This window comes from Ensifer canadensis (assembly GCF_017488845.2).
In the GTDB taxonomy this organism is placed as follows: Bacteria; Pseudomonadota; Alphaproteobacteria; order Rhizobiales; family Rhizobiaceae; genus Ensifer; species Ensifer canadensis.
The window spans coordinates 1-56,897 of the sequence record NZ_CP083370.1 but is presented as its reverse complement, the minus strand read 5'-3'; the positions used below and the strand labels follow the sequence as shown (position 1 = coordinate 56,897).

General features: G+C 62.2%; 56 protein-coding genes (1 of these 56 running past the window's edge). 18 read left to right on the top strand and 38 right to left on the bottom strand.

What is annotated here, in order from left to right; translation table 11 throughout:
- A protein-coding gene (locus tag J3R84_RS00280) for a methyl-accepting chemotaxis protein (protein ID WP_203527341.1) crosses the window boundary here: on the top strand, positions 1-556 show its final stretch. The gene continues 1,856 nt to the left of window position 1, outside the view; 556 of the gene's 2,412 nt are visible here — the last part of the coding sequence; its start codon lies off the left edge, out of view; its stop codon occupies positions 554-556.
- A 74-nt stretch (positions 557-630) separates the two neighbouring features.
- On the opposite strand, the gene J3R84_RS00275 is transcribed toward J3R84_RS00280, so the two are convergent.
- Complete coding sequence (locus tag J3R84_RS00275) at positions 631-1,575, bottom strand: nucleoside hydrolase (RefSeq protein WP_051509148.1); 945 nt, start codon at positions 1,573-1,575, stop codon at positions 631-633.
- Between the two features lie 158 nt (positions 1,576-1,733).
- Here J3R84_RS00275 and J3R84_RS00270 point away from each other — a divergent pair, with 158 nt between their 5' ends.
- Together J3R84_RS00270 and J3R84_RS00265 are read left to right on the top strand one after the other, a co-directional pair.
- Entirely contained in the window at positions 1,734-2,165 is a 432-nt protein-coding gene (locus tag J3R84_RS00270; RefSeq protein WP_025425716.1) for an Hsp20 family protein, read from the top strand.
- 47 nt (positions 2,166-2,212) lie between these two features.
- Positions 2,213-2,470 (top strand): BQ00720 family protein, encoded by a 258-nt coding sequence (locus J3R84_RS00265; RefSeq protein ID WP_025425715.1) that lies wholly within the window; start codon positions 2,213-2,215, stop codon positions 2,468-2,470.
- 120 nt (positions 2,471-2,590) lie between these two features.
- Here the strand turns inward: J3R84_RS00265 and trmB are convergent, their stop codons facing one another.
- The 17 genes from trmB to mutS all read right to left on the bottom strand — a co-directional run bounded on the left by trmB (position 2,591) and on the right by mutS (position 23,461).
- Positions 2,591-3,289, bottom strand: a complete 699-nt coding sequence (gene trmB, locus J3R84_RS00260) for a tRNA (guanosine(46)-N7)-methyltransferase TrmB (RefSeq protein WP_025425714.1) — start codon at positions 3,287-3,289, stop codon at positions 2,591-2,593.
- Positions 3,290-3,388: 99 nt separating this feature from the next.
- On the bottom strand, positions 3,389-4,627 hold the full coding sequence (gene metK, locus J3R84_RS00255) for a methionine adenosyltransferase (RefSeq protein WP_025425713.1): 1,239 nt from the start codon (positions 4,625-4,627) through the stop codon (positions 3,389-3,391).
- A gap of 197 nt (positions 4,628-4,824) precedes the next feature.
- Entirely contained in the window at positions 4,825-5,241 is a 417-nt protein-coding gene (locus J3R84_RS00250; protein WP_025425712.1) for a helix-turn-helix domain-containing protein, read from the bottom strand.
- 147 nt (positions 5,242-5,388) lie between these two features.
- The gene (gene lnt, locus J3R84_RS00245; RefSeq protein ID WP_203527339.1) at positions 5,389-6,984 is read right to left on the bottom strand and encodes an apolipoprotein N-acyltransferase; all 1,596 of its coding nucleotides are present in this window, start codon (positions 6,982-6,984) and stop codon (positions 5,389-5,391) included.
- Positions 6,985-7,203: 219 nt separating this feature from the next.
- Complete coding sequence (locus tag J3R84_RS00240; protein ID WP_025425710.1) at positions 7,204-8,370, bottom strand: hemolysin family protein; 1,167 nt, start codon at positions 8,368-8,370, stop codon at positions 7,204-7,206.
- Positions 8,371-8,382: 12 nt separating this feature from the next.
- Positions 8,383-8,889, bottom strand: coding sequence for an rRNA maturation RNase YbeY (ybeY, locus tag J3R84_RS00235; protein WP_025425709.1), 507 nt, complete (start codon positions 8,887-8,889; stop codon positions 8,383-8,385).
- 18 nt (positions 8,890-8,907) lie between these two features.
- On the bottom strand, positions 8,908-9,963 hold the full coding sequence (locus J3R84_RS00230) for a PhoH family protein (RefSeq protein ID WP_025425708.1): 1,056 nt from the start codon (positions 9,961-9,963) through the stop codon (positions 8,908-8,910).
- A gap of 26 nt (positions 9,964-9,989) precedes the next feature.
- Positions 9,990-11,387 (bottom strand): tRNA (N6-isopentenyl adenosine(37)-C2)-methylthiotransferase MiaB, encoded by a 1,398-nt coding sequence (gene miaB, locus J3R84_RS00225; RefSeq protein ID WP_025425707.1) that lies wholly within the window; start codon positions 11,385-11,387, stop codon positions 9,990-9,992.
- A gap of 72 nt (positions 11,388-11,459) precedes the next feature.
- Positions 11,460-12,251, bottom strand: a complete 792-nt coding sequence (olsA, locus tag J3R84_RS00220) for a lyso-ornithine lipid O-acyltransferase (protein ID WP_025425706.1) — start codon at positions 12,249-12,251, stop codon at positions 11,460-11,462.
- Positions 12,252-12,344: 93 nt separating this feature from the next.
- A complete protein-coding gene (locus J3R84_RS00215; protein ID WP_025425705.1) occupies positions 12,345-12,842 on the bottom strand; it encodes a GNAT family N-acetyltransferase in 498 nt (165 codons plus the stop codon).
- Positions 12,843-12,848: 6 nt separating this feature from the next.
- On the bottom strand, positions 12,849-13,508 hold the full coding sequence (gene tsaB / locus J3R84_RS00210; protein ID WP_025425704.1) for a tRNA (adenosine(37)-N6)-threonylcarbamoyltransferase complex dimerization subunit type 1 TsaB: 660 nt from the start codon (positions 13,506-13,508) through the stop codon (positions 12,849-12,851).
- Positions 13,509-13,629: 121 nt separating this feature from the next.
- Positions 13,630-14,196 (bottom strand): NifU family protein, encoded by a 567-nt coding sequence (locus J3R84_RS00205; protein ID WP_025425703.1) that lies wholly within the window; start codon positions 14,194-14,196, stop codon positions 13,630-13,632.
- Positions 14,197-14,304: 108 nt separating this feature from the next.
- Positions 14,305-14,796, bottom strand: coding sequence for a universal stress protein (locus tag J3R84_RS00200; RefSeq protein WP_025425702.1), 492 nt, complete (start codon positions 14,794-14,796; stop codon positions 14,305-14,307).
- 52 nt (positions 14,797-14,848) lie between these two features.
- On the bottom strand, positions 14,849-15,913 hold the full coding sequence (trpS, locus tag J3R84_RS00195) for a tryptophan--tRNA ligase (RefSeq protein ID WP_057204292.1): 1,065 nt from the start codon (positions 15,911-15,913) through the stop codon (positions 14,849-14,851).
- A gap of 155 nt (positions 15,914-16,068) precedes the next feature.
- Complete coding sequence (gene murJ / locus J3R84_RS00190; RefSeq protein WP_025425700.1) at positions 16,069-17,673, bottom strand: murein biosynthesis integral membrane protein MurJ; 1,605 nt, start codon at positions 17,671-17,673, stop codon at positions 16,069-16,071.
- Complete coding sequence (locus tag J3R84_RS00185) at positions 17,670-20,513, bottom strand: [protein-PII] uridylyltransferase (protein WP_025425699.1); 2,844 nt, start codon at positions 20,511-20,513, stop codon at positions 17,670-17,672. The genes murJ and J3R84_RS00185 overlap by 4 nt, the downstream gene beginning before the upstream one ends.
- Before the next feature lie 203 nt (positions 20,514-20,716).
- Positions 20,717-23,461: a DNA mismatch repair protein MutS gene (gene mutS, locus J3R84_RS00180; protein WP_203527336.1), complete on the bottom strand. Its 2,745-nt coding sequence runs from the start codon at positions 23,459-23,461 to the stop codon at positions 20,717-20,719.
- Between the two features lie 103 nt (positions 23,462-23,564).
- Between mutS and J3R84_RS00175 the strand changes: the two genes are divergently transcribed.
- Entirely contained in the window at positions 23,565-25,850 is a 2,286-nt protein-coding gene (locus J3R84_RS00175; RefSeq protein ID WP_025425697.1) for an NADP-dependent malic enzyme, read from the top strand.
- Between the two features lie 348 nt (positions 25,851-26,198).
- Here J3R84_RS00175 and olsB read toward each other — a convergent pair whose 3' ends face one another.
- The 5 genes from olsB to J3R84_RS00150 all read right to left on the bottom strand — a co-directional run bounded on the left by olsB (position 26,199) and on the right by J3R84_RS00150 (position 32,033).
- Positions 26,199-27,089 (bottom strand): l-ornithine N(alpha)-acyltransferase, encoded by an 891-nt coding sequence (gene olsB, locus J3R84_RS00170; RefSeq protein ID WP_025425695.1) that lies wholly within the window; start codon positions 27,087-27,089, stop codon positions 26,199-26,201.
- 121 nt (positions 27,090-27,210) lie between these two features.
- Positions 27,211-29,478: a hybrid sensor histidine kinase/response regulator gene (locus J3R84_RS00165; protein ID WP_025425694.1), complete on the bottom strand. Its 2,268-nt coding sequence runs from the start codon at positions 29,476-29,478 to the stop codon at positions 27,211-27,213.
- Between the two features lie 55 nt (positions 29,479-29,533).
- The gene (gene lspA / locus J3R84_RS00160; protein ID WP_025425693.1) at positions 29,534-30,025 is read right to left on the bottom strand and encodes a signal peptidase II; all 492 of its coding nucleotides are present in this window, start codon (positions 30,023-30,025) and stop codon (positions 29,534-29,536) included.
- Positions 30,022-30,882, bottom strand: coding sequence for a TrmH family RNA methyltransferase (locus J3R84_RS00155; protein WP_025425692.1), 861 nt, complete (start codon positions 30,880-30,882; stop codon positions 30,022-30,024). The genes lspA and J3R84_RS00155 overlap by 4 nt, the downstream gene beginning before the upstream one ends.
- A complete protein-coding gene (locus J3R84_RS00150) occupies positions 30,882-32,033 on the bottom strand; it encodes a class I SAM-dependent rRNA methyltransferase (protein ID WP_025425691.1) in 1,152 nt (383 codons plus the stop codon). Before J3R84_RS00150 ends, J3R84_RS00155 begins: the two co-directional genes overlap by 1 nt.
- Before the next feature lie 313 nt (positions 32,034-32,346).
- On the opposite strand from J3R84_RS00150, the gene J3R84_RS00145 reads away from it, so the two are divergent.
- The gene (locus tag J3R84_RS00145) at positions 32,347-32,805 is read left to right on the top strand and encodes an SRPBCC family protein (RefSeq protein WP_025425690.1); all 459 of its coding nucleotides are present in this window, start codon (positions 32,347-32,349) and stop codon (positions 32,803-32,805) included.
- A gap of 21 nt (positions 32,806-32,826) precedes the next feature.
- Here J3R84_RS00145 and J3R84_RS00140 read toward each other — a convergent pair whose 3' ends face one another.
- From J3R84_RS00140 to sppA, 3 genes are all read right to left on the bottom strand, one after another.
- Positions 32,827-33,171: a hypothetical protein gene (locus tag J3R84_RS00140; protein WP_025425689.1), complete on the bottom strand. Its 345-nt coding sequence runs from the start codon at positions 33,169-33,171 to the stop codon at positions 32,827-32,829.
- Positions 33,172-33,254: 83 nt separating this feature from the next.
- On the bottom strand, positions 33,255-33,557 hold the full coding sequence (locus J3R84_RS00135; protein WP_025425688.1) for an integration host factor subunit beta: 303 nt from the start codon (positions 33,555-33,557) through the stop codon (positions 33,255-33,257).
- Between the two features lie 129 nt (positions 33,558-33,686).
- Entirely contained in the window at positions 33,687-34,646 is a 960-nt protein-coding gene (gene sppA / locus J3R84_RS00130; RefSeq protein ID WP_025425687.1) for a signal peptide peptidase SppA, read from the bottom strand.
- A gap of 262 nt (positions 34,647-34,908) precedes the next feature.
- Here sppA and lptC point away from each other — a divergent pair, with 262 nt between their 5' ends.
- The 6 genes from lptC (at position 34,909) to ptsN (ending at position 40,186) form a co-directional block, all read left to right on the top strand.
- The gene (gene lptC, locus J3R84_RS00125) at positions 34,909-35,577 is read left to right on the top strand and encodes an LPS export ABC transporter periplasmic protein LptC (protein ID WP_025425686.1); all 669 of its coding nucleotides are present in this window, start codon (positions 34,909-34,911) and stop codon (positions 35,575-35,577) included.
- Positions 35,578-35,591: 14 nt separating this feature from the next.
- A complete protein-coding gene (locus J3R84_RS00120; protein WP_025425685.1) occupies positions 35,592-36,152 on the top strand; it encodes an LptA/OstA family protein in 561 nt (186 codons plus the stop codon).
- A 13-nt stretch (positions 36,153-36,165) separates the two neighbouring features.
- Positions 36,166-36,984 carry an LPS export ABC transporter ATP-binding protein gene (gene lptB / locus J3R84_RS00115; protein ID WP_025425684.1) on the top strand — a complete coding sequence of 273 codons (819 nt, stop codon included), beginning with the start codon at positions 36,166-36,168 and terminating at the stop codon, positions 36,982-36,984.
- A 142-nt stretch (positions 36,985-37,126) separates the two neighbouring features.
- Positions 37,127-38,686: an RNA polymerase factor sigma-54 gene (rpoN, locus tag J3R84_RS00110; protein ID WP_025425683.1), complete on the top strand. Its 1,560-nt coding sequence runs from the start codon at positions 37,127-37,129 to the stop codon at positions 38,684-38,686.
- Between the two features lie 293 nt (positions 38,687-38,979).
- Positions 38,980-39,549, top strand: coding sequence for a ribosome hibernation-promoting factor, HPF/YfiA family (gene hpf, locus J3R84_RS00105; protein WP_025425682.1), 570 nt, complete (start codon positions 38,980-38,982; stop codon positions 39,547-39,549).
- A gap of 172 nt (positions 39,550-39,721) precedes the next feature.
- Positions 39,722-40,186 (top strand): PTS IIA-like nitrogen regulatory protein PtsN, encoded by a 465-nt coding sequence (gene ptsN, locus J3R84_RS00100; protein WP_025425681.1) that lies wholly within the window; start codon positions 39,722-39,724, stop codon positions 40,184-40,186.
- Between the two features lie 20 nt (positions 40,187-40,206).
- Here the strand turns inward: ptsN and J3R84_RS00095 are convergent, their stop codons facing one another.
- On the bottom strand, positions 40,207-41,013 hold the full coding sequence (locus tag J3R84_RS00095; RefSeq protein WP_025425680.1) for a helix-turn-helix transcriptional regulator: 807 nt from the start codon (positions 41,011-41,013) through the stop codon (positions 40,207-40,209).
- Between the two features lie 137 nt (positions 41,014-41,150).
- On the opposite strand from J3R84_RS00095, the gene J3R84_RS00090 reads away from it, so the two are divergent.
- Positions 41,151-41,918, top strand: a complete 768-nt coding sequence (locus J3R84_RS00090) for an SDR family NAD(P)-dependent oxidoreductase (protein WP_025425679.1) — start codon at positions 41,151-41,153, stop codon at positions 41,916-41,918.
- A gap of 14 nt (positions 41,919-41,932) precedes the next feature.
- Positions 41,933-43,168, top strand: a complete 1,236-nt coding sequence (locus J3R84_RS00085) for a D-arabinono-1,4-lactone oxidase (protein WP_025425678.1) — start codon at positions 41,933-41,935, stop codon at positions 43,166-43,168.
- A 72-nt stretch (positions 43,169-43,240) separates the two neighbouring features.
- Here J3R84_RS00085 and grpE read toward each other — a convergent pair whose 3' ends face one another.
- Together grpE and hrcA are read right to left on the bottom strand one after the other, a co-directional pair.
- Positions 43,241-43,852, bottom strand: coding sequence for a nucleotide exchange factor GrpE (gene grpE, locus J3R84_RS00080; RefSeq protein ID WP_025425677.1), 612 nt, complete (start codon positions 43,850-43,852; stop codon positions 43,241-43,243).
- A gap of 163 nt (positions 43,853-44,015) precedes the next feature.
- A complete protein-coding gene (hrcA, locus tag J3R84_RS00075) occupies positions 44,016-45,095 on the bottom strand; it encodes a heat-inducible transcriptional repressor HrcA (protein ID WP_025425676.1) in 1,080 nt (359 codons plus the stop codon).
- Positions 45,096-45,254: 159 nt separating this feature from the next.
- Between hrcA and rph the strand changes: the two genes are divergently transcribed.
- The 4 genes from rph to hemW all read left to right on the top strand — a co-directional run bounded on the left by rph (position 45,255) and on the right by hemW (position 48,401).
- A complete protein-coding gene (gene rph / locus J3R84_RS00070; RefSeq protein ID WP_025425675.1) occupies positions 45,255-45,974 on the top strand; it encodes a ribonuclease PH in 720 nt (239 codons plus the stop codon).
- Positions 45,975-45,991: 17 nt separating this feature from the next.
- Entirely contained in the window at positions 45,992-46,411 is a 420-nt protein-coding gene (locus tag J3R84_RS00065; RefSeq protein WP_025425674.1) for a VOC family protein, read from the top strand.
- A gap of 41 nt (positions 46,412-46,452) precedes the next feature.
- Positions 46,453-47,100 carry an RdgB/HAM1 family non-canonical purine NTP pyrophosphatase gene (rdgB, locus tag J3R84_RS00060; RefSeq protein WP_025425673.1) on the top strand — a complete coding sequence of 216 codons (648 nt, stop codon included), beginning with the start codon at positions 46,453-46,455 and terminating at the stop codon, positions 47,098-47,100.
- A gap of 119 nt (positions 47,101-47,219) precedes the next feature.
- The gene (gene hemW, locus J3R84_RS00055; protein ID WP_025425672.1) at positions 47,220-48,401 is read left to right on the top strand and encodes a radical SAM family heme chaperone HemW; all 1,182 of its coding nucleotides are present in this window, start codon (positions 47,220-47,222) and stop codon (positions 48,399-48,401) included.
- 141 nt (positions 48,402-48,542) lie between these two features.
- Here the strand turns inward: hemW and J3R84_RS00050 are convergent, their stop codons facing one another.
- From J3R84_RS00050 to J3R84_RS00015, 8 genes are all read right to left on the bottom strand, one after another.
- Positions 48,543-49,157, bottom strand: coding sequence for a glutathione S-transferase family protein (locus tag J3R84_RS00050; RefSeq protein WP_025425671.1), 615 nt, complete (start codon positions 49,155-49,157; stop codon positions 48,543-48,545).
- A 111-nt stretch (positions 49,158-49,268) separates the two neighbouring features.
- Positions 49,269-49,637, bottom strand: a complete 369-nt coding sequence (locus J3R84_RS00045; protein ID WP_025425670.1) for a DUF1801 domain-containing protein — start codon at positions 49,635-49,637, stop codon at positions 49,269-49,271.
- Between the two features lie 13 nt (positions 49,638-49,650).
- Positions 49,651-50,073, bottom strand: a complete 423-nt coding sequence (locus J3R84_RS00040) for a DoxX family protein (protein ID WP_025425669.1) — start codon at positions 50,071-50,073, stop codon at positions 49,651-49,653.
- Between the two features lie 41 nt (positions 50,074-50,114).
- Positions 50,115-50,981 (bottom strand): nuclear transport factor 2 family protein, encoded by an 867-nt coding sequence (locus J3R84_RS00035; RefSeq protein ID WP_025425668.1) that lies wholly within the window; start codon positions 50,979-50,981, stop codon positions 50,115-50,117.
- A 63-nt stretch (positions 50,982-51,044) separates the two neighbouring features.
- Entirely contained in the window at positions 51,045-51,527 is a 483-nt protein-coding gene (locus tag J3R84_RS00030; protein WP_025425667.1) for an SRPBCC family protein, read from the bottom strand.
- A gap of 77 nt (positions 51,528-51,604) precedes the next feature.
- A complete protein-coding gene (locus J3R84_RS00025; RefSeq protein WP_025425666.1) occupies positions 51,605-52,879 on the bottom strand; it encodes an RNA polymerase sigma factor in 1,275 nt (424 codons plus the stop codon).
- On the bottom strand, positions 52,876-53,250 hold the full coding sequence (locus J3R84_RS00020) for a YciI family protein (RefSeq protein ID WP_025425665.1): 375 nt from the start codon (positions 53,248-53,250) through the stop codon (positions 52,876-52,878). The genes J3R84_RS00025 and J3R84_RS00020 overlap by 4 nt, the downstream gene beginning before the upstream one ends.
- 150 nt (positions 53,251-53,400) lie before the next feature.
- Entirely contained in the window at positions 53,401-54,363 is a 963-nt protein-coding gene (locus J3R84_RS00015) for a DMT family transporter (RefSeq protein WP_051509192.1), read from the bottom strand.
- A 145-nt stretch (positions 54,364-54,508) separates the two neighbouring features.
- Between J3R84_RS00015 and gcvA the strand changes: the two genes are divergently transcribed.
- Positions 54,509-55,390 (top strand): transcriptional regulator GcvA, encoded by an 882-nt coding sequence (gcvA, locus tag J3R84_RS00010; protein ID WP_038575838.1) that lies wholly within the window; start codon positions 54,509-54,511, stop codon positions 55,388-55,390.
- Between the two features lie 61 nt (positions 55,391-55,451).
- Here the strand turns inward: gcvA and dnaA are convergent, their stop codons facing one another.
- The gene (dnaA, locus tag J3R84_RS00005) at positions 55,452-56,897 is read right to left on the bottom strand and encodes a chromosomal replication initiator protein DnaA (RefSeq protein WP_025425662.1); all 1,446 of its coding nucleotides are present in this window, start codon (positions 56,895-56,897) and stop codon (positions 55,452-55,454) included.

Genomic DNA, 56,897 nt, shown 5'->3' with positions numbered 1-56,897 from the left:
AAACGCTGCCAAGGAGATCAAGACGCTGATCAACACCTCGGCGGGCCAGGTGCGCGAAGGCGTCGACCTCGTCGGTCGCGCCGGCGGCGCGCTCGAAAAGATCGCCGAACAGGTGGTGCAGATCAACGGCCTCATCCGCCAGATCTCGAGTTCGGCTTCCGAACAGGCCGTCGGCCTCAAGGAGATCAACTCGGCCGTCAACCAGATGGACCAGGTGACCCAGCAGAACGCCGCGATGGTCGAAGAAACCACTGCCGCCGGCATGGCGCTCAACGAGGAAGCACGCTCGCTGAGCACGCTGGTCGCCCGCTTCCGCGTCGCTCAGCGCTCGGGAACGACGGCAGCCCAGCCGAACTCGACGGAGATGTTGCGCGGTACGGCCGAGCGCATGCGCTCGGCCGAACGCCCGGCACCCGCACCGGCTCCTACCTATGCCCGCGACACCCGTCCGGCACCGAGTGCCGCGCGCGCCGGCTATACGCCATCGACCCAACGCGTCCTGACACAGACGTCCGGCGCCAACGCGTTGGCACAGGACAATTGGGAAGAGTTCTGATCCAGTAATCGATAAAGCAAAAAAACGGCGCCTCTCGGGGCGGCGTTTTCTTTTGTGGTTTTGGCTCGCGGCGATCAGATGCGCGCCAGCCGCTCTGTCAACAGGTCGAAGAAACCCTGATCGTCGATATGACGCATGACCTTGGCATTGTGCGTGCGGCCCGTGACCTGCCACCAGTCGACCACGGTCATGCCTGATGTCAGCGGCGACTGAACTTCGATCTCGACATTGCAGTCACGACCGGTGAAAAGCTCCGGCCGCAGGAGGTAGGCGATGACGGTCGGATCATGCAGCGGGCCGCCGTCGGTGCCGTACTTTTCGATGTCGAACCGCTCGAAGAATTCCAGCATTTCCGCCATGGCGATCGCCGGTGCGCTGCCGATCTCACGGATCTTCGCCACGCGCGCCTTGTGCGTCAGCACCCGGTGGGTGACGTCGAGCGGCATCATCACGATCGGAATACCCGAACGGAAGACGATGTCGGCCGCTTCCGGATCGACATAGATGTTGAATTCGGCCGCCGGCGTGATGTTGCCACCCTCAAAGAAGCCGCCGCCCATCATCACCAGTTCGCGCACCCGCGGTGCAATGTCCGGCGCCTTCTGAAGGGCAAGCGCGACGTTGGTCAGCGGACCGAGCGTGCAGAGCGTGACCGTGCCAGGTGCTTCAGCGCGCAACGTGTCGATGATGAAGTCGACGCCATGCTGGGCCTGAAGCGCCATCTTCGGCTCGTCGAGAACAGGTCCGTCGAGACCGGTCTTGCCGTGCACATGCTCGGCAGTGACGAGCGGACGGGCGATCGGCCGGTCGGCGCCGGCGAAGACCTTGACTTTGGTCCTGTCGCACAGTTCGCAGATGATGCGGGCATTGCGCGCGGTCATGGCCAGAGGAACGTTGCCGGCGACCGTCGTGATCCCCAGGATATCGATTTCTTCCGGACTGCCGAAAGCGAGCATGATGGCGGCGGCATCGTCCTGCCCGGGATCAGTGTCTATGATTATTTTTCTCGGCACAGGCACGCTTGTGTTCCTCCTTCGGATTCTCGCGCTGCGGACTATGATTTGCGTGCACGCCGGAGGCAAGCGGCTTGCGCTCATTGCGCACAGCTACCATATTGGAAGGGGATGCTGCTTGGCAGGTCCGCAGAATGGTCGCTTGATCTTACAAGGACTTGGGAATGAGCAGAATTACGCCTTTCACGAGCCCACTCCTGCTGGGTTTCGACACAATGGAAAAGACCCTTGAGCGTATCGCCAAGGGAAATGACGGCTACCCGCCCTACAATATCGAGCGCATCCGCGGCGACGATTCGGTCGATGCGCCAGAGCGATTGCGCATCACGCTCGCCGTCGCCGGCTTTTCCGAAGAAGATCTCGACGTCACGACCGAGGAAAACCAGCTCGTCATTCGCGGCCGTCAGATCGACACCGGCGATCGCGATTACCTGCACCGCGGCATTGCCGCCCGGCAGTTCCAACGCACATTCGTGCTTGCCGACGGCATGAAGGTGCTTGGCGCGGAATTGCGCAACGGCCTGCTCTCGGTCGATCTCGTTCGTCCGGAACCGGTGCGTATGGTAAAGAAAATTAACATTTCAGTCCCAGAGTAGGATAACCGGCGGGATTTTCCCCTGGCCGGCGACCACGGAGTACCACCATGGGACTGAAAGCCATCACCTCGTCATTGTCAAAAAACGACCTCGCACATCTGGGAGAGGGCGAAGTCGGCTATATCAGAAAGATGCGTTCGGAAGAGGTTTCCCGCTGCTTCCCGGAAGCGCCTGAAATGGGACCGGGCATCGATCTGTGGGCCCTGTTCGGTGCGGACGGCACGCCGATCCTTTTGACCGACAACCGCTCCAGCACCTTCTACAAGGCTGCAGAAGACGATCTGAAGACCGTCAGCCTGCATTGATCGTCAGCTGCGGCGAAGCTCGCCGCTGGAACGTCAAGGCGCTGCGCGTCAAATCTGGCGCGCAACAGAAGCTGCTGCAACGCTTCGAGTGTCCTTAATATGCTGTGCGTAGACCGCCGCTTAAACGCGACGGAAGGTAAGATAGGCGGAACTCCGCCCTTCCCTGCGCGCCTTGGCCTCGTAGCGCGTGCTCGGCCAGCCCTCAAACGGCGTCAACCAATCCGATGCCTGTTCGGCCGTCCATTCGAAGGCGGCATGGTCGCGGCAATGCAGCAGCGTCCAGTTGACGTAGGTGTCGATATCGGATGCGAAGCAGAAGAGGCCGCCGGGCTTCAGCACCCGTGCGAAGCGGTCGAGATTGACGCTGGAGACGAAACGACGCTTCCAATGCTTGCGCTTCGGCCAGGGGTCAGGATAGAGCAGGTCAACCTGGTCGACGCAGGCGTCCGGCATCCAATCGAGCACCTGCGTGGCGTCGTCATTGTAGAGACGAATGTTGGAGACACCCTTCTCCTCGATCTGCCCGATCAGCTTCGCCATCGAATTGACGAAGGGTTCGACGCCGATGAAACCGGTCGAGGGGGTCTCGGCCGCGCGGTGGATCAGATGCTCGCCGCCGCCAAAACCAATTTCCATACGGACGCGATCGACCGGCTCGGGAAAGAGCGACTTCATGTCCTGCGGCGCGGCAGTGCCGAGATCGAGCTTCAGCTTCGGTAGAATGGTTTCGAGGTGTGCCGCCTGGCGCTCGCGCAAGGGCTTGCCCTTGCGGCGTCCGAAGAAGGCTTCCGTGGCGCGGCTGCGGCGCGGTTCAGTCATGACAATCTTCCTTCAACGAGCAAGGCGGACACCCCTTTCGGGGGCATCCGCCTTTATCTTTAGCGGCCGGACGTTCTGTGTCCGGCAAATGTCGAAGCGTCAAGCCCCGATGGCTTCCTTGAGCGGCTTGACCAGATCAAGCTTCTCCCAGGAGAACGAGCCGTCACGGCCGGCCTTGCGACCAAAGTGGCCATAGGCAGCGGTCTTGGCGTAGATCGGCTTGTTGAGGTCGAGATGACGGCGAATGCCGGTCGGCGACAAGTCCATCGTCTTGCGGATCGCGCTTTCCACCTGGTCCTCGGAGACCTTGCCAGTGCCGTGCAGGTCGACATAGACCGAGAGCGGCTGGGCAACGCCGATGGCGTAGGAAAGTTGGATCGTGCAACGATCGGAGAGGCCGGCAGCAACGACGTTCTTGGCGAGGTAGCGGGCTGCATAGGCAGCCGAACGGTCGACCTTGGTCGTGTCCTTGCCCGAGAAGGCGCCGCCGCCATGCGGAGCTGCGCCGCCATAGGTATCGACGATGATTTTGCGACCCGTCAGGCCGGCATCCCCATCCGGGCCGCCGATGACGAACTTTCCGGTCGGGTTGATGTACCAGGTGCAATCGCTGGCGATCTTCAGATCGTCAAGCGCTTCGCGGATATAGGGTTCGACGACCGCACGAACCTTGGTCGAATCCCAGCTCTCATCGAGATGCTGGGTGGACAGAACGATCGAGACGACTTCCGCCGGCTTGCCGTCGATGTAGCGAACGGTGACCTGGCTCTTGGCATCCGGGCCGAGCTTGGCGACTTCGCCGTCGCCCTTCTTGCGGGCGGCTGCGAGCAGATGCAGGATGCGGTGCGAATAATAGAGCGGCGCCGGCATCAGTTCCGAGGTCTCGCGGCAGGCGTAACCGAACATGATGCCCTGGTCGCCAGCACCCTCTTCACCCTGCTTGTCGGACGCGCTGTCGACGCCCTGGGCAATGTGTGCGGACTGGAAGTGCAGGAGCACGTCGATCTTGGCCGTTTTCCAGTGGAAGCCGTCCTGCTCGTAGCCGATGTCGCGGATCGCCTTACGTGCGGCAGACTTGAACTTCGAGGGGTTGATGACGTCGTTGCCGTTCTTGTCCTTCTTCAGAAGGCTCGGCGGCAGGCGGACTTCGCCGGCGATCACAACGCGGTTCGTCGTTGCCAGCGTTTCGCAGGCAATGCGTACGCCCCAGGGATCGACACCGGTCTTGGCAGCTTCGCGGTAGACCAGATCGACGATCTCGTCGGAGATACGGTCACATACTTTGTCCGGGTGGCCTTCGGCTACGGATTCACTCGTGAACAGGTAGTTTGCACGCATGCGGGAATTCCCCTCAAGAAGATAAGCGCTGGCATCGTGTTAGTGGTTTTGCGACCGAAAAACAAGCGAACAACGACATAAATATATCTTTATATCGACATCGGAGCCAATCACTTCCGATATCAGAGGGAAACGGCGGACAAGAAAAAAGCGGCACAAATGGCCGCTTTGTTTTCCAATCCCGATGGGTTTCGGGACTATTCGCTTTCTGCTTCCGCAGCCAGAGCCTTGACGAGGTCGACAAGCTTGCGACGCACCTTGGGATCGTTGATCTTGACGAACGCGCGATTGAGCTGAAGGCCTTCCGAGGAAGAGAGGAAGTCGACAACGTAGTTCGAGCTGGAGGCTTCGGCCAAGCCGGAAGCGCTGGTGTTTTCACCGGGAGCGTCTTCGAAGAAGAAGGAAACGGGGACGTTCAGGATGCTGGAAATGTTCTGCAACCGGCTGGCACCAACGCGGTTCGTGCCTTTTTCGTACTTCTGGATCTGCTGAAAGGTGATCCCCAGGCTTTCGCCCAGTTTTTCCTGGCTCATGCCAAGCATCGTGCGGCGAAGGCGAATCCGGCTACCGACGTGAATGTCGATCGGGTTCGGCTTCTTTTTATTTTCCATCATATCTGCGTTCCTAAACACGCTGTTTCGATCATCCACGGACTGGCGTGGGGACACCGCACACCGCTGCAACCGCAACGGTGAAGACAAACGAGTCGCCACAGCAGAAACCGATGGTCCGGTCCACTATGCAATTTTAGGGGTTTTAGGTCAATTCTTCCTAATATTAAAACTAACACGCGAGAAGGCTGCAACCAGCAGGAGGAAGATTGCGCACAACCCGAAAATGCGGCTACGAATGACCTCATTCGTGGGCGTAGAAAGCCTTCCCGGCAGAATTGTGTCGATCACTCCCCTATAATTGTAGGCCAATCCTACCACTAAAACCCCACGTGCATCAACAATCGCTGATATACCATTATTGGCTGCACGGATAAGGGGTAATCCCGTTTCCACTGCACGCAACTGCGCCTGATGGAAGTGCTGACGGGGGCCCGGCGTGTCGCCGAACCAGGCATCATTGGTGATGTTGAGCAGCGCGTCGGCGCCGCGCGCATCAGTGCCGATCTCGTCGGGGAAAATCGCCTCATAACAGATGAGCGGGTAGAACGTGCGCCCGCCGGGCAAGGTCAGTAGCGACCGGGTCTTGGCGGCCGAGAAACCACCCGGCAGGGCGGCCGCGACCGAGCTTAGGCCCCAGGACGAGAGCATGTCCTCGAACGGCAGATATTCACCAAAGGGAACGAGGTGCACCTTGTCGGCAGCACTCATGATCTGCCCGCGTTCGTCGATGACGTAGATCGAGTTGTAATAGCGCGGCGGCAGGCCGGCGCCGGCATCTTCCGCTCGCACCGCGCCGGCAATGAGGATCTGCCCGTCATCGAGCACTTCGGCAATGCGCGCAAGCGCATCGGGACTGTCGGTGAGGATGAACGGGATCGAGGTTTCCGGCCAGACGACGATATCGGGCTTCTTGGTTTCACCTTCGGCTGGTGCCGTGGTCAAAGCCAAATGCTCCTCGAAGATGGCGCCGCGCTCGCTATCATCGAGTTTCTTTGCCTGATCGATCACCGGCTGAACGAGGCGAACGGCAAGCGGCTGATCCGGTCCGCCGGGCGCCGGCAGCGCAAGCCGATAAAAGCCGAAGCCGGTATGGGCCGCGAAAAGCGCCACAGCAAGGCTGAGACCAATACGGCTGCCCTTGCCGGTCGCGATAAGGGCCGGCGCCGCAAAGACGAAAACCGCCAGCATGTTGATGGTTGCGAGGTTCAGGACACTTGCCGACTGCATCATCAACGGCATCGGCATCGCCGCATAGCCGATCGCATTCCAGGGAAAGCCGGTAAAGATGAACGAGCGCAACCATTCAGCCAAGCCAAAACCCAGCGCCAGTGCTGCGATCCGGCCCACGCCATCCGACCAGAGGATGCGGGCAATCAGGGCCGCGAGCGCATAGAACAGGGCAAGGCACGCCGGAAGCCCTACGACTGCCAGCGGCAATGCCCAGGCGAAGCTGTCCGCCTCCACCAACAGTGCGTTACCAAGCCACCAGAGCCCGCCGAGGAAATAGCCGAAACCGAACGCCCAGCCGATGCAGACTGCCGGCCAGAGCCGCCGGATTACGCCGCCGTCCGGATGGCCGGTCGCGCCGTCGAGCAGCCAAACGAGAACAGGAAAGGAGAGGAAGGCAGCCGCAAAGATGCCGAACGGCGGCTGTGTCAGAACAGCCAGGAGGCCCGCGGCAAACGCGAGCAATAGCCGGGGGGCGCCCGACAGAAGCATGATCCTGCCAGCCAGTCTTTCCATGCAGCCTCCTGTTGGCGCAGGCCGCGAAACACGACGCTGCGCGGGAAGAACAACCGAATCAGTTGCCGGCAGTGTTCCAAAAAAGTGGCTGCTTGTCCCCTTTGCAGCACCACGCGTCGAATTTGACGCGCAAAAGGGACGCCACCGATCGAGGATCGGTGGCCGTTCTCAGCGAAGGTCGAGACCGAGCTTCGCTGAGAAAACAATGTGGGGAAAAGCCTATTGCTCTCCGGCGGCGGCCTGTTGCGGCTCGGTACCGTTGCCGCGATTGGCGGGCGCCTGTTCCTGTGCCAACTCGCCTTCGGATCGCACGATGCGACGACGGGCCGGCGGACGCTTGCGCATGATCCGCACCCGCTTGACGCGGCGAGGATCGGCGTCGAGGATTTGGAACTCAAAGCCTGGCAGTGCCTGCACCACCTCGCCCCGCACCGGAATCCGCCCCAGCGACGCGAAGATCAGGCCACCGAGCGTATCGACATCCTCAAGCTGTTCGCGAACGTCGAAATCGGAACCGATCGCTTCGGCGATCTCCTCCAGCTCGACGCGGGCATCGGCGACGAAGACGTCCTCCGAGGTCTTGGCGAACATGACCTCGTCGTCGTCATGCTCATCCTCGATGTCGCCGACGACCATCTCGACGATGTCTTCCAGCGAAACGAGACCATCGGTGCCGCCATATTCGTCGATGACGAGCGCCATCTGGATACGAGCGGCCTGCATGCGCTGCATCAGGTCCGAAGCAAGCATCGACGGCGGCACGAACAGGAGCTGGCGGATTATGCCCACCTCCTCCAGCGACTTGCCGAGATCGACACGCGACAGATCGAAGGTCGCTTTCGGCGATCTTGGTGTCTTTTCAGCCGAAGACGACGACGCGGCGGTAGTCTGAGCCTTGCCGTTGCGACGGCGGTTGCGGGCCTGCTTGGTCACATAGGCGAGCAGGTCGCGAATGTGGATCATGCCGCGCGGATCATCCAGACCTTCGTTGTAGACCGGCATGCGCGAGCGCCCCGATTCCTCGAAGATCACCATCAATTCGCCAATGGTGATGCTCTGGTCGACGGCTTCGATATCGGCGCGCGGGACCATCACGTCTTCGACGCGGACTTCGCGGAAGCGCAGGATGTTGTTGAGCATCGCCCGCTCTTCGGGCGAAAATGCCGTGTTGCTGTCGGCGTCCGTCAGCAGTGCGTCGGCAAGGTCCTCGCGGAGGCTCGAAGGATTGGCACCACGCAAAATGCGCGCGGCCCGGCTCCAGAAGGACGATGTGGATTTGGTGCCCTCTTGTCGAGTGGCGGTGCTACTACTGCCCGCCTCCGCCTCTCCGGAGGCATCGGCCTCCTCGGTCGCCATTGCGACGGGCTGTGTTTTAAAGTCGCTCATTGGTCCAAACTGTTAATCCGGGGATCGGTCCCCGTAAGGATCAGATAAGCCAAGACGCGCCAAAATGCGAGTCTCCAGGCTTTCCATTCTTTCGGCTTCATCATCTACCATATGATCATAACCGAAAAGATGCAGGAATCCATGCACGAGAAGATGCGTCAGATGCGCATCGAACGTCTTCTCCAGACCCTCAGCTTCGCGCTCGAGGGTTTCGCGCGCAACGATGATGTCGCCGAGCATCGGCCCCGGCATCTTGCCGGGCGTCAGCGGAAACGCCGGGAAGGAAAGCACGTTGGTCGGCTTGTCCTGGCTGCGCCATTCGGCATTGATCATGCGAATGGAAGCGTCGTCGGTGAAAACCAGCGACAGCTCGGGCTGCATCTTCGGGAACGGCTGGCCCTCTTCCGCAGTCAGGAAGGCTGCGGCCGCCTCGAGCACCGGCGACGAAAAGGCGAGAAGCGTCTCTTCGTCGGGCCAATTGCCCTCCTCGACGCTGATCTGGATATCCAATGCAGTCATGATCGCAACGACCGCCGATCAGCGGTCGCTCTGCTCGCTTTCATCGTGCACGGCGGTCTGGGCCTCGTAGGCCCGGACGATGCGTGCCACCATCGGATGGCGCACGACGTCGACGTCCTTGAACCGGACGACCGAGACACCCTCGACGCCGCGCAGGATCTGCAAGGCCTCGACCAGACCCGATTTGACGCCGCGCGGCAGGTCGACCTGGCTCGGGTCACCGGTCACGATCATCCGGCCGTTTTCGCCGAGACGGGTCAGGAACATCTTCATCTGCATCGATGTGGTGTTCTGGGCCTCGTCGAGAATGACGGCGGCATTGGCAAGCGTGCGACCGCGCATGAAGGCCAGGGGTGCGATTTCGATGACGCCTGCCGTGATGGCACGCTCCACCTTGTCGCCCGGCATCATGTCATAGAGCGCATCGTAGAGCGGCCTGAGATAGGGGTCGACCTTCTCCTTCATGTCGCCCGGCAGAAAGCCGAGGCGTTCGCCGGCTTCGACGGCCGGACGGGAAAGCACGATGCGGTCGACGGCACCACGCTCAAGAAGCTGCGCCGCATGGGCAACCGCGAGGTAGGTCTTGCCGGTACCGGCCGGACCGACGCCGAAGACGAGCTCGGAACGCTCCAGCGCGCGGATATAGGCATCCTGCGTCGGCGTGCGGGCGACGATCGTCTTCTTGCGCGTTGAAATCTGCGCCATCGTCAATTTGGCTTTTTTCTCCATGGTCGGCAATTGCAGCTGGTCGTCGGCAGCGACCGCCATGCGGATCGCGCCTTCCACATCCGACGTATCGATCGATCCGCCACTCTGCAACCGTCCATAGAGAAAATCGAGTGCGCGGCGCGCCTGATTGGTGGCAACGACATCACCTGAGATCGCAACGGAATTGCCGCGCGGGTGCGCTTCGATCCGGAGGCGCTCCTCGAGGAGCTTCAGATTCTGATCGAACTGCCCGAAGAGTTCGCTGGCGAACCGGTTGTTCTCGAATGTGAGCACGAAGTGATTGGCGTCTGTCGCAGTTGTTTTCGACTGGCGCGATGATGAAGAGATCAGTTCGTGTCCGTTCAAGCGGTTCAGGCTCCTGTGTTTGGTCCTTACCCGATCATCTCGGCAAACAGACTGTTCGGTCCCGCCTTGATGATTCGCACCTTGATAATGTCACCGATTTGCGATGCTTTTGCATCAACATTCACGGGCTGCAGCCAGGGGGACCGGCCGACGAGTTGCCCGGGCATGCGGCCCGGCTTCTCCAAAAGCAGGTCGATTTCGCGTCCGACACAGGATTCGGCAAAGGCGCGCTGCTGCGAAATCAGCAAAGCCTGCAATCTTTCCAGACGCTTGGCTTTTACGTCCTCCGGAACCTGATCCTCGAGGTCGGCGCCGGGCGTGCCGGGACGGGTCGAATATTTGAACGAAAATGCCTGTGCATAACCCACGGCCTCGACCAGCCTTATGGTCGCTTCGAAGTCTTCGTCGGTCTCGCCGGGGAAGCCGACGATGAAATCACCCGACAAGGCGAGGTCCGGCTGCACCGCGCGGATGCGCGCGATCAGCGCCAGATACTCGGCCGCCGTATGCCGCCTGTTCATCGCCTTGAGGATGCGGTCGGAGCCTGCCTGGACCGGCAGGTGCAGATAGGGCATCAGCTTCGGCATCGATCGATGCGCCTCGATCAGGCTGTCGTCCATGTCGCGGGGGTGGCTGGTGGTGTAACGCAGCCGCGCCAGCCCCTCGATGTCGCCAAGACATTGCAGCAGATCGCCGAGGCCCCATTCGCGGCCGTCGGGGCCGAGCCCATGCCAGGCGTTGACGTTCTGGCCGAGCAAGGTGATCTCGCGCACACCGGCTTCGACCAGCTTTTCCGCTTCCGAGACGATCTGGGCGACGGGACGGGAGACCTCCGATCCGCGGGTATAGGGAACGACGCAGAAAGTGCAGAACTTGTCGCAGCCTTCCTGCACCGTCAGGAACGCTGTGACGCCGCGCGCGCGGGTCCTGGCCTTGTCGGGTGCCGGCAGATGCTCGAACTTGTCCTCGACGGCGTAGTCGGTCTGGACGACGCGCTCGCCGTTGCGCGCACGCTTCAGCGCTTCCGGCAGACGGTGATAGGTGGTCGGCCCGATGACGAGGTCGACCGCCGGCGCGCGGCGCAGGATCTCGTTGCCTTCGGCCTGGGCAACGCAGCCAGCAACGCCGATCACCATCTCCCGGCCCTCGAGCGCCTTCGCCTTCTTCAGATCGCGCAGGCGACCGAGTTCGGAATAGACCTTCTCTGCCGCCTTCTCGCGGATGTGACAGGTGTTGAGCAGGACGAAGTCGGCATCCTCAAGCACATCCGTCGAGACATAGCCGTCACGCGTCAACGCATCCGACATGCGGTCGGAATCGTAGACATTCATCTGACAGCCGTAGGTCTTGACGAAAACCTTGCGGGCCGGCGTGCGTTCGTCGCCCGTTGCGGGCGTCGTCAGAAGAGCTGTTTCCTGGGTCATGCCGGTTCTTTAGTGCAAAGCGGGTCAGAATTGAAGTATTTTTGCCTGCCGGCATTCACGTGGCCACCAGCGTCAGGCCCGTCCGCGCAGGCGGTCCGACAGCATCGAGCGGATGCGCTGCTCGATCACGCGGCTGACTTCCTTGCGGTTGGTGTGGTGGTCGTAGTCGACGGCCTCGCCGAAATCGACATCCACCTCGATCGCCCCTTCGCGCAGGATACCGAGCAGATGCGGCACCAAGCCGGTATCACCGGGCCAGGCGGCGATCGGCCTGTTGAAGCGCCCCATCGGCATTCCGTGAATGCCCGTATAGGATATGGCGACCGGCTGAACGTGGACCATGCCGGTCGGTGAATGCGGCACAGCAGAAGCGGCTGCGCCGAACAGCGACGTCTTGATTTCGAGCAGGCGGTTGCCGTCGGAGGTCGTGCCTTCCGGGAAAAGCACGACGATCTCGCCGCAAGCGAGCCGCTGGCCGATCTCGCTGACCTGCTTTCCGGTCGACCGCTTTTGCTCGCGCACCACGAAGATCGATGCCTGCAACCGCGCGAGAATGCCGAAGACCGGCCATTGCTTGACCTCGGACTTGGCGACGAAGACGACGTCGGCAACCGAAGACAACACCAGGATATCTTTCCACGAGGCGTGGTTGGCGCACAGAAGCAGCGGCCGGCGGCGTTCGGGCATGCCATGGACGCGCACCTTGATGCCGAGCAGATAACAGGCCATGCGGTGCCAGTAGCGCGGCAACAGGCGGCGCGGCTTCAGATCGAGCCAAAGGCAGACGATCTGGATCGGCATCAGCACGAGCGAGGCCAACGCCAGCACCAGCGCGAACAAAATGATCCGCAGCCAATTGATCATCGAAAAGGATTTCCTGCGCCGTTCACGCGCCACTCCGCATGGTTGCGCGAAGCCCCGGTTCATCCGGGGCGTGCCGAACCAATCCGGTTCGCACTAGCGAAGATCGAGCCGCATGACAAGCGCAGCGGTGCGCTGTCCTGTCTTGTCCTGGTAATAGGCGCGGCGTTCGCCGACCTTGAGGAAGCCGAGCTTACGGTAAAGCCCGATCGCGGCCTGATTGGTCTCGTCCACTTCGAGGAACAGCGTGTCCGATCCCTTGACCGAAGCTTCGCGCATCGCCGCCTGCATCAGCCGCCAGCCGAGGCCGGAACGGGCATAGCGCGGATCGACGCCGATGGTCAGGATTTCGGCCTCGCCGGCCACCGCACGCGACAGAACGAAGCCGCCGAAGGCAGGCCGGAGCGAGCCGTTGGTCTGGCGAGCGACAAAGCCGAACACCGTGTCCTGGACCAGCAAGGCGTGGATTTCGCCATCGCTCCAAGGCGCCGCGAAGCGCTGGCGATGCAGGCCGGCGGCGGCGATGAGATCCGGCTCTTCCAGCGGGAAGATGTCGAATTCGGCACGGCGCGTGAAGTAATCGGTGAAGTTCATCTGTGTCTAGGCTCGGGCAACGGCAAAGCCCGCTTGCGGCTTGGCGTCGGGCCCACGAAGATATAGCGGCTTCGGCTTGGCCGAGGCTGGATCAGCAATAACACCGAGCCGCGCAACGACTGCGATATCGACGAGATCCGGGGTCTTGACCGGCGTCAGAGAGGCGAGCAGTTCGGCGCCCGAACCGGCCACGCATCCCTCGAAACCGGCAAAGCGGTCGCGGGCAACCGTGACCGACAGCGCTTCCGGCTCCGTGACGGCATGGCCTGCGGCATCGTAGGCCTGGACATAGACCTCGTCGCGCTTGGCGTCGATCGCGACCAGCACCGATTTGCCCGGCGCCGCGGAACGGGCTTCTTCTGCGATAACGTGAAGGGAGGAAATGCCGACCGCGGGCTTGCCAAGCGCAAGCGCCAGTCCGCGCGCCGTCGCGACCCCGACACGGATACCGGTGAACGATCCCGGGCCGATGGTGACGGCGATGCGGTCGATATCGCCGATCGGGCGATCGGCTGCGACGAGCGCCTCGTCGACGAACTCCATCAGCCTTTCGGCATGGCCACGGCCGATGTCGGCACCGGATTGCCCGAGAACTGCCGACGAACCACTGTCATAGATGGCAGCGGAACAGCCGGACCCTGATGTGTCGATGGCAAGTACGATCATTTCAGTTGCAGCGATTTCCAGACGCATCATGCCGCGAAGCCCGATCGGCATCGCGGTTACGCTTACTCACACTAGTGATCAGCTGCAGCCTCGAAAGGCGCAGCCGTTCGCCATCGCGATATCAGACGGCTTCGACCGCTTCCACCTCGGGAACGAAATGCCGCAGCAGATTCTGCACGCCATGCTTCAGGGTCGCCGTCGACGACGGGCAGCCAGAGCAGGCACCCTTCATGTTCAGGAACACGGTACCGTCCTTGAAGCCGCGGAAGGTGATGTCGCCACCGTCCTGAGCCACCGCCGGGCGAACCCGGGTTTCGAGCAGTTCCTTGATGGTTGCGACAATGGTCTCGTCGCCGGGCTCGAAGAATTCGTCTTCTTCGTCCAGCTGCTCGGCGCGGCCCGCTCCGGCCATGATCGGCGCACCGGACATGAAGTGCTCCATGATCGAGCCGAGGATGGCGGGCTTCAGGTGCTGCCACTCCTGCCCGTCCTTGCTGACGGTGATGAAGTCGTAGCCGAAGTAGACACCGCTGACGCCAGGGATCGAGAACAGGCGGGCAGCAAGCGGCGAACCGGCGCGTGCTTCTTCCTCGTCGCGGAATTCGGCAGTGCCGCTTTCCAGAACGACCTTGCCCGGCAGGAACTTGAGCGTGGCCGGGTTCGGCGTGGCTTCGGTCTGGATGAACATGTCTCTCTCCGTCTCGCCGGGATCGGTTCCCTCAACCGGCTCTTTAGAATAATTCAAAAGAATATAAGATCTTCGTTCCGCCCTCGCAAGAGCGCAAAGAGACGCAGCTCAGCTGAGCGCGTCGATTTCCTCGTCGGTGAGCAGATCCGGGATGACCGTCACCGGGATCGGGAAGGCGGCCGCCTTGCCGGCGATCGACGACACCAGCGGACCGGGGCCCTCCTTTGCCGAGCCTGCGGCCAGAACCAGGATGGCGATGTCGCGATCCTCTTCGATGGCCGAATGGATCTGCTCGGTTGCTGCCCCTTCGCGGATGACGATTTCGGGTTCTATTCCGATGCGCTCGCGGACGGACTGCGCCACCTTGGCGAGCGTCGCTTCCGCCTCGTCGCGCGCTTCCGCACGCATGATTTCCTCGACCCCCAGCCATTGCTGGAAGTCGCCGTCGGCGATGACATAGAGCAGGACGAGACCGCCATTGGAATTCTTGGCGCGCATGCCAGCATAGTGGACAGCGCGGCCGCATTCCGGGGTATCGTCGATCACCGCCATGAATTTGCGGCGGTGACCTTCAAGTCGTGAGAGTCGGGTCGAGACCATGCGGCGAACATTACACTCCAGATAAGCCGCCGCAAGGCCTCATTTTCGCCTTTTACTGCAGAAATCCGATGATTTCGCGAACCTCGCTCATGGTCTTTTCCGCCCGCGCCCGGGCACGCTCGCCACCATCGCGAAGGATGGCGTCGATGTGGGCCGTGTCGCCCATCAGGCGGCGCATCTCGCCAGTGATTGGCGACAGAACCTCGACCGCCAGGTCGACCAGGGCCGGCTTGAACACCGAGAACTGCTGGCCACCGAATTCGCCCAGCACTTCTTCCTTGGTCTTGTCGGAAAGGGCCGCATAGATGCCGACGAGGTTTTCCGCCTCGGGGCGTCCCTTGAGGCCGTCGAGCTCGCTCGGGAGCGCATCCGGGTCGGTCTTGGCCTTGCGGATCTTCTTGGAGATGGTTTCGGCATCATCCATCAGGTTGACGCGCGAAAGATCCGACGGATCGGACTTCGACATCTTCTTGGTGCCGTCACGCAGCGACATGACACGCGGCGTTGCGCCGCCGATCAGCGGCTCCACCGGCGGGAAATAGGCATGAACAGGCTCTTCGCCGACGACCATGTCGACGCCGTAGCCACCACGACGGATGTGCTCCATGAAGTCGATATTGAATTTCTGGGCGATGTCGCGCGTCAATTCGAGATGCTGCTTCTGGTCGTCGCCGACAGGAACATGGGTGGCGCGATAGACGAGAATGTCGGCGGCCATCAGGCTCGGATAGGCAAGCAGGCCCAGCGAGGCGTTCTCGCGGTCCTTGCCGGCCTTGTCCTTGAACTGGGTCATCCGGTTCATCCAGCCGATACGGGCGACGCAGTTGAAGATCCACGCGAGTTCCGCATGCTGCGGCACGGCCGACTGATTGAAGACGATATGCTTTTCCGGATCGATGCCGGACGCGATGAAGGCTGCGGCGATCGAGCGGATCTGCCCCTTCAGGTCCTCATGCACGAGCTGCGCGGTGATCGAATGCAGGTCGACGACGCAATAGATGCAATCGTTGTTTTCCTGCAGAGCCACGAACTTGCGGATCGCGCCGAGATAATTACCGAGATGGAGGTTGCCCGTCGGCTGCACACCGGAAAATACGAGCGGCTTGAATTCGTTCATGTCGTCCTCAATAGGCTGGTGGAGGGCCCCAGGGTTCATCACCCATGTTGCTAACGGCATGGCTTATGCACGTCGGGCGGGGCGCGATCAAGTGGTGCGAATCCGAGTGGGCGACGCCGATTAAAATAGGCATCGCCGCTTCATCACCGGATGGTTCAGGCGTCTGCGTCCGGCGCTGGAGCAGGGTCTGCCTTGGCCTTCGCCTTGCGCTTGATGTTGCGGCGGATCATGCCGAGATTAGCGCCGCCGATACCGAAGGCGATCGCGAAATAGATCGCCATGGCGACGGCCACCAGACCGCAGAGCGTGGTTGCGCGCACGATCAACGGCGCTGCCGACGACACTTCGTAGGCCAACCACTGAAGAGCATAATGCAAGGCGAGCGCCATGCCGGCCGCGGCAATGACGAGACGGGGAATGCGGGTCAGAAGCGGAATGTCGCGTCCCCAATGGCCACGCCAGACGAGCATGCCGAACAGCAGCACGGCATTCACCCAGCCGGCAACGATTTCCGCCGTCGCGATGCCGCTTGCGCCCAGCCGCGGAAACAGCGTCAGCGCCAGCGACACGTTCACCGCAACCGAAATGCCGGCAAAGACCATCGGCGTGCGCGTGTCCTCGCGGGCAAAGAAGCCGGGGATGAACGCCTTGATCAGCACGAAAGCCGGCAGGCCGAGGCCGTAGATCGCCAGGATATGGCCGACGACCACCGTCGACGACGCGGAGAATTCACCACGTTCGAACAGCAGCCGGACAATCGGCTCCGACATGACAAGCAAGGCCGCCGCCGCCGGCAACGTCAGAAACAGGGTGAATTCCACCGAGCGGTTCTGCAGGTTCGCGGCCTCGTTGACGTTGCCGGAGCGCAGCGCGCGCGCCAGTTCCGGCAAAAGCACGGTTGCGACCGCAATGCCGACGACGCCGAGCGGCAGCTGGTAGATACGGTCGGCATAGACGAGCGACGACACAGCACCTTCCTGCGCCGAGGCGATGTTGGTGTTGATCAGGAGGTTGATCTGGGTGATGCCGCCGGTGATCGCGGCCGGCAACGCCAGCACCAGCAGCCGCCTGACATTGGCCGTCAGCCGCGGGCGGCGAAAGCCGATCTTGATGCCGGCGTCGCGCACCGCGACCCAGACGATCGCCAATTGCACGAGACCGGCCGCCATCACGCCCCAGGAGAGGCCGTAGCCGACCGCAATCGGATCCTGGCCGATGTACCAGGCATGGCCGAGGATGCCGATGAGGATGATATTGAGGAACACCGGAGCGATCGCCGCGGCGAAATAGCGGTGCAGCGAATTGAGCATTCCCGCCATCATCGCGGCAAGCGACATGCAGGCGAGATAGGGAAACATGATCGTCGCGAAGACGATGGTATTGCCGAGCTTCGCCGGATCATTGGCGAAACCGGGCGCGATCAGGTTGCTGACGATGAACGGCATCGTCAGTTCCATCACCACCGTCAGGAACAACAGCACGGTGAAGAGAACGCCGAAGACTTCTTCGGAGAACCGCCGCGCCCCTTCCATGCCGTTCGCCTCGATCTCCCTGGCAAAAAGCGGCACGAAGGCGGAATTGAATGCGCCCTCGGCAAAGAGCCGGCGAAAGGTGTTGGGCAGGCGGAAGGCGGTGTTGAAGGCATCGGCGACCGGGCCGGTGCCGAGGGCCGCCGCCATGAAGGTTTCGCGGATGAAGCCGAACAGACGGCTGCCGAGCGTGGCGCCGCCGACGGTTGCAAATTTCTTGACCAGACTCATGTTTCGGCTTTTGTCGTTCTTTGAGCGGAGGACGTGCCTACGGCAGGCGCGATGATGCCGGATGGCATCCGGTCTCGAACCTCGTCGGCCTCGTCGGCCATGACGGCCTTGAGGCGGGCGGCGATGTTCATCTGGCGGTTTTCACTGGTGACCTTCTGGCCGACGAGATCGGTGATGTAGAAGGTGTCGATGACCTTCTCGCCGAAGGTGGTGATGTGCGCCGAGGCAATGTCGAGCGAAAGGTCCGACAGGACGGCGGTGATCTCCGACAGCAGGCCGGGACGGTCGAGACACTCGACCTCGATGACCGTGAACTTGTTCGACAGCGTATTGCTGATCGTCACCTCAGGCGTAACAGTGAAGGCCTTGTTGCGCTTCTTGACCTTGGTGCGGCTGGCGATCACCTCCGGCAGCCGCTTGCGACCGGACAGCGCGTCCTCGATCAACCTGCCGATGCTGGCCGCCCGGCGCGTCTCGTCGCCGTCGACGGAAAACTCGCGGTTGACCAGGATCGTATCAAGCGCCCGGCCGTCCGAAGTGGTGAAGATCTGCGCGTCGACGATGTTGGCGCCCGCCGCAGCACAGGCGCCGGCGATGACCGTCAAGAGCCGCGGATGGTCGGGCGACAGCACGGTGATTTCGGTGATCGCATGGAACTGGTGCGTGCGCACCATGGTCGACAGCGCCTTGCCGGCGGCATCCGCCTCGCGGATGAAGCGGGCGTGACGCACCTGATCCTCGAGCGCCACGGTCAGCAGATAGGGTTGATAATGCAGCCGCACATAGGCTTCGCGCTCGCTTGCCGGCCAGTCGGTCAGCGCGTCGCTCAGCATCGTTGCCGCATGGGCAGCGCGCTCCTTGCGCGACAGCTCGGAGAAGCCGCCCGAAAGCAGGAGTTCGGTTTCATAATAGAGTGTACGGAGCAGCTGCCCCTTCCAGCCGTTCCAGACGCCCGGGCCGACGGCGCGGATGTCGCAGACGGTGAGGATCAAGAGCATCTTCAACCGGTCGAGCGACTGCACCCGCTCGGCAAAGTCGACGATGGTCTTGCGATCGTTGAGGTCGCGGGTCTGGGCGACCATCGACATTGTCAGGTGCTCGTCGATCAGCCAGGCGACAAGCTCGGTTTGCTTCGGCGTCAGGCCAAAGCGCGGGCAGAGCCGGCGCGCCACCTTGGCACCGGCGACCGAATGATCCTCCGGCCGACCCTTGGCGATATCGTGCAGAAGCACGGCGACGTAGAGCACCTCGCGGTCCTCGATCCCCGGCATCAGTTTGGCGACCAGCGGGTGGGCGTCCTCCTCGATGCCGCGCTCGACGCGCGAGAGAACGTCGACCGCGCGCAGCAGATGCTCGTCCACCGTATAGTGGTGGTACATGTTGAACTGCATCATCGAGACGATCTTGCCGAAATCCGGAATGAACCGCCCGAGCACGCCCGCTTCGTTCATGCGGCGAAGGATCAGCTCCGGCTTGCGGCGCGAGGTCAGGATCGACAGGAACAGCCGGTTCGCCTCCTCGTTCTCGCGCAGCTGCGGCTTGATCAAGCCGAGCGAGCGCGTCACCTGCCGAAGCGCTGCCGGGTGGAACTCGAGATTGTTGATGTCGGCGATGTGGAAGAAGCGCAAAAGGTTGACCGGATCGCGCTTGAACACATCGGGGCTCGAAAGTGCTATGCGCCCGCCGTCATCGACGAAGTCGAGCGTGCCGGCAATCTTGCGGCTGCGATGGGTGAAGCGGCCGATGATGCCGGAAAGGCCGGGCGCGTCCTTGGCCTGCTGGTCTTCGAGTGCGGCGCAGAAGATGCGGGTGAGATCGCCGACATCCTTGGCCACCAGGAAGTAGTGCTTCATGAAGCGCTCGACCGCCGAAAGGCCGGGGTGGTCGTGATAGCCGAGCGCCTCGGCGATCTCGCGCTGAATGTCGAAGGACAGCCGTTCCTCGGCCTTGCCGGTCAAGAAATGCATGTGGCAACGCACCGCCCAGAGGAAATCCTCCGCCTTCTGGAACAGCTTGTATTCCGTGCGGGAGAGGACGCCGAGCTTGATCAGATCGGCCGAATCCTTGACCCGGTAAAAATACTTGGCGATCCAGAACAGTGTGTGCAGGTCTCGAAGCCCGCCCTTGCCTTCCTTGACGTTGGGCTCGACGAGATAGCGCGTGTCGCCGGCCTTGCGGTGGCGCTCGTCGCGTTCGGCAAGCTTGGCGGCGATGAAGTCCGGCCCGGTGTTGCGCACGATCTCATGGTCGAAGCGCGTTTCGAGTTCAGCCGCCAGCGTTTCGGAACCACAGATATAGCGGGTCTCGAGGATTGCCGTGCGGATCGTCATGTCGGCACGCGAGAGCCGGATGCAGTCCTCGATCGTGCGGGTGGCGTGGCCGACCTTGAAGCCCAGATCCCACAGGATGTAGAGCATGAATTCGATGGCGGGCTCGGCCCAGACGGCCTTCTTCACCGGCAGCAGGAAGAGCAGGTCGATGTCCGAGCCGGGTGCCAGCGTGCCGCGGCCGTAACCGCCAACGGCAGCGACAGCGATGCGGCTTGCCGGGGCTGCATTGGCGGCATCGAAAATCTCGTTGAGCACGAAATCATGCAGCACCGTGATCAGCTGGTCCTGAAGCCAGGAGATACGCTCGGCGCAAAGGATACCGCCGCCATCGCCAGCAAACAGTTCGCGCGCCTTGGCGCGGCCTGCAACATTTGCCTGTTTGAAGGCCGCAAGCAGTGCCTGACGCATCGGTTCGCGCTGCTCGGCGTGGGCCGAGGCGATGAAGTCGCATTTCGCCCGAAGCGCCGCGACGTCGAGAATTTCGGGAAAGGAAGTTTCGTGTCTGCCCATGAAGTGCCGAGGGGCGTCCTGTCCGACTGGTTGCGTGGTCCGCTGCATGAAGAGCATTCCTGCATGCTCCCATCCGATCAAGGCCGAACCGGGACGTTGCAGCATTTCAAAATTAATACAGGCTCATCGCCACGCCCTCGAAAGGCGCGCGGCGCTGTATAGCCTTTTTCACCGACGCATGCACAGGAAAAACGGTATGCCCGTCACCGGGCGCTCAGTTCCTTTTTCAGGGCGTAGAGTGCGTCCAGCGCCTCGCGCGGCGTCATATCGTCGGGGTTGAGTGCCTTCAGCGCCTCGTCAACCCTGGAGTTTCCAGCGGGCTTGGCTTCCTCGCGCCGGATCGCCACCTGGAACAACGGCAGATCGTCGATCAGCTGGCTTGCGGGGTTCTTGCGATCGGCGTCTTCGAGCTTGGCAAGCACGTCCTTGGCCCGAGCCACGACCGAAGCCGGCAGACCGGCAAGACGGGCGACCTGAATACCGTAGGAACGGTCGGCGGCACCCGGCCCGACCTCGTGCAGGAAGATCACGTCGCCGTGCCACTCTTTGACGCGCATGGTCGCATTCGAAAGCCGGCCGAGCTTTTCCGAAAGCACGGTCAGCTCGTGGAAGTGGGTCGCGAACAATCCGCGGCAGCGGTTCGCCTCATGCAGATGCTCGACGGCTGCCCAGGCAATCGACAGACCGTCGAAGGTCGCAGTGCCTCGGCCGATCTCGTCGAGGATCACCAGCGAGCGATCGGTCGCCTGATTGAGGATTGCCGCCGTCTCGACCATCTCGACCATGAAGGTCGAGCGTCCGCGGGCAAGATCGTCGGAGGCGCCGACGCGCGAGAACAGGCGGTCGACAATGCCGATATGGGCGCTTGCGGCGGGAACGAAGGTGCCCATCTGCGCCATGATCGCAATCAGCGCGTTCTGCCTGAGGAAGGTCGACTTACCGCCCATGTTCGGACCGGTCAGAAGCCAGATCGCCCCGCCCTCTTCGCCTGTTGGCGGCGACAGATCGCAGCCATTGGCAACGAAGGCGTTGGACGCCTGACGCTTCAAGGCTTGCTCGACGACGGGATGGCGGCCGCCTTCGATGGCGAACATGCGCGTGTGGTCGACGATGGGGCGAGCATAGTTCTGCTCTTCGGCAAGCGTCGCGAGGCCAGCCGAAACGTCGACGGTCGCAAGCGCCAGCGCCGCAGCCTTGATGATTTCGGCCGCCGCCACGACGTCTGATGTCATCGCCTCGAACGCGGCAAGCTCGATCGACAGCGCCCGGTCGGCCGCATTGGCGATCTTGCTCTCAAGCTCGGCAAGCGCTGTCGTGGTGAAGCGCATCGCGTTCGCCATGGTCTGGCGATGGATGAAGCGGGCGCGGCCCTCGTCGGTGTCGGTCATCGAGCCGGCATTGCCCGCCGTCACCTCGATGAAATAGCCGAGCACGTTGTTGTGCTTGATCTTCAGCGACTTGATGCCGGTCTTTTCGGAATATTGCAGCTGCAGCCCGGCGATAACCCGGCGTGACTGGTCGCGCAGCCCCCGCACCTCGTCGAGATCGGCACTTGCCCCTTCCCGCAGGAAGCCGCCGTCGCGCTTCAGAAGCGGCAATTCGTCGGCAAGCATCGTATCGAGGTGGTCGAGGACGGCCGATGGCAGGGCATCGATCGCCGCCCGTGCCTCGACAAGCTCCTCAGACAGATTGCCGGAAGCCATCAGCCGGGAGATCGTTGCCGCTGCCTTGAGGCCCGCCTGGATGGCGCCGAGGTCGCGCGGGCCGCCGCGGCCAAGCGCCAGCCGCGACAACGCACGCGGCATGTCGGGGGCGCGACGAAGAGAATCGCGCAGATCGCCGGCAAAGGAGGGCTGGCTGGCCAGAATCTCGATCGAATCCAGCCGCTGGTTGATGCGATCGGGATCGGTCAGCGGTGACATCAGCCGTTCGGCCAGGAGCCGCGCTCCGCCGCTCGTCACGGTTCGGTCGAGCGCTTTCAAAAGCGTGCCTTCGCGGGCGCCCGACAGGGTTTTGACGAGCTCGAGGTTGGCCCGCGTCGCCGGATCGATGAACAATGTCGAGGCAGCGCTCTCACGCTCGGGTGTGCCGAGAGCCGGACGTTCGGCAAGCTGGGTCTTTTCGACATAGGAGATGGCAGCGGATGCCGCCGCCAGTTCGGCGCGCGAAAAGCTGCCGAAACCATCGAGCGTCTTGACGCCGAAGTAGCGGGCGATGCGGCCCTCGGCCGTGGCGCTGTCGAACAGCACGCCCGGCTGCGGCACGGCCACCCGGCCGAGCACGTCGAACACGGGACGCAGTTCCGGGTCGTGGAAGACGGTGTCGGCGAGGATCAGTTCGCGCGGCTCGATGCGCAGGATGTCGGCGAGCAACCGGCTCTCACCGGTTTCGGCGAGCCTGAAGATGCCGGTCGAGATATCGATCCAGGCCAGCGCATAGGCCGGCTCCGAACCGCTCTTGATGCGGGCGAGCGCCATCAGATAGTTGGTCTCCGAGGGCGAAAGCAGCTTCTCCTCGGTGATCGTCCCCGGTGTCACCAGCCGGACGACGTCGCGGCGCACGACTGATTTGCTGCCGCGCTTCTTGGCTTCGGCAGGATCCTCGACCTGCTCGCAGACCGCGACGCGAAAGCCGAGACCGATCAGTTTCTGCAGATAATCGTCGGCCGCATGCACCGGCACGCCGCACATCGGGATTTCCTGTCCCATATGCTGGCCGCGTTTCGTCAGCGTGATGCCGAGCGCCCGCGAGGCTTCGACTGCGTCCTGGAAGAACAGCTCGTAGAAGTCGCCCATGCGGTAGAAAAGCAGCGAATCCGGGTTGTTCGCCTTGATCTCGATGAACTGCTCCATCATCGGCGTCGCCGTGGAGCGGCTCTCCTCGGTCGCCAGTTCGGCTGCAGAAAACACCTCGCCGGAGCGGCTCGATTGGTCTGTCACGAAATTCATGATTGTCCCGAAAAAAGAGATGGCACACTATCCGCAAGCAATTATAGACGACAACCATAAAGAGACGCCCCGACAGGGTCGCCCACAGGAGGATAGAGGAAACATGCCGGCCACCGACAAGACCGATCGCACTATGACGAGCGTCACCGCGCAGGAAGCGCTCGATTTTCACTCGCAGGGTCGTCCCGGAAAGCTGGAGATTTCCCCCACCAAGGCCATGGCCACGCAACGCGACCTGTCTCTCGCTTATTCACCGGGCGTTGCAGTGCCGGTCCTGGCGATCGCCGAGGATCCCGCCACCGCCTACGATTACACGACACGCGGCAACATGGTCGCGGTCATCTCCAACGGCACGGCCATCCTCGGCCTCGGCAATCTCGGAGCGCTCGCCTCCAAGCCGGTCATGGAAGGCAAGGCGGTGCTGTTTAAGCGCTTCGCCGACGTCGATTCGATCGACCTTGAGGTCGACACCGAGAACGTCGACGAGTTCATCAACTGCGTGCGCTTCCTCGGCCCCTCCTTCGGCGGCATCAACCTCGAGGACATTAAGGCGCCGGACTGTTTCATCATCGAGCAGAAGCTGCGCGAGGTCATGGACATTCCAGTGTTCCATGACGACCAGCACGGCACAGCGATCATCGCAGCCGCCGGCCTCATCAACGCGCTGACGTTGACCGGACGCGACTTCAAGACCACCAAGCTCGTCTGCAACGGCGCCGGCGCCGCGGCCATCGCCTGCATCGAGCTCATCAAGGCGATGGGCTTCAACCCGGAAAACGTCACCCTCTGCGACACCAAGGGCGTGATCTTCCAGGGCCGCACCGAAGGCATGAACCAGTGGAAGTCGGCGCATGCGGTCAAGACCGACCGCCGCACGCTTGCCGAAGCGCTCGAGGGTGCTGACGTGGTCTTCGGCCTTTCGGCCAAGGGCGCGCTGTCGGAGGACATGGTCCGCTCGATGGCGCCGCGGCCGATCATCTTCGCCATGGCCAACCCGGATCCGGAAATCACCCCGGAAGAGGTCGCCCGCATCCGCGACGACGCGATCGTCGCGACCGGCCGTTCGGACTACCCAAACCAGGTCAACAACGTACTCGGCTTCCCCTATATCTTCCGCGGCGCGCTCGACGTGCGCGCCTCGACGATCAACGACGCGATGAAGATCGCCGCGGCGGAAGCGCTCGCAAGCCTCGCCAAGGAAGACGTGCCGGACGATGTCGCGGCCGCCTACCAGGGCAACCGCCCGCGCTTCGGCGCGCAGTACATCATCCCGGTTCCCTTCGACCCGAGGCTGATCTCGGCGATCCCGATGGCCGTTGCCAAGGCGGCGATGGAAACCGGCGTCGCACGCAAGCCGATCGTCGATCTCGAAGCCTATGGCCGCCAGCTTTCCGCCCGCCGCGACCCGATTGCCTCGACGCTGCAACGGATCTACGAGCGCGTCCGGCGCCAGCCGAAGCGCATCGTCTTTGCCGAAGGTGAAGAAGTGCAGGTCATGCGCTCGGCGATCGCCTATGCCAACCAGCAGCTCGGCACCGCGATCCTGCTCGGCCGCGAGGACCGCATGCGCGAGACCGCGGAGCGCGAGGGCATCGATCTCGACCGCCCCGGCATCCAAATCGTCAATGCCCGGGTTTCCAAGCGGGTCGGAGCCTATACCGACTACCTCTACGCGCGCCTGCAGCGCAAGGGCTCCCTGTTCCGCGATGCCCAGCGCCTGATCAACAACGACCGCAACCACTTCGCCGCGTGCATGGTCGCGCTCGGGGATGCCGACGGCATGGTCACGGGCATAACCCGCAACTATTCGACGGCGCTTGACGATGTGCGCCGCTGCATCGACCCGAAGCCGGGCCACCGGGTCATCGGCGTGTCGATCGCCCTCTGCCGCGGCCGCACCGTTCTGGTCGCCGACACGGCCGTACACGACATGCCGTCGTCGGAAGAACTCGCCGATATCGCCGAGGAAGCAGCCGGCCTCGCCAAGCGCCTCGGCTACGTGCCGCGGGTGGCGATGCTGGCCTATTCGACCTTCGGCCATCCCTCGGGCGAACGCTCGGAGCGGGTGCGCGAGGCGGTCAACATTCTCGACAAGCGCCGTGTCGACTTCGAATATGACGGCGAGATGGCCGCCGACGTGGCGCTCAATTCGCGGGTGATGGAGCAGTATCCCTTCTGCCGCCTTTCAGGCCCTGCCAACGTGCTCGTCATGCCGGCGTTCCACTCCGCCTCGATCTCGACGAAGATGCTGCAGGAACTCGGCGGCTCGACCGTCATCGGTCCCCTGCTCGTCGGTTTCGACAAATCGGTGCAGATCGTTTCGATGTCGGCGAAGGATTCCGACATCGTCAACATGGCGGCAATCGCTGCCTACAACGCCGGAATGTAGACTCGGTAATTGATGTCCGATTTCGGGACACACCCTGCTCCAGCGATGAACAGGGTGTGTCGAGCCGATGCAGAAACAGCATGGATCTGCATACAAAAGAAGAGCTCGACACCCTTGGGAAAGGGGTCGAGCTCAATACATGATGGAAGACTTACTTCCAGTGCGATGAAAATAATATGGAGACAGAGCGCAATATACGCCAATCTCATATGAAGCTGGCGGTTCTCTCCGTTATTTATTCTATAATTTCGTCATGAAACCAAATTACTTCTTGACAAGACTAGTCCATCTTTCGACATCGAAAGTCAAACCCATCCTTAATATCTGGTTAATTGCGTCAAGCGCCTGTCAGGATACAGACGTGGCAAACCGCCCGGCATCCGCACCGTAGTAATTGAGATAGCGGCCGGAGATGTTGCTGATCGGCAGAACGATCAGCACGTCGGTGGTGCGGAACGCATGGTCGACCACCGCGCCGTCGCCGACCATGGCCCCAAGGCGCATGTAGCCCTTGATCAGCGGCGGCAAGGCGGCCAGAGCCTTCTTCGGATTGATGGCCTCTACCGGCATCATGTCCATGGTCCGGTGCAGTTCGGGGCGGGCGCCGACGGCCCATTCGTCGCGAGCAAGGATATTGTGGTGAAGGAAGGAAAGCGCCAGCGCATGTTCGGCGGGGACGACGCCTGGAAACGATCCGCAGCCGAACATGGCATCGACACCGTATCTCAGAGCATAGGCCCAGTTACCCTGCCAGAGCAGTTCCACGGTGCGCTTCGTGCGGTAATCCGGCAGCACGCAGGAGCGTCCGAGCTCCATGAAGCGCTTGCTGGAGTGGCGGGAGAGAAGTGCTCCGACATCGAATTCCGAAGCGGAGTAGAAGCCGCCGGCGCGCTCGGCCACGTCCTGGCGCAGCAGGCGGTAGGTGCCGACGATCTGGTCTTCCGGATCACCCTCGATCGCCGTGTCGAGCACAAGCAGATGATCACAGATCGCGTCCCAGCTGTCGACGTCGCGCTTGCGACGGTCGGCGTCCGGCCCGACCTGCGCCTTCATTTCCTCGACAAAAACCTTGTAGCGCACCGCCTGCGCCGCATCGATCTCCGATGCGCTGCGTGCAAGCCGGGTCTCAAGATTAGCTATTCGGCCGAGAACGTCGGTCGCCGGGGCGGTCATTGTCTTGCCGACGCAAGCTTGAGAAGTGTCTACCACGCTCGTCGAATCCAGAAGGTCGATCGTCATCCGCGTCATCCCGAATCATTCGTATCTGCCGGGCTTAGACCACGTTTCTGCAACAACATAGTGACATGAAAACGGAGCACAACCCCCCGCTCGGGCGTTGATACCGTTACGACTTGAGCGCTTACCGTATCTCGAGAAGGCGGCTTATTTCAGCCATCAACCACTGCGGATCCGCCGGCTTGGGCAGTACGACGTCGGCGCCGGCCGCGACAAGTCTGTCCCTGATCTCCAGCCGTGCATCGGACGTCAGCACGATCACCGGAAGGCGCCGGCCCGGCCGCATCGCTTCGTTCTCCCGCAGGCGTTTCAGCATCGAAAATCCGTCGCCGCCCGGCATGTTGAGATCGGTGACGACCAGTTCCGGCATCGCCTGGACCTGATCGCCGGTCCCGGAGAGGATCTGATCGACGGCGCCAAAATCCGTCACCAGCCGGACCGTCTGTCCGGCGCGCTCCAGCACCGTGCGCACGATCAGCGCATTGACCGGATCGTCCTCCGCCAAAAGGATGCAGCGCGGGCTCTGCCTGGCGGGCGCAATTGTCGGTTCCTCGCGAAGGATCGGCCGGTTGTCGTTGATGGCATCGCGCTTCTCGATACCCTTCAACCGTCCGAGCAGGACTTCGACCAGCGACTTCTCGCGCAACGGGCGGATCAGCCAAGCCTCGTAACCGTCCATCTGATCGACAGGGTGATTGTTGCGCTCCTCCGGGTTGATCAGGTAGGTCCGGCGCACGTCGAGGCGCGCGACGGCCGGCTGCAAGGCGAGAATCTGCTTGAACTGACCGGCGTGGCGGTGATCGACGATGATATCGGTCAATGGCGCGCCGCCGGAAAGAACATCCGAGATGACGTTCTGGGCGGCGGCCAGCGTCGTTGCCCGATGGCAACGCCCGCCGAGCGTGGCGATGGTGGCAGAGAGTGCCGCGGATGCTGGCCCATCCGGCGCCATCACCAGGACATGCGATTGGGCGAGCCTCTGGCGCCGCTCCGGCGCTACCCGCTCGACTTCGGCGAGTGGCAGGCGGATCTCGAAGCGGCTGCCGCGGCCGGACGCGCTCGACGCTGTCAGGCTGCCGCCGCAGGCCTGCATGATCCGGCGCGAGATCGCCAGTCCGAGCCCCGTACCCTTGGCGCGCTGCTCGTGATTGCCGGCCTGTTCGAACTCTTCAAAGATGCGTTTCAGTTCGTCGCCCGACATGCCGGGACCGGTGTCGTCGATGAGGATTTGCACGCAATCCTCGACGATGTCGGCACTGACAAAAACACCGCCGACCTCCGTGAACTTCACAGCATTGCCGATGACATTGAACAGCACCTGGCGCAGGCGGGCTGCATCGAACTCCATCAGCGCCGGCACGTCGGCCGTCACGGTAGCCCCGATCTCGATGCCCTTTTCATGCGCGCGGTTGGAAAGCATCTCGACGACGCTCTCGATCACGCCGCGCGGATCCTGTCGCGAGGGCCGGAACTGGAAACGCCCTGAAGACAGCGACGAGAAATCGATCAGGTCCTCGACGAGCTGTACCAGGGCATGGCCGGACTGCTGCATGCCGGCAAGATAGTTCTTCTGCTCGCTCGACAGCCGGGTCTGGCCGAGCAGATGGCTCATGCCGAGGATGCCGGACAGCGGCGTGCGGATTTCATGGCTGACGGTTGCAAGCAGCCGCGATTTCGCCTGGCTCGCGTCCTCGGCGCGGCGGCGCGCGTCTTCACGTTCACGTGCAGCACGGGCTTCCTCCGTCACATCGCGCGCGATGCTGTGGCGCATCAGCCGACCGTTCGCCGGATCCCGGGCGATGACATCGTGCCAATCGTAGAGGCGCAGCCCTTCGGATGCGGCAATCAGCACGAGGTAGTGATTGGGTTCGATCTTCGGTTCGAAGTTCAGGCCGATGGCGGCACAAGTCAGCCCCCTGGCATCATCGATGCCGCAGGCGCGATGAAAGGCGGCATTGGCATGGACGATCTTGCCATCCATGCCGCGCATGATCGCCAGATCTCCGAGCGCATCGTGGATGGTCGAAAGCAGCGCCGAAGTTTCCTGGCGATCCCAGTCGCCATCGTGCCTTGCCTCCACGCACTGTCTATCGCTGTCGGCGGCCCTGATGCCATCGGCGATCAGGAGCAACACGCCCGCAAGGCCGGCCGCCGCAACCGCCGCGGAAAACAGATAAAGACCGGCGGCGATACCGAGCGCAAGCACGAGGCCAGAGGCGATGACCCCCAAAGATGCCAGCGAAAGACGACGCAGGGAGTAGGCCGATGCCACGGGCTTCGACACCGATCCGATGCCGTCCGCCCTGCCGGCAGCGGACATCGCACCGCTGGTTCGGGCTTGTGCACCGAAACCGGATTCGATCTGCTCTAGCAATCGTGACGGCTCGCTCATGCCATTCAGCTAACACGGCAAGCGTTCCGAATGGCTTCAGCGCATCGATAAAATCTTAGCGGTTTGCCTTTTTCGCCTGCAGCAGCTCGTCGAGAATGATCGCGCCGGCGCCAACGGTGATGAAACTGTCGGCCAGGTTGAAGACCGCGAAAGACCACGTCTGCGTATGGAAGAGGATGTAGTCGATGACGTAGCCGAAGATCAGCCGGTCGACGAGGTTGCCGAGCGCACCGGCAATGATCAAGGCGTAGCCGAAATGCGCGAAGAACCTGTCCTTCGGCGTGCGCCGCCACAGCCACAGAACGAAGGCAACGACGACAAGGCGCATGCCGACGATGAACCAGCCTTCCATGCCCGACAGCATCGAGAAGGCGACGCCGTAATTGTAGGTGCGGTAGAGCGCCAGCATCGGCACGACCGGAACCGCCTCATTGAACGGCAGATAGGATTCGACCAGATATTTGATCAGCTGGTCGGCGGCGAGCGCGAGGGCGATGAAGACCGCGATCGGGAGCGGCCGCGAAAACAATACCTGCTTTTCGCTCATGCGCCGGCATCCAGCGCCAGCAGATGACGTCGCGCCTCAAACAGCATGATGCCGGTGGCGATCGCCAGGTTGAGGGAATCGGCACGCCCCGCCTGCGGAATGCGGGCCAGCGCTCCGGCCTCACGGGCAAGCTCTTCCGGAAGGCCAGCCTGTTCGTTGCCCATCAGCAACACGACCGGTTTCGACTTGTAGTCGATCGTCCGGTAGTCGACCGAACCGGCCAGATGCGTGGCGACGACCTTTACACCGGCCTGCTTCTGCCATTTGACGAAGTCATCGGCGCTGGCGCGCACGACCGGCATGGCGAAGACCGAGCCCATCGTCGCCCGCACCGTCTCGAGCGAGAACGGATCGGTCGTTTCCCCGACGAGAATGATGCCGGAGGCACCGGCGGCATCGGCCGTGCGGATAATCGTGCCGAGATTACCCGGATCGCGAACACGGTCGAGCGCCACATAGGTTTCGCCGAGCTGCGGGCGGATCTCCTTCAGCGCCCGGTAGCGCTGCTCGAAGATGCCGACGACCATCTGCGGATTGTCGCGCCGGGTGATCGTCGAGAGCACCTTTTCGCTGACCTCGAGCACCAGACCGCCCCGGGCAAAGGTCTTTGCTGCGACCTGTTCCACATGCGGCTTGCCCTTGGCCGCCTTGGCGTAGATCAGCGTCTTGATCTTCCAGCCGAGATCGAGCGCATCGATCACCAGTTTCAAGCCTTCGGCCATGAAGGACCGTGTCTCGTCGCGGTGCTTCTTCTGCGCCAGCAACTTGATGTCCTTGATAATAGGATTGGTGAGGCTGGTGACTTCCTTCACCTGTCCGACGCGGCCTGCGCCGTGTTCGCTTCTGTCATTGCTCATTACGGCACCCAGCGGCTGAAGAGAGAAGTCGAAAGCGCCCGTCCCGGCTCGTGGCCGTCAAGGCCGCCTTCGCGGATGATGAGTTCGCCCGATTCCACCCGGCCGCCGCGGCCGCGCATCGTCTCGCGCATCAGTTCATGGATCGAGTAGAAGCTGGCGCGGATCGAATAGGCGGTCAGCACTAGGCCGCGCGCTTCGGGCGACAGGATTTCGCGGCAGATGTCGAGCATCGCAGCCAGGTGGTCGAAAAGCTGCCAGACCTCGCCGTTCGGACCGCGGCCGAACTTTGGCGGGTCGGTCAGGATGATGTCATAGCGGCTGCCGCGACGTTCCTCGCGCTGAATGAACTTCATCGCGTCGTCGCAGATCCAGCGGATCGGCAGCTTTTCGGCGCGCGCCAGCGCCTGGTTTTCCCGGGCCCAGCCAATCGCCTTCTTCGAGGCGTCGACATGGGTGACCTCGGCACCGGCCTTGGCGGCGATCAGCGAGGCGACCCCGGTATAACCGAACAGGTTGAGGACCTTCAGGGGGCGGCGGGCCGCCTCTACCTGGTCCTTCACCCAGCTCCAGTGGGCGAGCTGCTCGGGAAACACGCCGACATGGCGGAAGGACGTGAAGCGGCCATGGAATTCGGTGCCGAGAAGCTGCATCGGCCAGGTCTCGCCAAGAACGGCGCCGGGAAAACGCCAGCGGCCCATGCCGTCCTCGTCGGTGTCGCCGGTGAAGATTGCGTCGGCATTCTCCCATACACTGGCGGGCAGGGTACGCGGCCAAAGCGCCTGCGCCTCGGGGCGCACGATGCGATAGGGTCCGTACTGCTCAAGCTTTTCGCCGGCGCCGCTGTCGATCAGATGATAGCCGGAAACACCCGACGTTTCGAGAATGAGCGGCACCTGTTCGCCCGGCTTGTCGCCGGTGCGCCGTGGGATGACGCGCGCCGGTGCCTCGTTTTCGGGCTGTGCCCGCGGAGGCCGCTCGCGCGGCTCTGCAACTTTCGCCGTTGCCTGGATGGTGGCCCGTTCTTTGAAATCGCCCGACTTGGCAAACGGTGGACGCTTCTTTTCATGGCGGCCACCGCCACGCGCCTCGGCACCACGGCCCTTCGCCGTCGTCACGGAGGCATTCTTCGACCGCCGGTCCTTTTCCTTCACGCTGAGATCCCTGGGCTTTGTTTTGTCACGAGGCGCTACCCTCCCGGATATCGGATGTAAACGGGCCTGCACCATGAGGTATGCCGCCGCACCCCGGATTTCGAGGCGAAGCTTTTTCTGTTGGTGCAAATAGCACCGCTCATGCTCTTGGCAAAGCCGTTTCCGATTTGCCAAGATCGGTGCGGAAGCGACACTTGCATAATTCCACCGTCCGGCATCAACTTACGGACAGGATTGTAAAGCGAATTCAAAAGATTACATCAACCTCGCGCGTCCTTGTCGACGCACGGCACCGTCAGTGGGAGGAAAGCGCATGGACATGACCGGCGAAGAACGCATCTCGGCACCGCGCGATGCCGTGTGGCGCGGCCTCAACGATCCGGAAATCCTCAAGCGTTGCATCCCGGGCTGTCAGTCGATCGAGATGAAATCTCCGACCGAGCTTTCGGCCGTCGTCAAGATCAAGATCGGGCCGGTCTCGGCCTCCTTTACCGGCGACGTCATCCTGTCGAACCTCAACCCGCCCGAAAGCTACACGATCTCCGGTGAGGGAAAGGGCGGCATTGCCGGTTTTGCCAAGGGTGGCGCGGATGTGACCCTGGTCGACGACGGTGCGGAGACGCTGCTGCGCTACGACGTCAAGGCGCAGATCGGCGGAAAGCTAGCGCAGCTCGGATCCCGGCTGGTCGATTCGACCGCCAAGAAGCTGGCGCAGCAGTTCTTCACGGATTTCGGCGCAGCGATCGGCGGCCCGGCGGAAGCGGCCGGCTGAAGGGCATGGCCGCCCTGCCATTCAGTTCTGCGGGGCGGCGAGTGTCGCCTGGGTGGCCAGCTTCTCTGCCTGGCTGCGGTGCTTTTCGGCTTCGCGATGCCATTTCAGCGCCTCGGTCGCTTCATTGCGCGCACGCCGACGGTACTTGCCCTGGCTAAACCAGGTCGCGGCGGCACCCAGAATCAACCCGACGACGACGGCAAGAAACAGGAAAACAAAGAACGGCGCGCTCACGGACAGCACGCTGTCTTCGGGCCGGAACGGATTGAGGGCCAGCGTGACGCTCTGGCGATTGGCGACGCTGAGCACGATCAGAATGACGCCGACCGGGATGAGAACGATGATGTTGACCAGTTTCTTGAGCATTCAGCCGCTCCAGTTTTCCGGATCATCGACAGGCCTTGGCAGCGATGGCGACAATCCGGACTCATGACGATCGGGCGGGATGATCAGTCTTCATCGTCCCCGTTCATGCCCGGGTTCAGCCGCTCGCGCAGCTCCTTGCCGGTCTTGAAGAACGGCACCCACTTTTCCTCGACAAAAACCGAATCGCCGGTGCGCGGATTGCGACCGGAGCGCGACGGCCGGTTCTTGACGGAGAAAGCACCGAAACCGCGCAGTTCGACACGGTTTCCGGCAGCCAGCGCATCTGTGATCTCATCGAGCACCGCGTTGACGATGTTTTCGACGTCGCGGTGATAGAGATGCGGATTGCGAGCTGCAACAATCTGCACCAGTTCTGACTTGATCACTGTCGCCCCCTTAAATTCTTGTTTGTTTTGCTTTTTCGGTCTGCATTGTGATTGCCGCAAGAATATGGCCGACGCTCACTTGGCGCGGGCGGCCATGTTACGGATCAGGCTGGGCATATGCTGCCATCCTCATTGAGCATCAACCTGCCAAACCGAAACAAGACCGTCAAGAAACAACTTGTCACCCCCGATTTTTTCGAGACCCCTCATGGCCGGAAAAGCGTCATATCCCAACATCTTGACCCACTCCGAGACGGCCGATCCGAGGCCGAAAGGCAGAGTCCGGCGCGGCGCATCCCAATCAACCAGAGGAAGGTCCTTCGACACCTTCCTGTCGGCCAGGAAGGTGCGGACTTCGTCATCGCCGCCAAGCTTGTCGACGAGCTTCAGGCCCAGCGCCTGGCGGCCGGTGAAAATCCGCCCGTCGGCCAGCAGAAGCGCCTCGTCGCGCGACAGCTTGCGACGCTCTGCCACCATATCGACGAACCAGCCATAGCTGTCATCGATCATCGCCTGGATCATTGCCTTGGCTTCATCGCTCGCGGGATGGAAGGGGGACGGCTCGGCCTTCAGCGGCCGCGACTTGATCGATTCCAGCGAGACGCCAAGCTTGTCCATCAGCTCCTTGACCTGGGGATACTGGAAGATGACGCCGATCGAGCCGGTGATCGAGCTTTCGCCGGCGATAATCGTATCGCCGGCAAGCGCGATCATGTAGCCGGCGGAGGCGGCTAGCGTGCGAATATCGGAAACCACCGGCTTCTTGGCGGCGACCTTGCGGATCGCCTTGTAGATGACCTCGCCGCCATAGGTGGTGCCGCCGGGCGACGATATGGTGACCACCAGTGCCTTGACCGAATCGTTGTCCTCGATCCGTTGAAGCCGCTCCAGCAATTCGCGATCGTCCTGGATCAATCCCGAAATCGTCACACGGGCAACATGATCGCGGGCACGCCCTGCGGTCTCCGCCCAGCCCGACCAGAACAGAATGACCAATGCCACGACGGCGAGCAGGCCGGCGACGATCCAGCGCCAGAAACTCAGCTTCCTGCGCAGGCTGCGGCGATCGGCGATGGCTAGTTCATCCATGTGGGTTTCTCCCGAATTTGTTGGCGCAGCTTCTGTCAGTTTCCGATGGAACATGCTATCTGCGCGGCAGGTGGCATATTCAATAGACGCGGTCGGTCACGGTTAAAAGCCGTGCCCGCCGTTTTCCTGTCTTCACGAAGTTTTTTGCGGCGCCATTGTGCAGCTGCAAAAAGTATCCATATTTGCGACGACTTACACGAATGTATGTAAAATGCGGTTCTCGACGATCCGCGGGAAAGCAACGGAACCAACAGGTCTTCACATGTTAGATCATGCGCCAGCCCCCGGCTTCTTTGCCGATTCGGGTGCGAGCTCGTCGGACGCCTACGCGCTCGCGGCGCGGCATTCGGCGCGCGTCCGGCGTCTGAAGATCATCCTGCCTGTCGTCGCCGGCATCATCGCGGCGATCTTTGCCGCCATTTCCTTCGTGCGCGCCTTCATGCCGGTCGATCTGCAGCTCGACAGTGCAACGATCGAGGATGGCAAGATCGTCATGCAGAACCCTGCGATTGCCGGGCGCAACAAGCAGGGCATCAGCTATTCGATGAAGGCGCAGCGCGCGCTGCAGGATATCGTCAATCCCGATATCATCACGCTGCAGACGATCCATGCCGAAATGCCGGTGAACGAAAAGCTGATCGCCACGGTGGACGCGACCAACGGCATCTACGACCGCGGGGCCAACACGCTCGACATGAACGCCCCGTTCACGATTACAATGAATAATGGCGTCAACGCCGATTTCCAATCGGCCTATCTGGACATCAATGCCGGCGAAATGGAAACAAAACAACCGATTGCGATCAGCATGAAGGGCGGTTCGATCATTGCGCAGCGGCTGCGAATGACGGATAAGGGACGCATAGTAACATTCGAGGGCATGGTGAGGGTCAATCTCGAACCCGCCGCCATCCGCAAGAACACGAATTAGGATCTGGTGCATCCATGTCGGTTTTACCCGCTACTTTTTTCAGGATTTCAGCCAGCCTGGCCGTTGCCGGCATCGGCGCATTGATGATCGTTTCAGGCGCGTCAGCCCAGGCCACATCGAGCAAGATGAAGGGCCTCGAATTGTCGAACGACAAGCCGATCCAGATCGAAAGCGACAAGCTTGAAATCAAGGACCCAGAAAGCAAGGCGATCTTTACCGGGAACGTCAAGGTCGTGCAGGGCACAACGACGCTTCAGGCCGGGAGCATGACGGTCTTCTACAAGTCCGGCGCAGGCTCGGTCTCGAGCGGCGACGCCGACATCGAGCGGATCGAAGTCAGCCAGCGCGTCTTCCTCAGCTCCGGCACCCAGCAGGCAACCGCTGACAGCGGCGAGTTCAACATGACCAAGCAGACCTTCGTATTGAAGGGCGAGAAGGTCGTTCTGTCGGAAGGCAAGAACGTGTTCGTCGGCTGCCAATTGAATGTGCAGATGAACACGGGCGAAGCGCAGCTCGAAGCCTGTGGCGGTCGGGTGCAGATCCAGCTCGACCCGAAGTCACAGAAGAAGAACTGACGTAGACCCGCTCGTGCAACTCCCCTTCCTTCACAAGCGCAAGCGCGTCCGCAAACCGTCGGCGGCCACACCAGCCGCGACCGGTCACGCGGTCGACAAGGCGCGTTATGACGGCACACTGATCGCGCGTGGCCTGACAAAGTCCTATCGCGAGCGGCGCGTGGTCAATGGTGTGTCGCTGGTCGTTCGCCGCGGGGAGGCAGTCGGTCTCCTCGGCCCGAACGGTGCCGGCAAGACCACATGCTTCTACATGATCACCGGCCTCGTGCCTGTCGACGAAGGCTCGATTGAGATCAATGGCAACGACGTGACGACGATGCCGATGTATCGCCGCGCCCGCCTCGGCGTCGGCTACCTGCCGCAGGAAGCCTCGATCTTTCGCGGCCTGACGGTCGAGGACAACATCCGCGCCGTTCTCGAAGTGCACGATAAGAACCTGGAGCGCCGCGAGAGCAAGCTCAACGACCTGCTCGGCGAGTTCAACATCACGCATCTGCGCAAGTCGCCGGCGATCGCCCTTTCCGGCGGCGAGCGGCGACGTCTCGAAATTGCCCGAGCGCTTGCCACCGACCCGACCTTCATGCTGCTCGACGAGCCCTTTGCCGGCGTCGACCCGATTTCCGTCGCCGACATCCAGGCGCTGGTGCGACACCTGACGTCGCGCGGTATCGGCGTACTCATCACCGACCATAATGTGCGCGAGACCCTTGGCCTGATCGACCGGGCCTACATCATCCATGCCGGCGAAGTGCTGACCCACGGCCGCGCCAACGATATCGTCACCAATCCGGACGTGCGCCGGCTCTATCTCGGCGATAATTTCAGCCTCTGATGCGATCCGCGGGCGAATCCGGCATCTCGCCCCGCGGTCGCGCTTGACCAAACCCCTGCAATAAGCAATTTTTGGGCCAATTGAAAAACCGGCCCGCCAACGATGCGACCGGTGGAGATTTCATCGGGAGTTTCACGTCCGCATGGCATTGTCGGCCAGCCTTCATCTGCGCCAGTCACAGTCGCTGGTCATGACCCCGCAGCTGATGCAATCGATTCAGCTGCTGCAGATGACGCATCTGGAACTCAACCACTTCATCGCGCAGGAAGTCGAAAAGAATCCGCTGCTCGAGCTTCACGGCGGTGACGACGAGTTCGGTGGAAGCTCCGAGCACGGCAGCCGCGAAGAAGCGGGGCAGGCATCCGGTGAAGACTTCGGCGGAACGGATGAGGCATCCGGCCAGCGCGATCTCTACGACAATGCCACGGCAACCGATGGGGCGCGGCTCAATGAACAGCTCGATGCGGATTTCGGCAATGTCTACCAGGACGACACGGCGCCGCAACGCGCCGACGCGCCGGAACTGCTCGGCCAGTGGAAATCGATGCCCGGCAGCGGCGAAGGAGGCGACTACGATTTCGACGACTTCGTGGCCGGCGCCAAGAGCCTGCGCGAGACGCTTCTGGAGCAATTGCCCTTTGCGTTGTCCGTCCCATCCGACCGGCTGATTGCCCAGCACCTGATCGACCAGCTCGACGAGGCAGGCTATCTTCAGGCTGATCTGCAGGAGGTCGCCGAACGCCTCGGCGCATCCGGCGCCGACGTCACCCGCGTCCTCCTCACGCTGCAGCAGTTCGACCCGCCAGGTGTCTTCGCACGCACACTCAGCGAATGCCTCGCCATTCAGCTGCGCCTTCGCGATCGCCTCGATCCGGCGATGGAAGCCCTCATCGCCAACCTAGAGCTTCTGGCGCGGCGCGATTTTGCCAGCTTGAAGAAAATCTGCGGCGTCGATGAGGAAGACCTGATCGATATGCTCGCCGAAATCCGCAAGCTCGACCCGAAACCGGGAACGAGCTTCGAGACCAGCGTTAGCGAGGCGATCGTTCCCGATATCGTCGTGCGGGCGGCACCCGACGGAACCTGGCTGATCGAACTCAACCCGGACGCCCTGCCGCGCGTCCTCGTCAACCAAGCCTACTACACCACGGTGTCGCGCGGCACCGAGAAGAACAGCGCGGACCAGGCCTTTCTCAATGAATGCCTGCAGACCGCCAACTGGCTGACCCGCAGCCTCGATCAGCGCGCCAGGACGATCATGAAGGTCGCCACCGAGATCGTTCGCCAGCAGGACGCGTTCCTCGTCCATGGCGTCGGGCATCTGCGACCGCTCAACCTGAAAACCGTCGCCGATGCGATCAAGATGCACGAGTCGACGGTAAGCCGCGTCACCTCGAACAAGTACATGCTGACGCCGCGTGGGCTGTTCGAGCTGAAGTATTTCTTCACCGTCTCCATCGGTTCGGCCGAGGGCGGCGACAGCCATTCGGCTGAGTCCGTGCGTCACCGCATCCGCATGATGATCCAGCAGGAAGTCGCCGATGCGGTGCTTTCCGACGACGATATCGTCGACAGCCTCAAGCAGGCCGGCGTCGACATCGCGCGACGCACGGTGGCGAAATATCGCGAAGCGATGAACATCCCCTCCTCCGTGCAGCGACGGCGCGAAAAGCGGGCGCTGGCCAAGGTATCGGGCTTCTAAAGCAGGTCGCGCAACAGTTTTTCAGCGGTTTTGCGACGACGACATGCGAAAGAAAAAGAGCCTAAAGCGACGACGCAAGGTTAAAGCGTATTAACTTTTTTGCGACCTTCAATTGACTCTCCGCGACGCAGGGGATATGAGCCCGCCGCAATTGCCGAGGACACGGTCTTCCTCAGGCGGCCGGCACGACCGGTAGGTGCGACAGAGAGGCTCCCGCAAGCGTGAAAGGCTTGGATGACGAGAGCGCTTGGAATAGACTGGCTACGCAAATCACGAAATAGAGAGGAAACTCCATGAGTGTGCGTGTATCCGGTAAACAGATGGAAATCGGCGATTCGTTCCGCGCCCGCATTGGCGATCAGATCGAGCAGGCCGTTACCAAATATTTCGACGGAGGATATTCAAGCCAGGTCACTGTGGAAAAGTCTGGACCGCGCTTTAGCGCCGACTGCAAGCTTCATCTCGATACGGGCGTGGTTATGCAGGCGAATGGACAGGCCAATGACCCTCAGGCTGCCTTTGACGCAGCGTCGGAGCGCATCGAAAAGCGCCTACGTCGCTACAAGCGCAAGCTCAAGGACCACCACAACGGTAATGGTCAAGGTACCGAGGTGGCATACACAGTGATGGACTCGGTGCCATTCGAGGATGACGAAGTCCCCGAGGATTACGCACCGACGATCGTCGCCGAAAGCTCGAAACACCTGAGGACGATGTCTGTCGCCAGCGCCGTGATGGCGCTCGACATGACGGATGAACCCGTCCTCATGTTCCGCACTCCCGGCAAGGCAGAGTTGAATATCGTCTACAGACGCAACGACGGAAATATTGGCTGGATTGACGCCGCCAATATCAAGGGATGAGTGGAAAAAGGGAGTGCCGGTGCGCCGGCGCTCCCGCCACTTGGATCAGCGGACAGGCCGGAAAATACGACTTTTCTGTGCATGGCACCCGCCAAGACAAAGATGGTTAGAGCCATTGCGACGCATTTATGATGATGTTGTCCGGCTCTAACCGGCGAACGAGGACAAAAGAATGGCATTGGCAGGCTTACTGCACCAAAATGCGATCATCCCGGCCATGAGGGCCAACTCGAAAAAACAGCTCCTTCAGGAATTGGCGGCTAAAGCGGCAAAGATCACCGGCCTTCCGGAACGCGAAATCTTCGATGTCATCCTGCAGCGTGAACGGCTGGGCTCCACGGGCGTCGGCAACGGCATTGCTATCCCGCACGGCAAGCTCAACAACCTGCCGTCGATCATCGGGATCTTTGCGCGGCTGGACACGCCGGTCGATTTCGAAGCGCTCGACGACCAGCCTGTCGACCTCGTCTTCCTGCTCCTGGCGCCCGAAGGCGCCGGCGCCGACCATCTCAAGGCATTGTCGCGCATCGCCCGCGTACTGCGCGACCACGACATGGTGGCGAAGATCCGATCGAGCGATTCCGCCAGCGCGATCTACACGCTGCTCAACGAGGACACGACCTCGCACGCCGCCTGAGCCACGGCCCGGACCGGCCGTCAGTAAAGCTGACGGCGGTTCAAATGATCAATGAAAATTCGAAACAGTGCGCCCTGGCTCGAAATACCGAGCCGGCGATAAATGTTCTTGCGGTGAATGCGGACGGTTCCTTCGGCGATGTTCATCGTCTTGCCGATCGACAGGTTGCTGTGCCCGCGCAGGATCAGGCGGACGATGTTGCGTTGCTGCCGGGTCAGGCGGTCGGCGCAGAGGCTGTCGAAAGCGGTTTCGATCGCGTCGTCGGGCCGAGGCGTCGCCGCCACGGCATGGCTTTGCTGGCGCCAGTTCGAACGCACGGCCTCTCGCACGATCGGCTCGTAGACCCGCAAGCGCTCCAGTTCCTCGTCGCTGAACGGCGTGCCGCCGCGGCCGCGCATCAGCGAATAGGTGGCCTGCACGCTGTCATCGAGCGGAATGACGAAGCCAATCTCTTCGACCAGAACCCCGCTTTCCATCGAGATGCAGGGATGCACCTCGGCCGAGCTTGAAAACTCCGAATGGAAGAACCGGTCAGGCGCAAGTTCGCGCATGCGCCATAGCCCCTGCGGCTGGCCGGAGCTGCAGGCAACATAGAACGGGTCAAGCAGATAGGCGCCGCCGAGATAGGCAGAAAGCGCGCTGGCGGACACCTTGGCGGTGTAGCCGTCATGCAGCACGATCGGTCTGTTATCATAGGGATAGGCGAAGGCAACCGAGAGATCGAAGCTTGCGACCGAGCGCAGCATGCGATCGAGCGCGCCGCCGAAATCCTGTGTTCCGATCAATCCGATCATGGCCGAAATATCGGCCGACTCCCGAGCCAGCATCCGCGTCGAACTCTCCCCTACCCCCGTATCCCGCATGGGATATCGACAGCCCCCTCTTCGTCAACAATAATTCATCCCACGAGGGACCAAGATCGTAGCACGTGTTTAGCCGCGACGCTTGAGCACAGGGGGACACGATGGCAGGCAGACTTTCCGGAAAAGTGGCTTTGATCAGTGGTGGCGCCGGTGGCTGCGGGCTTGCCGCATCCGAACTCTTTGCCCGCGAAGGGGCCAAGGTCGGCATCGTCGATCTGCCACGCAGCAAGGGCGAAGAGGTTGCCGCCGCCATCCGCGCAAACGGCGGCGATGCGATCTTCGCGCCGGCCGACGTCTCGATTTCTGCGCAGGTGAGCTCGGCCGTCAAGGCGGTCGAAGCAGCCTTCGGCGCGATCACCGTTCTCTTCAACCATGCCGGCATCCTGGCGGTCGGGCCCTTTCTGGAGACGGAAGAGGACGAATGGGACCGGCTGATGGCCGTCAACGTGCGCAGCATGTTCCTGATGACCAAGGCGGTGCTTCCAGGGATGCTCGCCGCCGGCGGCGGCAGCATCGTCTGCACCTCGTCGATCTCGGCCGTGGCGGCGACGCCGATGGAAGTGCTCTACGACACGACGAAGGGCGCCTGCCACATGTTCGCCCGTGCCATCGCGGTTGAGTTCCGCGACCGCGGCATCCGCTGCAACGCCGTCTGCCCCGGCTTCATCGCCACCGATCACGGCAAGCGCGAACTGGTGGGCCTCAGTAAATACGGCGTCGATGTCTCGGAAGCGGCGATCGCTGCCCAGCAGGGGCGGATGTGCGACCCGAAAGAGGTCGCCAATGCCGCGCTGTTTCTGGCCAGCGACGAGGCAAGCTTCGTCAACGGCACGCATCTGTTCGTCGACAATTGCTTCACAGCGGTCTGAGAGAGGGGAAAGATATGCTTCAGACGGGCGGCCACTGGCGCAACTGGGTCGGAAACCAATCCTGCATCGTGCGCCAGCGCGGTGCACCCGAGAGCGAGGCGGCGCTCGCCGAAATGGTCCGCGAGGCGACGTCGCAAGGGCTCAATGTGCGCTGCGCCGGCTCCGGCCATTCCTTCACGCCGGTGGCGCTGACCAGCGGGCTCCACCTGACGCTTGCCAACATGCAGGGCGTGGTCGCCATCGACCAGGCGCGCAAACGCGTCTCGGTCCGGGCGGGAACGACGATCAACCAATTGGGCAAGGTATTGAAGTCGAACGGCCTCTCGCTGATCAACCAGGGCGACATCGACAGCCAGGCGCTGGCTGGGGCGCTCACCACCGGCACCCACGGCACGGGAGCAGCACTTGGCAACATGGCCTCGCAGATCGTCGGCATGCGGCTCGTTGAGCCCGACGGCAGCATTCTCGTCGTCGACGAGACGACGCCGGACCTGCTGGAGGCGGCCCGCGTCTCGATCGGCATGCTCGGCGTGATCTCCGAGATCACGCTGCAGGCGATGGACAGCTACAACCTGCATGAAAAGCTCTGGCGCTGCACATTCGACGAGATGATCGAGCAGCACGACGAACTCGCCGCCAAGCATCGGCACTTCGGCTTCTTCTGGTGCCCGGTTTCCGAAAGCCGGCATTGCTATTGCCTGCCGGATACCGCGTCGGTTTCGACGACGGACAAGACGTCCGACGTCTGCGAGATGAAGGTGATCGACATCACCGACCGGCCGCCGATGGAGCAGGGGTTCGAGAAGATCGCCTATTCCTCGGAGATCTATCCGATCGAGTATGTGCCGAACTTCCACGAACTTGAATATGCGGTGCCCATCGCCCACGGCAAGGAGGCTGTAAAAGCTGTGCGCAAGCTGATGCTGGAAAAGCACCCGACCTGCATCTACCCGATCGAATACCGCTTCACCGCAGGCGACACCGGCTGGATCAGCCCGTTCTACGAGCAGGATTCGATCACGCTTTCCGTCTCGGGCGAGCCGGGCACGGACTATTGGGAGTATCTCAAAGACGTCGATACGATCCTGCGCCAATACGGCTCGCGGCCGCATTGGGGGAAGCTGCATTTCCTCGGCGCGGAGGACGTGACTGCGCTCTATCCACGATCCGGCGATTTCCGGGCATTACGGGCGAAAGTCGACCCGGAGGGCCGTTTCCTCAACGATCACCTGCGGCAGTTGTTCGGTTGATATGATTGCCGAAAACAAGAAACGCCGCGCATCCGAGTGGACGCGCGGCGTTGAAATGGATCAGACCGCAGCTCAGGCCGCCGGGCTGTCGCCTTCCGTAGCTGCCGCCTTCGGGCCGCCCTTGGATACGCCGACCATGGCCGGGCGCAGCACGCGGTCGCCGATGGTGTAGCCGGCCTGAACGACCTGCAGCACCGTGTTGTTCGGCACGTCGGCGTTCGGGATTTCGAACATTGCCTGGTGGAAGTTCGGGTCGAACTTCTGGCCTTCCGGCTCAAGCTTCTTCACGCCGTGACGTTCCAGCGCCGACAGCATGGCGCGCTCGGTCATCTCGACACCTTCGATGAGGGCAGTAAGGCCCGCTTCTCCGGCTTCCTTCGCTTCAGCCGGGATGGCATCGAGCGCACGGCGCAGATTGTCGGAGACGGCGAGCATGTCGCGGGCAAAACCAGCAACGGAATAGGACTTGGCATCCTTGACGTCGCGTTCGGTGCGGCGGCGCAGGTTGTCCATTTCGGCGGCGAGCCTTAGATACTTGTCGCGCAGGTCGTTGTTCTCAGCCCTTGCAAGCTCCAGCGGATCGGGCTCGGCAACCGGCGCCGCTTCCACAACCTCGGGCGTATCGTTGACTGCCTCGTCGGTCGCGGCAGCTTCGTGTCCGTGCTTGTTTGTTTCGTCGGTCATGACGTTCTCCGGTGTTCGTCTGTCTTGTCTTCCGCATTCCGACGCCCGCGCGCAACGATGGCCGCATGGCGTAAAATGCGCAGTGACTGGATTTGATGCCGATATCGAGGTTTAGGGCCGAAAAATCAAGGGTTCAATGCTGCCTGTGGCCAAAAGCGCCTGATCAGCGCGAAAGCCGCGACATCAACTGCGCGGTATAATCGACCATCGGCACGATGCGCGAATAGTTGAGCCGCGTCGGACCGATGACGCCGACGGCGCCGACGATGCGATCTTCACTGTCGCGATAGGGCGCAACGATCAGCGACGAACCGGACAATGAAAACAACTTGTTCTCCGAACCGATGAAGATCCTGACACCCGGGCCGCTCTCTGCGAGGTCAAGCAGCTCGATCAGGCTGTCCTTCTTTTCCAGGTCGTCGAAGAGCATGCGCAGGCGGTCGATATCCTCGGTTCCCTCCAGGCCCTCGAGCAGGTTGGCCCGGCCGCGAACGATCAGCCGTGCCGGCTTTTCATCGCCCTCGTTGCCCGACCAGATCGCCAGTCCACGCTCGACCAGTTCCTGGGACAGGGCATCGAGTTCGCTGCGCACGGTCTGCTTGACGGTTTCGAGCTGCGAGCGCACCTCGCCGATCGTCTGGCCGGCGAGATGGGCATTCAAGAAGTTCGCTGCTTCCGTCAGTTGCGAGCTCGTCACGCCGGCGGGAAGCTCGATGATGCGGTTTTCGACCTGGTCATGCTCGCCGACGAGCACGGCCAGCGCCTTGGTGGGCGCCAGCCGGATGAATTCGACATGCTTGAGCACCGGATCGTTCTTGGCGGTGATCACGAGGCCGGCGCCGCGCGACATGCCCGACAGCATCTGGCTTGCCTCTGCCAGCAGCGTATCGACCGGCTGGGCATGGTCGCTCAACCGCACGTGCCGATCGATCGAAGCACGATCTTCTGGGGAGAGATTGCCGACCTGCATGAAGGCGTCGACGAAGAAACGCAGGCCCGTCTGCGTCGGCAGGCGGCCGGCGCTGATGTGCGGCGAATAGATCAGCCCGAGATCTTCGAGGTCGCTCATCACATTGCGCACGGACGCCGGCGACAGCGACATCGGCAGCAACCGCGAAAGGTTGCGTGAGCCGAGAGGCTCTCCGCTGTTCAAATAGGTTTCGACGATGCGACGGAAGATTTCACCGGAACGCTCGTCCAGCGCCGCCGCGATATCGGTCACTCCGGGATTGCGCAGTACCATGTCGCTCCATGTTCGCAGGCCAATCCTGCCGCCGGAAATATAGTGATCCCCGCGCCCGATAGCAAAAGGGAAAAATCGCCCCGATCCCCGGCTGTCCACCGGTTCCCTTTGGCTGCGCCATGCTCTAGAAGGCTCACCAGATACGATAGGAGTTTGATGATGCGGCCATCCGGCAGAAAAATCGACCAAATGCGCAAGGTTTCGTTCGAGCGCAATTTCTCCAAGCACGCGGAAGGCTCCTGTCTGGTGCGATTCGGCGATACGCACGTGCTGTGCACAGCCAGCCTTGAGGAAAAGGTTCCGGCCTGGCTGCGCAACGGCGGCAAGGGTTGGGTGACGGCCGAATACGGCATGCTGCCGCGCGCCACCGGCGAGCGCATGCGTCGCGAAGCCTCGAGCGGCAAGCAGAGCGGCCGCACCCAGGAAATCCAGCGCTTGATCGGCCGGTCGCTGCGCGCCGTCGTCGATCTGCCCGCACTCGGCGAACGCCAGATCTCGATCGACTGCGACGTCATCCAGGCTGATGGCGGCACGCGCACGGCCTCGATCACCGGCGCCTGGGTGGCGCTGCATGACTGCCTGAAGTGGATGGAAGCCCGCAACATGGTGAAGGTCGAGAAGGTCCTGAAGGACCATGTCGCCGCCATATCCTGTGGCATCTTCGCCAACCAGTCGATCATCGACCTCGACTACCTCGAAGATTCCGCCGCCGAGACCGACGCGAATTTCGTCATGACCGGCACCGGCGGCATTGTCGAGATCCAGGGCACGGCCGAAGGCAAACCCTTCAGCGAAGCGGAATTCGCAAGCCTGCTCGGACTGGCAAAGACCGGCATTGCCGAGCTTGTCGCACTGCAGAAGCAGGCGATCGCCGGCTGACGAGAAGGACGGAGACGATGGCCCCGGCGCTGGATGGCATTCTTGAGACTGCGCTCTATGCGTCGGATCTCGACGCCGCCGAGGCCTTCTACAGCGGTGTGCTGGGGCTGGAGAAGATTACACGGCGGGAGAACCGACATGTGTTCTTTCGCTGTGGCTCGGGCGTTCTGCTGATTTTCAATCCTGCGGAAACGGTCAAACCGCCTTCGCCGGATGCGGCCCTGCCGGTGCCGCCGCACGGCACCACCGGCCAGGGCCACATGTGCTTCCGCGTTTCCGCGTCGGCACTCGACGCCTGGAGGGCCAAGCTGGAAACGGCGGGTGTCACGATCGAAGCCGATGTTGTCTGGCCGAACGGCACGCGCTCCTTCTACTTCCGCGATCCGGCCGGCAACAGCCTCGAATGCGCGGAACCGGGCCTCTGGTCCATCGAATGAACCGCGGCCTTCGCGCCGCATCTTTTAAGAGACGACACATCATGCGCACACTGGATGACAAGACGCTCATCGTCGCCAGCCACAATGCCGGCAAGATCCGCGAGATCCGCGACCTGATCGGGCCGCTCGGCTTCGAGGCCAAGTCGGCAGCCGACCTCGACTTCGTCGAACCGGATGAGACCGGCACAACCTTCGAGGAAAACGCGACGATCAAGGCGCTCGCCTCGGCCAAGGCCTCGGGCCTGCCGGCGCTTTCGGACGATTCCGGCCTGGCGATCGACGCACTTGATGGCGCACCTGGCGTCTACACCGCCAACTGGGCCGAACGCGAAGACGGCAGCCGCGATTTCGCCATGGCGATGGAAAAGGTCGAAAAGGCGCTGCAGGGCAAGGGCGCAAGTGCGCCTGAAAAACGCACGGCCCGTTTCGTCTCGGTGCTTTGCCTTGCCTGGCCAGACGGCCATGTCGAACTTTTCCGCGGCGAGGTCGAGGGCCATGTCGTGTGGCCGCCGCGCGGCGACCAGGGTTTTGGCTACGATCCGGTCTTTCAGCCGAAGGGTTACGACACTACATTCGGCGAGATGAGCGCGGACGAGAAACACGGCTGGAAGCCGGGCGATGCTGAAGCGCTGTCGCACCGTGCCCGCGCCTTCAAGATCTTCGCCGAAACCTGCCTTGGAGCGGGCTGAGGAAACGTGTATGCGGTTTTCCGCAACATCCCGCTCCAATTTGTTAGAAGCGATCGCAGTCATGACTTCGGGTCGATCGGCCCAAGGTCAACGTGATCTACCGCATGAGAGACGCAACGATGCAGACGGCCACGCTATCGGCACTCGGTGACGGCATGGATCCCGGTTTCGGGATCTATGTGCACTGGCCGTTCTGCGCGGCCAAATGCCCCTATTGCGACTTCAACAGCCACGTGCGCCACCAGCCGATCGACCAGCCGCGTTTCGTCGCCGCTTTCCTCAAGGAAATGGCGGAGGCGCGTGAGCTTTCCGGTCCACGCACCGTCACCAGCATCTTCATCGGCGGCGGCACGCCGTCGTTGATGGATCCGGCAACGGTCGACGCTATCCTCTCGGGCATCGCCCGCGAATGGCATGTGCCCGATGGCATCGAGATCACCATGGAGGCGAACCCTTCGAGTGTCGAGGCGACGCGCTTCCACGGCTATCGCGCGGCCGGCGTCAACCGTGTCTCGCTCGGCGTGCAGGCGCTGAACGACCGGGACCTCAAATTTCTCGGCCGGCTGCACAATGTCGAAGACGCGCTGAAAGCGATCCGGCTGGCGCGCGAGATCTTCCCGCGCATGTCCTTCGACCTGATCTATGCCCGCCCCAACCAGACGGTCGAGGAATGGGAACGCGAGCTCAAGGAGGCCGTCTCCTATGCCGTCGACCACCTGTCGCTCTACCAGCTGACGATCGAGGAGGGCACGCCCTTCTTCGGCCTGCACAAGGCCGGCAAGCTGATCGTTCCTGATGGTGAGCAATCGGCGGTCCTCTACGAGGCGACCCAGGACATCACGGCGGCGATCGGCATGCCCGCCTACGAGGTCTCCAACCATGCCCGCCCTGGTGCCGAGAGCCGGCACAACCTCACCTACTGGCGCTATGGCGACTATGCCGGCGTCGGGCCTGGTGCCCATGGCCGCCTCAGCGTCGGCGGCGCCAAGCTGGCGACGGCGACCGAGCGCAAGCCGGAGGAATGGCTGCGGCTGGTCGAAACCTACGGCCACGGCATGGTCGAGCGCGAAGTGCTCGACCTCGAGGCCCAGTCCGACGAATTGTTACTGATGGGCCTGCGCCTCAAGGAAGGCGTCGATCTCGCCCGCTGGCAGACGCTGTCCGGCCGCGATCCCGATCCAGACCGCGAGCAGTTCCTGATCGACCACGGGTTCATCGAGCGGCTGGGAAATTCCCGCCTGCGCTGCACGCCTTCCGGCATGTTGATTCTCGACGCCGTCGTCGCCGACCTCGCCTGCTAGCGCTTTTCCAGGAAAAGTGCGAAGCGGTTTTCCGTCAGGAAATGCGTAGAGCAAGGAAATATCGCGTCTCGATGCCACCGTCTGAGACGCAAATGTTTTAGCGGCCGCCCTGCCTGCATCCAACGCAAGGAAACCGAAGGCTCAATCGTGGGTCTCGCCGGAGAGCGGCGTCGCGCGCATCGATGGTCGTTCCTCGAAGGCATCGAACCAGACGCTCAGCTTCGTCCGGTCACGGAACGACGGCAGGTCACGGAACGCCATCCAGGACAGGGTCGTGGCGAGCGCGATGTGGCCGATATCAAGCGGCGCGTCGACATCGAGCGTCTGCTCCAGCCAGTCATAGGTCTGCTCGATCTTTTCGGCATAGCCGTCGGCGAGCGCCGGATAGCGCAAGGCTTCCGGGCGTCGCTCCGTTTCCCAACGCAACCCGATCCCCGCCTGCGCCAGCCCTTGCGCCACGGCCTGCAATCTCAGGGCATGCCAGCGCGCCTCGCCGCTTTCGGGGATGAGCTTGCGGCTATCATGCAGCGTATCGAAATAGGCGCAGATGACGTCGGAATCGAAGATCGCCGCATCCTCGGGGCGCAAGAGAACCGGCACCTTGCCGAGTGGATTTTCGGCATGGACCTCTTCATTGCGCAGCGTCGGGCTGGTCTCGTGGTGGATCACCTCCAGTCGCTCAGCGATGCCGACCTCGTGGGCGAAGACGAGTGCCTTGCGGGCGAAAGGGGAATGGGTCTGGTAATAGAGGATCATCGTGCCTCGCGGGTGTTGGAAGGAAATTATCCGGTCCCGCGAAGATGTATTGCATCGGACAAGAGAAAGGCGCTCTGTTTCGGAGCGCCCTTTGCAAGTTTGTTTCGTCGTTCAAGATTTGAACGGATCGCCCTTCTCGGCATTGAGGGCGATACCCTTGGCTACCAGCCGCGCCACCTGGGCGCCGTCGACCTCGCCGGTCGCTTTCACCTTGATGAAGGCCATGTCGCCCTTGCCGCCGCCCTTGGCCAGTCGTGGGTCGAGATCGAGCATATCGGCGCCGCGCCAGAAGCCGAGCGTCACATAGTCCTTGGCAGCCTTGATCAGGCAGACCGGTCCGCCGGCCTCATAGATCGGATGGCCCCATTTCACGCTGTCCCTGGTGCCGCCGGCGGCAAGAATGGCACCGTGCAACTCTTTCGCCACGGCAGCCGGCGTACCGGAAAGGCCTGCAATGTAGTCGCTAACCGTTTTGCTCATCGCGAAATTCTCCTTAGGCTTGCTCGTTCTTGAACGGGATCAGCGCGCGCACGCGACGGTCTCGGAGCCACAGGCCAGCCCAGGCGATGACGCCGAGATAGAACCCGAACAGCAGATGGGTGAAAAGAGGGCTATCCGCGCGCAGATGCGTCGCCATGGCACCGCCGAGATAACCGGTGAGCAGAATGGCGCCGAGGACCGACGTTCTCGGGATCGCATAGAGCAGCGCACACAGAAGCGTGAGTACGCCGAGCAGACGCGCAAGGCCAACATCGGCGGGATAGCCGAGCACCGCCAAAGTCTCAGTCACCACGTCCAGTGGCACGAGCTTGATCGCTCCGTCGAAGGCCAGGAACGCAACAACCAGACCGCTCAGCACGCGGCCGAGGATCACCATTTTTCCAGCCGGAGCCGTCATAACAAGAGCAGTGTTCATTCGGGGAGTTCTCCTCGTTTCCCGTTGTCACAAATCGTTCTTCAGTCTGTCTTCTTGGCCGGTCCGACGATGCCCCAGCGGATGCCAAAGGGGTCACGCAGCTGGCCATAGAGGTCGCCCCAGAAGGCGACCGCAAGCGGCATCGTCACTTCGGCGCCGGCGGCAACCGCGCGATCCCACCAGAATTGCGCGTCCTCGACCACCAGATGCAGCACGACGCCCTGCGGCGCGGCATAGGGCATGCCGTGTTCCGGGAAGGGATCGTTGAGCATCAATGCACCGCCATTGATCGTCAGATGGCAATGCATCAGCCGTTTACCGTCTTCGGCGAGCATCCGCCCGCCATCCGTTGCGGCGAAGGCGCGGACGTAGAAATCAGCGGTCGCGTACGCATCCTCGACGCAGAGGTAGGCGATCGGGCCTAGCATCGGTGGCGGCGCCGGCGCTTGCCCGTCGACCGTCGATTTCGGATTGAGATCGACGGCTGCCTTGAGGCTGCCATCCATGTAGAAAGGCACGGACTCGTGCTGGTGTGCGATCTTCCAGCCGGCAGCCATGCGCTTCAAACCGAGGGTCTGGCGGAACCAGACCGACATTTTCCCGGCATCGATCTTCTCGCCGGAAAGTTCGGTGAGCATACTGACGAATGCGACATCGCCGCTGACCGAGATATCGAGATCCCCGAAGCGATAGCCAAGCGGTCCACGCCAGGTGGAAAACCACTGTTCGAGCCCGCCCTCGCCGGCATCGGACGACTTCAGCGGCGGCGCCAGCGAAAAGAGGACACAATCAGGCGTCCCATGGCCGATGACGCGCTTGGCGTCCTTTACCCTCATGGCATCCGCCCAATCATCGATCACCGTACGGATTTCGGCGACGGCGGCACTCTTGTTGTCGATCACGGACATGGCGGGTCTCCCTTCCCGATGGTGGCAGGCGCGAGGGCGACGGCCGTCGAGCCCTGGGCTTGATCAGAGTTGCCTGGCTACCCCTTCGAGCTGGGTGGCGCATTGGCCCCAGCCTTCGTGAAAGCCCATCTTTTCGTGGGCTTCGCGATCCTCGACGGACCAATGGCGGACCCGTGCGGTGTAGCGGGTCTTGGCCCCGACGTCCTCGAAGGTGATGGTTACGACCATGAACGGCTTGTCGGATGGCGACCAGGCATCGGTGAAGGCGTCTGTGAAGACCAGCTTCTCGTTCGGCACCACTTCGAGATAGACGCCGAGATTGGGATAGTCCTCGCCCTCGGGCGAGCGCATGACGATGCGGTTGGCGCCGCCGGCGCGAACCTCGAGCTTTGCCTCCGGCGTCGTCCACGGCGAAGGCGCGAACCACTTCTTCAGCAGCTTGGCATCCGTCCAGCAGCGGTAGACGAGCGCGCGGGGCGCATCGATCAGGCGGGTGATGACCAGTTCGCGGTCGTCGGCAGGTTTGATTTCAGTGACAACGGTCATTGTTTGTTTCTCCGTCAGCGGGTTCAGTCCAAGGACGAAGTTGCAGCCACGGTTCCGACAACCGCCGACAAGATTTTTTATCTTTTTTCAGTGGCCAGGTTTTTCTCGCCCGCATCCTTGCTCAGATGATCGAGCTGCATGCGGATGTGGGAGGCCTCGGCGGCATTGGTGGCCAGCGCGATCGCCCGGTCAAAGGCGACGCGCGCCTCGCGAACCCGGCCTGCCTGCTTCAACAGCGCGCCATTCAACCCATGGAAGTAGAAATAACCCGCGAGTTTTTCGGCAAGTGGCTCGATCAGCGCGAGCGCCGCTTCAGGCCCGTCCCTCTTCGACACTGCGACGGCGCGGTTGAGCGTGATGACCGGCGACGGTTGCAGCCGCTCCAACGCCTGGTAGAGCAGGTCGATTTCTTCCCAATCGGTTTCTTCCGGGCGCGTCGCACGCGCATGCAAGGCGGCGATCGCGGCCTGGATCTGGTAGGGACCCGGCTGGCGATGGCGCACCGCCTTGTCGATCATGGCCAGCGCCTCGATGATCAGAGGCTTTTTCCAAAGGCTGCGATCCTGATCATCGAGCAGGATGATGCCGCCATCGGCATCGAAACGTGCGCGCGAGCGTGAGTGCTGCAGCAGGAGCAGAGCCGTCAGCCCCATCATTTCTGGCTCGGAGGGGAACAGCCGCAGGAGCAGCCGCGCGAGCCGGATCGCCTCCTCACAAAGATCGGCCGAGACGCTGTCCGGCCCGTTCATCGCCGAATAGCCCTCGTTGAAAACCAGATAGATCATGGTTGCGACGGCCGCCAGCCGCTCCGACCGATCGGCCGCGTCAGGCGTTTCGAAGGCGATGCCGGCGGCGGTGACCCGGGCCTTTGCCCGGGTGATGCGCTGCTCCATCGCCGCCTCGCCGACGAGAAAGGCACGGGCAATCTGCTTGACCGACAGGCCGGAGACGATGCGCAGCGCCAGCGCGATCTGCTGCGTTGCCGGAAGGACCGGATTGCTGCAGACAAACAAGAGCTTGAGAATGTCGTCCCGGTAGTGGGAGCCATCGAGACGTTCGGCAAGATCGCTCTCCTGATCCTCGAGATCGGAGAGCAATTCTTCCGGCGGCAACGCGGTCTCGCGAGATTGCCGGCGCACCTTGTCGATGCCGCTGTTGCGACCGACGAAGATCAGCCAGGCGGCCGGGTCACGCGGCGGGCCGCTCTTCGGCCAGGTCTTCAATGCCCGGATACAGGCCTCCTGGAATGCTTCCTCGGCCGTATCGAGATTGCGGAAATAGCGCAGAAGCGCGCCCATTGCCTGCGGCCGAGCGGAAACAAGTGCGAGGTCGATCCAGGTCGTGTCTGTCATGAGGGAAACTCACTTGGCTTGTAGATGGCAAGGGGACGAATTTCATAGGAGCCGTCTGCAGGATTGGCCGCACTGAGCTCGCGGGCGAAATCGAGCGCTTCGTCCAGTGAAGCGCAATCGACGACATAGAAGCCGAGCAGCTGCTCCTTCGTTTCGGCAAATGGGCCATCGATGACGACGGTCTCGCCAACGGCGTGGCGGAGCGTCGTTGCCGCCGTGGTCGGCAACAACCGCGCCACCGGCCCGAGCTTGCCGGCATCGCCATATTTGCGTTGGACGGCAGCAAGGTCACGCATGACCTTGTCGTCCTCGTCCTTGGTCCAGTTGGCAGTGACGTCTTCCTGGTTGTAACAAAATACGGCGTAAAGCATTGGAACTCTCCTGCTCCTGTAACAAGGACGATCTGGAGAAGAGATAGTCGACAAGACCGCCAAAAAAAATACCTGCAATCACGGGCCCAAACGCAATGATCGCGGCAGGTGCCTGCGCACCGCCGCGATCGTTCATGAGCTTGCCTGATTTCAGATATTTTCGCCGCAGGCGAGATCCGGATCGACCGTTTGTTTGCGACGGAAACGCCGGACCAGGCGACCGTCGATAGCGGCGAGGCCGGCGGCGATCAGCACCATGCCGAAGAAATGCTTGGGCTCGAGGTTTTCGCCGAGGAACAAGGCGCCGAGCAGAATGGCGCTGACCGGGATCAGAAACGTCACCAGCATCAGATTGGTGACACCCGCCGTTTCCAGGATGCGGAAGAACAGCACATAGGCAAGCGCGGTCGAGATCAAGGCAATGCCGATGATCGCTCCCCATACTTCAAGGCCCGGCACGGTCAGGGTCCAGGGGTGATCGACGAGCAGCGCGATCGGCACGAGCATGATGCTCGATGCACTGACCTGCCCGGTCGCGGTGACGATGGGCGCAACGCCCATCCGCTTGAAACGACGGGCGAAAACGCCGGCAAAGGCGTAGGAAAGGGCAGCTCCCAGCACGGCGAACTGCGCCAGCACATTCGAGCCGAGCCCGCCGAGCGCTGCAGGCCCGATCATCACCGCCACGCCGAGAAAACCGATCAACACGCCGGAGAGCTTGTTGGCGGTCAGCTTCTCGTCGTCGGTCAGCAGATGGGCGACGACGACGCCGAAGAGTGGCGTGGTGGCATTGAGGATGGAGGCAAGGCCGCTGGCGATATGAGTCTGGCCCCAGACGATCAGCGAAAACGGGATCAGGTTGTTGAGCAGACCCATGCCGAAGAAGGCAAGCCAGATGCGGGGATCGCGCGGCATCGCGCGGCCGGTGAAGCGCAGGAAAATCAAAAGCGCCGTCGCCGCGAGGCTGACCCGCAGGGCAACGATGGTGAACGGCGGCAGCGCCTTGACCGCAACGCCGACGAAGAAAAACGAGCCGCCCCACAACAGGGACAGTGTGATCAGCATGGCCCATTCACCGGGTCCCATCACCTTCGCCTTAAGTGTTTCCGGCATCTCCATACCCTCCTATGATTTAGTTCTTCGCCTTCATCTGAAACAACCATATTGGTTGACTTCGATTTACATAAATAGTGTCAGCATGTTAGTGTTTGCACAAACGAGCATTTCTCTTTCCATGATTGAGTATGGCTAAATCATAATGACACCTCTTCCTTCCCTTGCAGCACTGCGCGCATTCGAGGCCACGGCCCGACACCTGAGTGTGACGCTCGCGGCGCGCGAGCTCAGCGTCACACCTGGTGCGGTCAGTCTGCAGGTGCGTGAACTGGAGCAGACGCTGGGTGTGATGCTGTTTGAGCGACGGCCGCGGCAACTGGTTCTGACCGAGGATGGCAGCACCTATTTTTCGACGCTGCGCCGCGCCTTCCGGATGATGCGGGAAGCGACAGAGGAACTGACGGCGCGAAATCGCGCGCCGGTACTGACGGTGAGCTGCACGCCAACTTTTGCGGCGCAATGGCTGGTGCCGAGGATCAGCGACTTCGAGCAGCGTCTCAACGGCATCGACATCCGCATCAGCGCCTCGAACCGGCTGACCGACTTCGTGTCAGATGGCGTCGATATCGCTATCCGCCACGGTTTCGGTCGCTATGAGGGTCTGACGAGCGAGCGGCTGATCGATGACGAGCTGGTGCCGGTCGTCAACGCGGCCCTTGCCCGCAAGCATCCGCTCACCACGCCGGCCGATCTTTCGGCCCATGTGCTGTTGTATGACGTTCAGAGGTCGGATTGGCAGCTGTGGCTGGAGGCCGTCGGCGCCGAAGGCATAGACACGACGCGCGGTCCGGTGTTCGTCAACAGCAATGGCGCCATCGAGGCGGCAAGAGCCGGCGATGGCGTCGCTCTCGTGCGCCTGTCGCTGGTTTCGCGCGAGCTTGCCGAAGGCGTGTTGGTCGCGCCGTTTCCAACCGGCATCGCCACCGATCTCGCCTATCACCTGGTCTATCCGCCATCGGCCCTCGACCGGCCGGCCGTCACAGCATTCCGTGCCTGGATCGTCGCGCAGGCACGCGGCGCCTGAAACGAAAAAAGCCCGGTTTCCCGGGCCTTTCTCGCAATCGGAAAGTAAATCTATCTCGCGCCTATTCGTTGATCAGGCGCTTCAGAAGCTCGATCTCATGGCTGAGCTTGGTATCGCCGGAGATCAACTCCTCGATCTTGCGCACCGCATGCAGAACGGTCGTGTGGTCGCGACCACCGAAGCGGCGGCCGATTTCCGGGAAAGACCGCGGCGTCAGCGTCTTCGACAGATACATCGCGATCTGACGCGGCTTGACGATGACGCGGGTGCGGCGGTTCGACACCAGCTCCTGGCGCGATACGTTGTAATGCTTGGCAACGACACGCTGGATGTCCTCGATACGGACACGGCGCGGTTCGCCGGCATTGACGAGATGCCCAAGCAGTTCGTCAACGCGTTCGATCGACAGATGCGGTTCGAACGAGCGACGGAAGAGCAACTGATTGAAGGCGCCTTCGAGTTCGCGGCCGCTGGCGGTGATGTTGCGTGCAACATGGCTCAGGATATCGCCGGGAATGTCCAGCGAAGTATCGTCCTGACGAGCGGAGTCGAGACGGCGCTTCAGCATTTCGAGGCGCATGTCGTAGTCCGGTCCGTCCATTTCGATGGCGACACCGCCCTGAAGACGCGAGCGAACACGGCTATCGAGCGATTCCAGCTCCCAAGGAGCGCGGTCGGCGGCGACGACGACCTGTTTGGCCGAGTCGAGAAGCATGTTCAGCAGATGGCAGAACTCGTGCTGGATCGACTTGCCCTGCAGGAACTGCATGTCGTCGATGACGAGGAGGTCGATGTTGCGCAGCGATTCCTTCAGCGACAGCGCGTCGTTGTCGCGGATTGCGGTGGCAAAGCGCCACATGAAGTATTCGGCCGTCAGATAGACGACGCGTGGAGCGCGGGCGCTCTGCAGCGCCTGGATGGCGATCGCCTGCAGAAGGTGGGTCTTGCCGAGCCCGACGCTTGAATGAATGAACAGCGGGTTGAAGCGCACGGCACCGGCGCCGGCTTCCGCAATCGTGCGGGCGGCTGCAAGCGCAACGCGGTTGGAAGAGCCCTCGACGAAGCTGTCGAAGGTGTAACGCTGGTCGAGCGGCGAGCCGAAAAGCGGCGCCTGGGTCGGCCGCTGAACGCTGGCAACCGCAGAGGCTGCGACCGAAGCCACGGACTGCGCCGTCGTCGGACGGCGTGCGGGCGTTGCAGGAGCCGATTCCGTTGCCTGCGGCAGCGTCTCTTCCTGTGAAACCGGACGGGCGCCACGGGTCGCGGTCCGCACCAGGATCTCGACCTTCAGGATTTCGCCGTCTTCCTGCTGGAAGATCTGGGTGATGATATCGAGATAGCGGTTGTTGATCCAGGACTTCAGGAATGTCGTGGGCACCGAGAGACGCACGACGCTCTTGGAAACCGAATGGAGCTTCAGACGCCCAAACCAGCTGGCGAAGACATCGGGACCGACCTGGGCTTTCAAACGCGCACTCACTCGTTCGAACAGTGCGTCATGCCTCAT

Coding starts and splice junctions, on each gene's coding strand:
- J3R84_RS00200 (WP_025425702.1), bottom strand. CDS start 14,796: ATGGTCTCGACCCGACTCTCACGACTTGAAGGTCACCGCCGCAAATTC.
- J3R84_RS00175 (WP_025425697.1), top strand. CDS start 23,565: ATGCCGGCCACCGACAAGACCGATCGCACTATGACGAGCGTCACCGCG.
- trpS (WP_057204292.1), bottom strand. CDS start 15,913: ATGAACGAATTCAAGCCGCTCGTATTTTCCGGTGTGCAGCCGACGGGC.
- trmB (WP_025425714.1), bottom strand. CDS start 3,289: ATGACTGAACCGCGCCGCAGCCGCGCCACGGAAGCCTTCTTCGGACGC.
- olsB (WP_025425695.1), bottom strand. CDS start 27,089: ATGACGATCGACCTTCTGGATTCGACGAGCGTGGTAGACACTTCTCAA.
- hrcA (WP_025425676.1), bottom strand. CDS start 45,095: ATGGTACTGCGCAATCCCGGAGTGACCGATATCGCGGCGGCGCTGGAC.
- metK (WP_025425713.1), bottom strand. CDS start 4,627: ATGCGTGCAAACTACCTGTTCACGAGTGAATCCGTAGCCGAAGGCCAC.
- J3R84_RS00205 (WP_025425703.1), bottom strand. CDS start 14,196: ATGTTCATCCAGACCGAAGCCACGCCGAACCCGGCCACGCTCAAGTTC.
- murJ (WP_025425700.1), bottom strand. CDS start 17,673: ATGAGTCTGGTCAAGAAATTTGCAACCGTCGGCGGCGCCACGCTCGGC.
- J3R84_RS00020 (WP_025425665.1), bottom strand. CDS start 53,250: ATGCTTTACGCCGTATTTTGTTACAACCAGGAAGACGTCACTGCCAAC.
- J3R84_RS00185 (WP_025425699.1), bottom strand. CDS start 20,513: ATGGGCAGACACGAAACTTCCTTTCCCGAAATTCTCGACGTCGCGGCG.
- J3R84_RS00025 (WP_025425666.1), bottom strand. CDS start 52,879: ATGACAGACACGACCTGGATCGACCTCGCACTTGTTTCCGCTCGGCCG.
- J3R84_RS00045 (WP_025425670.1), bottom strand. CDS start 49,637: ATGAGCAAAACGGTTAGCGACTACATTGCAGGCCTTTCCGGTACGCCG.
- J3R84_RS00065 (WP_025425674.1), top strand. CDS start 45,992: ATGGCCCCGGCGCTGGATGGCATTCTTGAGACTGCGCTCTATGCGTCG.
- J3R84_RS00215 (WP_025425705.1), bottom strand. CDS start 12,842: ATGAACTTCACCGATTACTTCACGCGCCGTGCCGAATTCGACATCTTC.
- lspA (WP_025425693.1), bottom strand. CDS start 30,025: ATGAGCGAAAAGCAGGTATTGTTTTCGCGGCCGCTCCCGATCGCGGTC.
- J3R84_RS00240 (WP_025425710.1), bottom strand. CDS start 8,370: ATGAGCGACTTTAAAACACAGCCCGTCGCAATGGCGACCGAGGAGGCC.
- olsA (WP_025425706.1), bottom strand. CDS start 12,251: ATGATCAATTGGCTGCGGATCATTTTGTTCGCGCTGGTGCTGGCGTTG.
- J3R84_RS00270 (WP_025425716.1), top strand. CDS start 1,734: ATGAGCAGAATTACGCCTTTCACGAGCCCACTCCTGCTGGGTTTCGAC.
- J3R84_RS00145 (WP_025425690.1), top strand. CDS start 32,347: ATGGACATGACCGGCGAAGAACGCATCTCGGCACCGCGCGATGCCGTG.
- J3R84_RS00015 (WP_051509192.1), bottom strand. CDS start 54,363: ATGCCGGAAACACTTAAGGCGAAGGTGATGGGACCCGGTGAATGGGCC.
- sppA (WP_025425687.1), bottom strand. CDS start 34,646: ATGGATGAACTAGCCATCGCCGATCGCCGCAGCCTGCGCAGGAAGCTG.
- J3R84_RS00035 (WP_025425668.1), bottom strand. CDS start 50,981: ATGTCCGTGATCGACAACAAGAGTGCCGCCGTCGCCGAAATCCGTACG.
- J3R84_RS00085 (WP_025425678.1), top strand. CDS start 41,933: ATGCTTCAGACGGGCGGCCACTGGCGCAACTGGGTCGGAAACCAATCC.
- ybeY (WP_025425709.1), bottom strand. CDS start 8,889: ATGACTGCATTGGATATCCAGATCAGCGTCGAGGAGGGCAATTGGCCC.
- J3R84_RS00165 (WP_025425694.1), bottom strand. CDS start 29,478: ATGAGCGAGCCGTCACGATTGCTAGAGCAGATCGAATCCGGTTTCGGT.
- hemW (WP_025425672.1), top strand. CDS start 47,220: ATGCAGACGGCCACGCTATCGGCACTCGGTGACGGCATGGATCCCGGT.
- J3R84_RS00030 (WP_025425667.1), bottom strand. CDS start 51,527: ATGACCGTTGTCACTGAAATCAAACCTGCCGACGACCGCGAACTGGTC.
- J3R84_RS00250 (WP_025425712.1), bottom strand. CDS start 5,241: ATGATGGAAAATAAAAAGAAGCCGAACCCGATCGACATTCACGTCGGT.
- gcvA (WP_038575838.1), top strand. CDS start 54,509: ATGACACCTCTTCCTTCCCTTGCAGCACTGCGCGCATTCGAGGCCACG.
- J3R84_RS00140 (WP_025425689.1), bottom strand. CDS start 33,171: ATGCTCAAGAAACTGGTCAACATCATCGTTCTCATCCCGGTCGGCGTC.
- J3R84_RS00155 (WP_025425692.1), bottom strand. CDS start 30,882: ATGAGCAATGACAGAAGCGAACACGGCGCAGGCCGCGTCGGACAGGTG.
- miaB (WP_025425707.1), bottom strand. CDS start 11,387: ATGACCCAGGAAACAGCTCTTCTGACGACGCCCGCAACGGGCGACGAA.
- J3R84_RS00050 (WP_025425671.1), bottom strand. CDS start 49,157: ATGATCCTCTATTACCAGACCCATTCCCCTTTCGCCCGCAAGGCACTC.
- mutS (WP_203527336.1), bottom strand. CDS start 23,461: ATGAATTTCGTGACAGACCAATCGAGCCGCTCCGGCGAGGTGTTTTCT.
- J3R84_RS00265 (WP_025425715.1), top strand. CDS start 2,213: ATGGGACTGAAAGCCATCACCTCGTCATTGTCAAAAAACGACCTCGCA.
- dnaA (WP_025425662.1), bottom strand. CDS start 56,897: ATGAGGCATGACGCACTGTTCGAACGAGTGAGTGCGCGTTTGAAAGCC.
- J3R84_RS00095 (WP_025425680.1), bottom strand. CDS start 41,013: ATGCTGGCTCGGGAGTCGGCCGATATTTCGGCCATGATCGGATTGATC.
- hpf (WP_025425682.1), top strand. CDS start 38,980: ATGAGTGTGCGTGTATCCGGTAAACAGATGGAAATCGGCGATTCGTTC.
- J3R84_RS00090 (WP_025425679.1), top strand. CDS start 41,151: ATGGCAGGCAGACTTTCCGGAAAAGTGGCTTTGATCAGTGGTGGCGCC.
- ptsN (WP_025425681.1), top strand. CDS start 39,722: ATGGCATTGGCAGGCTTACTGCACCAAAATGCGATCATCCCGGCCATG.
- lptC (WP_025425686.1), top strand. CDS start 34,909: ATGTTAGATCATGCGCCAGCCCCCGGCTTCTTTGCCGATTCGGGTGCG.
- lnt (WP_203527339.1), bottom strand. CDS start 6,984: ATGGAAAGACTGGCTGGCAGGATCATGCTTCTGTCGGGCGCCCCCCGG.
- tsaB (WP_025425704.1), bottom strand. CDS start 13,508: ATGATCGTACTTGCCATCGACACATCAGGGTCCGGCTGTTCCGCTGCC.
- rpoN (WP_025425683.1), top strand. CDS start 37,127: ATGGCATTGTCGGCCAGCCTTCATCTGCGCCAGTCACAGTCGCTGGTC.
- J3R84_RS00040 (WP_025425669.1), bottom strand. CDS start 50,073: ATGAACACTGCTCTTGTTATGACGGCTCCGGCTGGAAAAATGGTGATC.
- J3R84_RS00120 (WP_025425685.1), top strand. CDS start 35,592: ATGTCGGTTTTACCCGCTACTTTTTTCAGGATTTCAGCCAGCCTGGCC.
- rdgB (WP_025425673.1), top strand. CDS start 46,453: ATGCGCACACTGGATGACAAGACGCTCATCGTCGCCAGCCACAATGCC.
- rph (WP_025425675.1), top strand. CDS start 45,255: ATGCGGCCATCCGGCAGAAAAATCGACCAAATGCGCAAGGTTTCGTTC.
- grpE (WP_025425677.1), bottom strand. CDS start 43,852: ATGACCGACGAAACAAACAAGCACGGACACGAAGCTGCCGCGACCGAC.